General features: G+C 63.6%; 55 protein-coding genes and 2 pseudogenes. 29 read left to right on the top strand and 28 right to left on the bottom strand.

All coding sequences use genetic code 11. The features are described 5' to 3' along the window. Positions 1-41: 41 nt before the first annotated feature. On the top strand, positions 42-386 hold the full coding sequence (locus QU481_RS14340; RefSeq protein WP_289830714.1) for a GFA family protein: 345 nt from the start codon (positions 42-44) through the stop codon (positions 384-386). 102 nt (positions 387-488) lie between these two features. On the opposite strand, the gene QU481_RS14335 is transcribed toward QU481_RS14340, so the two are convergent. From QU481_RS14335 to QU481_RS14320, 4 genes are all read right to left on the bottom strand, one after another. After that, positions 489-1,346 (bottom strand): ABC transporter permease, encoded by an 858-nt coding sequence (locus tag QU481_RS14335; protein WP_289830713.1) that lies wholly within the window; start codon positions 1,344-1,346, stop codon positions 489-491. Beyond that, positions 1,343-2,233, bottom strand: a complete 891-nt coding sequence (locus QU481_RS14330; protein WP_289830712.1) for an ABC transporter permease — start codon at positions 2,231-2,233, stop codon at positions 1,343-1,345. The genes QU481_RS14335 and QU481_RS14330 overlap by 4 nt, the downstream gene beginning before the upstream one ends. Beyond that, positions 2,230-3,330: an ABC transporter ATP-binding protein gene (locus QU481_RS14325; protein ID WP_289830710.1), complete on the bottom strand. Its 1,101-nt coding sequence runs from the start codon at positions 3,328-3,330 to the stop codon at positions 2,230-2,232. The genes QU481_RS14330 and QU481_RS14325 overlap by 4 nt, the downstream gene beginning before the upstream one ends. Positions 3,331-3,591: 261 nt before the next feature. Further along, positions 3,592-4,656 (bottom strand): extracellular solute-binding protein, encoded by a 1,065-nt coding sequence (locus tag QU481_RS14320; RefSeq protein ID WP_289830709.1) that lies wholly within the window; start codon positions 4,654-4,656, stop codon positions 3,592-3,594. 227 nt (positions 4,657-4,883) lie between these two features. Here QU481_RS14320 and ugpQ point away from each other — a divergent pair, with 227 nt between their 5' ends. From ugpQ to greB, 13 genes and pseudogenes are all read left to right on the top strand, one after another. Beyond that, the gene (gene ugpQ, locus QU481_RS14315; RefSeq protein ID WP_289830707.1) at positions 4,884-5,624 is read left to right on the top strand and encodes a glycerophosphodiester phosphodiesterase; all 741 of its coding nucleotides are present in this window, start codon (positions 4,884-4,886) and stop codon (positions 5,622-5,624) included. Between the two features lie 691 nt (positions 5,625-6,315). Then, positions 6,316-7,314 (top strand): asparaginase, encoded by a 999-nt coding sequence (locus QU481_RS14310; RefSeq protein ID WP_289830706.1) that lies wholly within the window; start codon positions 6,316-6,318, stop codon positions 7,312-7,314. A 330-nt stretch (positions 7,315-7,644) separates the two neighbouring features. Then, positions 7,645-8,190, top strand: coding sequence for an AAA family ATPase (locus QU481_RS14305; RefSeq protein WP_289830705.1), 546 nt, complete (start codon positions 7,645-7,647; stop codon positions 8,188-8,190). Between the two features lie 224 nt (positions 8,191-8,414). After that, positions 8,415-8,630: an RNA-binding S4 domain-containing protein gene (locus QU481_RS14300; protein WP_289830704.1), complete on the top strand. Its 216-nt coding sequence runs from the start codon at positions 8,415-8,417 to the stop codon at positions 8,628-8,630. Beyond that, entirely contained in the window at positions 8,627-8,851 is a 225-nt protein-coding gene (locus QU481_RS14295) for an oxidoreductase-like domain-containing protein (protein ID WP_289830703.1), read from the top strand. The genes QU481_RS14300 and QU481_RS14295 overlap by 4 nt, the downstream gene beginning before the upstream one ends. Before the next feature lie 3 nt (positions 8,852-8,854). Beyond that, entirely contained in the window at positions 8,855-9,700 is an 846-nt protein-coding gene (locus QU481_RS14290) for a 3',5'-nucleoside bisphosphate phosphatase (RefSeq protein WP_289830702.1), read from the top strand. A 55-nt stretch (positions 9,701-9,755) separates the two neighbouring features. After that, the gene (locus tag QU481_RS14285) at positions 9,756-10,376 is read left to right on the top strand and encodes an L-threonylcarbamoyladenylate synthase (RefSeq protein WP_289830701.1); all 621 of its coding nucleotides are present in this window, start codon (positions 9,756-9,758) and stop codon (positions 10,374-10,376) included. 104 nt (positions 10,377-10,480) lie between these two features. Continuing rightward, complete coding sequence (locus QU481_RS14280; protein ID WP_435382738.1) at positions 10,481-11,155, top strand: site-2 protease family protein; 675 nt, start codon at positions 10,481-10,483, stop codon at positions 11,153-11,155. A 93-nt stretch (positions 11,156-11,248) separates the two neighbouring features. Beyond that, positions 11,249-12,442 (top strand): tryptophan--tRNA ligase, encoded by a 1,194-nt coding sequence (locus QU481_RS14275; protein WP_289830699.1) that lies wholly within the window; start codon positions 11,249-11,251, stop codon positions 12,440-12,442. 159 nt (positions 12,443-12,601) lie between these two features. Then, positions 12,602-13,429 carry a segregation and condensation protein A gene (locus tag QU481_RS14270; protein ID WP_435382737.1) on the top strand — a complete coding sequence of 276 codons (828 nt, stop codon included), beginning with the start codon at positions 12,602-12,604 and terminating at the stop codon, positions 13,427-13,429. A gap of 93 nt (positions 13,430-13,522) precedes the next feature. Beyond that, positions 13,523-14,158: an SMC-Scp complex subunit ScpB gene (gene scpB, locus QU481_RS14265; RefSeq protein WP_289830698.1), complete on the top strand. Its 636-nt coding sequence runs from the start codon at positions 13,523-13,525 to the stop codon at positions 14,156-14,158. Between the two features lie 775 nt (positions 14,159-14,933). Further along, positions 14,934-15,959, top strand: a pseudogene (locus QU481_RS14260) (pseudouridine synthase); the annotation flags it as partial. Positions 15,960-16,091: 132 nt separating this feature from the next. Next, complete coding sequence (gene greB / locus QU481_RS14255; protein WP_289830730.1) at positions 16,092-16,601, top strand: transcription elongation factor GreB; 510 nt, start codon at positions 16,092-16,094, stop codon at positions 16,599-16,601. Positions 16,602-16,838: 237 nt separating this feature from the next. Here the strand turns inward: greB and QU481_RS14250 are convergent, their stop codons facing one another. After that, on the bottom strand, positions 16,839-17,285 hold the full coding sequence (locus tag QU481_RS14250) for a MarR family winged helix-turn-helix transcriptional regulator (RefSeq protein ID WP_289830697.1): 447 nt from the start codon (positions 17,283-17,285) through the stop codon (positions 16,839-16,841). A 76-nt stretch (positions 17,286-17,361) separates the two neighbouring features. Between QU481_RS14250 and QU481_RS14245 the strand changes: the two genes are divergently transcribed. Then, positions 17,362-18,510: an aminotransferase-like domain-containing protein gene (locus tag QU481_RS14245; RefSeq protein ID WP_289830696.1), complete on the top strand. Its 1,149-nt coding sequence runs from the start codon at positions 17,362-17,364 to the stop codon at positions 18,508-18,510. Positions 18,511-18,539: 29 nt separating this feature from the next. Continuing rightward, positions 18,540-18,953 carry a GNAT family N-acetyltransferase gene (locus QU481_RS14240; RefSeq protein ID WP_289830695.1) on the top strand — a complete coding sequence of 138 codons (414 nt, stop codon included), beginning with the start codon at positions 18,540-18,542 and terminating at the stop codon, positions 18,951-18,953. Between the two features lie 73 nt (positions 18,954-19,026). Here the strand turns inward: QU481_RS14240 and QU481_RS14235 are convergent, their stop codons facing one another. The 4 genes from QU481_RS14235 to minC are packed head-to-tail and all read right to left on the bottom strand — an operon-like array spanning position 19,027 to position 21,823. Next, positions 19,027-19,962: a LysR substrate-binding domain-containing protein gene (locus tag QU481_RS14235; RefSeq protein ID WP_289830694.1), complete on the bottom strand. Its 936-nt coding sequence runs from the start codon at positions 19,960-19,962 to the stop codon at positions 19,027-19,029. Between the two features lie 4 nt (positions 19,963-19,966). Continuing rightward, complete coding sequence (minE, locus tag QU481_RS14230; RefSeq protein ID WP_289830693.1) at positions 19,967-20,227, bottom strand: cell division topological specificity factor MinE; 261 nt, start codon at positions 20,225-20,227, stop codon at positions 19,967-19,969. A 4-nt stretch (positions 20,228-20,231) separates the two neighbouring features. Then, complete coding sequence (gene minD, locus QU481_RS14225) at positions 20,232-21,044, bottom strand: septum site-determining protein MinD (RefSeq protein WP_289830692.1); 813 nt, start codon at positions 21,042-21,044, stop codon at positions 20,232-20,234. 32 nt (positions 21,045-21,076) lie between these two features. Beyond that, positions 21,077-21,823: a septum site-determining protein MinC gene (minC, locus tag QU481_RS14220; protein WP_289830690.1), complete on the bottom strand. Its 747-nt coding sequence runs from the start codon at positions 21,821-21,823 to the stop codon at positions 21,077-21,079. A gap of 335 nt (positions 21,824-22,158) precedes the next feature. Between minC and QU481_RS14215 the strand changes: the two genes are divergently transcribed. Further along, positions 22,159-22,719 carry a phasin family protein gene (locus QU481_RS14215; RefSeq protein ID WP_289830689.1) on the top strand — a complete coding sequence of 187 codons (561 nt, stop codon included), beginning with the start codon at positions 22,159-22,161 and terminating at the stop codon, positions 22,717-22,719. Between the two features lie 62 nt (positions 22,720-22,781). Here QU481_RS14215 and QU481_RS14210 read toward each other — a convergent pair whose 3' ends face one another. Then, the gene (locus QU481_RS14210) at positions 22,782-23,447 is read right to left on the bottom strand and encodes a hypothetical protein (RefSeq protein ID WP_289830688.1); all 666 of its coding nucleotides are present in this window, start codon (positions 23,445-23,447) and stop codon (positions 22,782-22,784) included. After that, positions 23,441-24,349 (bottom strand): LysR family transcriptional regulator, encoded by a 909-nt coding sequence (locus QU481_RS14205; RefSeq protein ID WP_289830687.1) that lies wholly within the window; start codon positions 24,347-24,349, stop codon positions 23,441-23,443. Before QU481_RS14205 ends, QU481_RS14210 begins: the two co-directional genes overlap by 7 nt. A gap of 252 nt (positions 24,350-24,601) precedes the next feature. Between QU481_RS14205 and QU481_RS14200 the strand changes: the two genes are divergently transcribed. Then, on the top strand, positions 24,602-24,862 hold the full coding sequence (locus QU481_RS14200; protein WP_289830686.1) for a hypothetical protein: 261 nt from the start codon (positions 24,602-24,604) through the stop codon (positions 24,860-24,862). 159 nt (positions 24,863-25,021) lie between these two features. On the opposite strand, the gene ppa is transcribed toward QU481_RS14200, so the two are convergent. Then, positions 25,022-25,555: an inorganic diphosphatase gene (gene ppa / locus QU481_RS14195; protein ID WP_289830685.1), complete on the bottom strand. Its 534-nt coding sequence runs from the start codon at positions 25,553-25,555 to the stop codon at positions 25,022-25,024. A 119-nt stretch (positions 25,556-25,674) separates the two neighbouring features. Here ppa and coq7 point away from each other — a divergent pair, with 119 nt between their 5' ends. Beyond that, the gene (gene coq7 / locus QU481_RS14190) at positions 25,675-26,295 is read left to right on the top strand and encodes a 2-polyprenyl-3-methyl-6-methoxy-1,4-benzoquinone monooxygenase (RefSeq protein WP_289830729.1); all 621 of its coding nucleotides are present in this window, start codon (positions 25,675-25,677) and stop codon (positions 26,293-26,295) included. 136 nt (positions 26,296-26,431) lie between these two features. On the opposite strand, the gene QU481_RS14185 is transcribed toward coq7, so the two are convergent. Next, complete coding sequence (locus QU481_RS14185) at positions 26,432-27,352, bottom strand: LysR family transcriptional regulator (protein ID WP_289830684.1); 921 nt, start codon at positions 27,350-27,352, stop codon at positions 26,432-26,434. Between the two features lie 113 nt (positions 27,353-27,465). On the opposite strand from QU481_RS14185, the gene QU481_RS14180 reads away from it, so the two are divergent. The 6 genes from QU481_RS14180 to bcaP all read left to right on the top strand — a co-directional run bounded on the left by QU481_RS14180 (position 27,466) and on the right by bcaP (position 35,852). Beyond that, entirely contained in the window at positions 27,466-27,954 is a 489-nt protein-coding gene (locus QU481_RS14180) for a YbaK/EbsC family protein (RefSeq protein ID WP_289830683.1), read from the top strand. After that, a complete protein-coding gene (locus QU481_RS14175) occupies positions 27,951-28,652 on the top strand; it encodes an HAD family hydrolase (RefSeq protein WP_289830682.1) in 702 nt (233 codons plus the stop codon). Before QU481_RS14180 ends, QU481_RS14175 begins: the two co-directional genes overlap by 4 nt. Positions 28,653-29,284: 632 nt before the next feature. Continuing rightward, positions 29,285-30,391, top strand: coding sequence for a complex I 51 kDa subunit family protein (locus QU481_RS14170; protein ID WP_289830681.1), 1,107 nt, complete (start codon positions 29,285-29,287; stop codon positions 30,389-30,391). Further along, the gene (gene fdhF / locus QU481_RS14165; protein ID WP_289830680.1) at positions 30,379-33,039 is read left to right on the top strand and encodes a formate dehydrogenase subunit alpha; all 2,661 of its coding nucleotides are present in this window, start codon (positions 30,379-30,381) and stop codon (positions 33,037-33,039) included. Before QU481_RS14170 ends, fdhF begins: the two co-directional genes overlap by 13 nt. Before the next feature lie 15 nt (positions 33,040-33,054). Continuing rightward, a complete protein-coding gene (locus tag QU481_RS14160) occupies positions 33,055-33,873 on the top strand; it encodes a formate/nitrite transporter family protein (RefSeq protein ID WP_289830678.1) in 819 nt (272 codons plus the stop codon). A 581-nt stretch (positions 33,874-34,454) separates the two neighbouring features. Next, positions 34,455-35,852 carry a branched-chain amino acid transporter BcaP gene (gene bcaP, locus QU481_RS14155; RefSeq protein ID WP_289830677.1) on the top strand — a complete coding sequence of 466 codons (1,398 nt, stop codon included), beginning with the start codon at positions 34,455-34,457 and terminating at the stop codon, positions 35,850-35,852. 580 nt (positions 35,853-36,432) lie between these two features. Here the strand turns inward: bcaP and QU481_RS14150 are convergent. Then, positions 36,433-37,452 carry an ATP-binding protein gene (locus QU481_RS14150; protein ID WP_289830676.1) on the bottom strand — a complete coding sequence of 340 codons (1,020 nt, stop codon included), beginning with the start codon at positions 37,450-37,452 and terminating at the stop codon, positions 36,433-36,435. A gap of 3 nt (positions 37,453-37,455) precedes the next feature. On the opposite strand from QU481_RS14150, the gene QU481_RS14145 reads away from it, so the two are divergent. Then, complete coding sequence (locus QU481_RS14145) at positions 37,456-38,232, top strand: GGDEF domain-containing protein (protein ID WP_289830675.1); 777 nt, start codon at positions 37,456-37,458, stop codon at positions 38,230-38,232. A gap of 47 nt (positions 38,233-38,279) precedes the next feature. Here the strand turns inward: QU481_RS14145 and QU481_RS14140 are convergent, their stop codons facing one another. Next, complete coding sequence (locus QU481_RS14140) at positions 38,280-39,602, bottom strand: ferredoxin reductase family protein (RefSeq protein WP_289830674.1); 1,323 nt, start codon at positions 39,600-39,602, stop codon at positions 38,280-38,282. A 205-nt stretch (positions 39,603-39,807) separates the two neighbouring features. Between QU481_RS14140 and QU481_RS14135 the strand changes: the two genes are divergently transcribed. Then, complete coding sequence (locus tag QU481_RS14135) at positions 39,808-40,629, top strand: ATP-binding cassette domain-containing protein (RefSeq protein WP_289830673.1); 822 nt, start codon at positions 39,808-39,810, stop codon at positions 40,627-40,629. Beyond that, on the top strand, positions 40,626-41,405 hold the full coding sequence (locus tag QU481_RS14130) for an ABC transporter permease (protein ID WP_289830672.1): 780 nt from the start codon (positions 40,626-40,628) through the stop codon (positions 41,403-41,405). The genes QU481_RS14135 and QU481_RS14130 overlap by 4 nt, the downstream gene beginning before the upstream one ends. Positions 41,406-41,438: 33 nt before the next feature. Here QU481_RS14130 and QU481_RS14125 read toward each other — a convergent pair whose 3' ends face one another. The 12 genes from QU481_RS14125 to QU481_RS14070 all read right to left on the bottom strand — a co-directional run bounded on the left by QU481_RS14125 (position 41,439) and on the right by QU481_RS14070 (position 54,143). Continuing rightward, positions 41,439-42,584, bottom strand: a complete 1,146-nt coding sequence (locus QU481_RS14125; protein WP_289830671.1) for an ABC transporter permease — start codon at positions 42,582-42,584, stop codon at positions 41,439-41,441. Further along, entirely contained in the window at positions 42,581-44,032 is a 1,452-nt protein-coding gene (locus QU481_RS14120) for an efflux transporter outer membrane subunit (protein WP_289830670.1), read from the bottom strand. Before QU481_RS14120 ends, QU481_RS14125 begins: the two co-directional genes overlap by 4 nt. 10 nt (positions 44,033-44,042) lie before the next feature. Beyond that, on the bottom strand, positions 44,043-45,128 hold the full coding sequence (locus QU481_RS14115) for an HlyD family secretion protein (RefSeq protein WP_289830669.1): 1,086 nt from the start codon (positions 45,126-45,128) through the stop codon (positions 44,043-44,045). Beyond that, positions 45,125-45,817, bottom strand: coding sequence for an ABC transporter ATP-binding protein (locus tag QU481_RS14110; protein WP_289830668.1), 693 nt, complete (start codon positions 45,815-45,817; stop codon positions 45,125-45,127). Before QU481_RS14110 ends, QU481_RS14115 begins: the two co-directional genes overlap by 4 nt. A 132-nt stretch (positions 45,818-45,949) precedes the next feature. Continuing rightward, entirely contained in the window at positions 45,950-46,678 is a 729-nt protein-coding gene (locus QU481_RS14105; protein ID WP_289830667.1) for a CBS domain-containing protein, read from the bottom strand. A 210-nt stretch (positions 46,679-46,888) separates the two neighbouring features. Then, positions 46,889-47,803, bottom strand: a complete 915-nt coding sequence (locus tag QU481_RS14100; RefSeq protein ID WP_289830666.1) for a 4-deoxy-4-formamido-L-arabinose-phosphoundecaprenol deformylase — start codon at positions 47,801-47,803, stop codon at positions 46,889-46,891. Positions 47,804-47,959: 156 nt separating this feature from the next. Continuing rightward, positions 47,960-49,003: a bifunctional UDP-4-keto-pentose/UDP-xylose synthase gene (locus tag QU481_RS14095; protein ID WP_289830665.1), complete on the bottom strand. Its 1,044-nt coding sequence runs from the start codon at positions 49,001-49,003 to the stop codon at positions 47,960-47,962. A gap of 61 nt (positions 49,004-49,064) precedes the next feature. Beyond that, positions 49,065-49,985: a formyltransferase gene (locus QU481_RS14090; RefSeq protein WP_289830664.1), complete on the bottom strand. Its 921-nt coding sequence runs from the start codon at positions 49,983-49,985 to the stop codon at positions 49,065-49,067. Beyond that, entirely contained in the window at positions 49,982-50,932 is a 951-nt protein-coding gene (locus tag QU481_RS14085) for a glycosyltransferase (protein WP_289830663.1), read from the bottom strand. Before QU481_RS14085 ends, QU481_RS14090 begins: the two co-directional genes overlap by 4 nt. Before the next feature lie 9 nt (positions 50,933-50,941). Further along, complete coding sequence (locus QU481_RS14080; protein WP_289830662.1) at positions 50,942-52,066, bottom strand: DegT/DnrJ/EryC1/StrS family aminotransferase; 1,125 nt, start codon at positions 52,064-52,066, stop codon at positions 50,942-50,944. 32 nt (positions 52,067-52,098) lie between these two features. Then, on the bottom strand, positions 52,099-52,473 hold the full coding sequence (locus QU481_RS14075; RefSeq protein ID WP_289830661.1) for a DMT family transporter: 375 nt from the start codon (positions 52,471-52,473) through the stop codon (positions 52,099-52,101). Continuing rightward, positions 52,470-54,143 carry an ArnT family glycosyltransferase gene (locus tag QU481_RS14070; protein ID WP_289830660.1) on the bottom strand — a complete coding sequence of 558 codons (1,674 nt, stop codon included), beginning with the start codon at positions 54,141-54,143 and terminating at the stop codon, positions 52,470-52,472. Before QU481_RS14070 ends, QU481_RS14075 begins: the two co-directional genes overlap by 4 nt. A 237-nt stretch (positions 54,144-54,380) precedes the next feature. On the opposite strand from QU481_RS14070, the gene QU481_RS14065 reads away from it, so the two are divergent. Further along, complete coding sequence (locus QU481_RS14065; protein ID WP_289830659.1) at positions 54,381-54,857, top strand: WbuC family cupin fold metalloprotein; 477 nt, start codon at positions 54,381-54,383, stop codon at positions 54,855-54,857. Positions 54,858-54,931: 74 nt separating this feature from the next. Here QU481_RS14065 and QU481_RS14060 read toward each other — a convergent pair. Then, positions 54,932-55,140, bottom strand: a pseudogene (locus QU481_RS14060) (IS4 family transposase); the annotation flags it as partial.

Below are 55,140 nucleotides of genomic sequence, written 5' to 3'. Positions count from 1 at the left end.
AGGACGGCGCGCCCAGTGCCGTTTCGGCACAGGAGGGAGACATGCATTATCACGGCAGCTGTCATTGCGGCCAGATCGCCTTCGATGTGGACGGGGAGATCGACTCCCTCCTCAAGTGCAATTGTTCGATCTGCAGCAAGAAGGGCTATCTGCACTGGTTCGTGCCGAAGAGCCGGCTCACCGCGCTTAAGGGCGAGGACACTGCCAGCGTCTACACCTTCCACACCGGCAAGATCCGTCACCTGTTCTGTCCGACCTGCGGCTGCGCGCCGCTGGGGCTGGGGGAGCACAACGGCGTGGCGATGGCGGCGATCAATGCGCGCTGTCTCGACGACGTGGACCTGTCCGCGATCCCGCGCGGGCCGTTCGACGGGCGCAGTCGCTGAGCGCTTGATCCGCTGCATTGCCGCCAATGAAAAAGCTTGGCCGAACGCTGTTCGGCCAAGCTTTTTTTGTTGCCACCGTCGGGTAGGCGGCGGCACGAGGGCCTAGTGGTGTTCCCGCTTGCGCCGCATCATCGCCAGCGCCAGCAGCGCCGACGTCAGCATCAGCACCAGGCTGATCGCGTTGAGCACCGGGGTCGCGCCGTTGCGCATCCGCCCGTACATCAGGATGGTCAAGGGCGGCTCGGAGCCGGCCAGCATCAGCGTGGTGTTGAAGTTCTCGAACGATAAGAGGAAGGCCATCGCGAACGAGCCGAACAGCACCGGGCGCAGATAGGGCAGGGTGATAGTACAGAACGTCGCCGCCCGGCTCGCGCCGAGGTTGAACGCCGCCTCTTCCAGGCTGCGGTCGAAGCGCTTGAGCCGCGCTGCGATGGTCAGCGTGGCGATGGTGACGATGTAGGAGAACTGGCCGAACACCACCAGCGGCAGGCCCGGGCGCAGGAAGTCGAGCTCCCAGCCCCACAGGTCTTCGGCCAAGAGTGCGATCTTGCTGGCGAAGGCCAGGATCGAAATCCCCAGGATCACCCCCGGAATCACCAAGGGCAGCAGGATAGCGAGCGAGAACACTCGCTTGCCGCGAAACTGCGTGCGCTCCAGCAGGAAGGCGTTGCAGGTGCCGACGACCACCGACAGCACCGCCACCCAGCATGCCACCAGCAGGCTGTTGCCGATGCTGGCGAGCAGCTCGTCGTCGTGGAACAGACCGGTGCGGCCGCCGGCGCCGTTGGCGAAGAACCAGTCGAGCGTGGCGCCATGCCACGGCGGGGCCGGGTAGTCGGCATTGTTGAAGGCGAACAGCAGCACCACCGCCAGCGGCAGGAACAGGAATAGGTAGAACGCCGCGGCGTAGCCGTGCTGCATGAGCTTGGCCAGCGGGTGTTGGGGCAGGGACGGGATCATGATTTGCGCATCGCCTCGCCGAAGGATTGACCGGTCAGCTTCAGCCCCGCCCACACGAGCAGGGTGGACAGGATCAGCAGCAGGAAGCCGAAGGCGGCGCCCTGCTGCCAGTTGAAGCGGGTGATGAACTGGTTGTAGATCTGCTCGGTGAACCACAGCGAGTTCTTGCCGCCCAAGAGCACCGGGCTCAGGTAGTTGCCCAGCGTCAGCATGAACACCACGATGGTGCCGGCGGCGATGCCCGGCGCCGCGTGCGGCAGCACGATGTCGCGCAGGATAGACACGCCGTTGCCACCCAGGTTGTAGGCGGCCTCGACCAGCGAGTCGTCCAGCGTGTCGAGCGTGTTGGCGAGCGGGATCACCATAAACAGCAGTGACGAGTACACCAGGCCGAGCAGGATGGTGGCGTCGTGGTAGAGCAGCTCGACCGGCTGGTCGGTGAAGCCGAAGCGCTGCAGCAGGTGCGGGATCACCCCATTGCTCTGCAACAGCAGGATCCAGCCGAAGGTGCGCACCATCTCGCTGACCCAGAACGGCAAGAGGCACAGCACGAACAAGAGCTGGCGCAGTCGGCCCTGGGCGATCTTGGCCAGGTACCAGGCGATCGGGAAGGCGGTCACCAACGTCAGGGCGGTGGCGATCAGCGACATCACCGCGGTGCGGGCGAAGGTGCGCCAGTAGAGCGGCTCGTCGAAGAAGGTCAGGTAATTGCCGGCGCCGAAGGTGTAGTCGCCGCCACCGTCGCCGCGGGTTTGTAGCGACAGCCACAACAGGTCCAGGTGCGGCAGCAGGATCAGGCCGACCAGCCAGATCAGGGCCGGCGCCAACAGCAGCCACAGGGGCAGCAGGCGGCCGAGCCGGGTAGGGGTGAGTAGCAGGCGGATCATCGGGCCGGGTACCCCCAGACCTGGTTCACCTGCAGGCCGAGCCGCACCGATTCACCCGGACACAGGTGGGCGAAGCGGCCGTTTTGCGGCAGCGCGGCGCGCAGCGGGGTGCGGCTCGCCTTGTCGACCAACAGCACCGAGGAGTTGGCGCCGTCGAACAGCAGGCTGTCGACCTCGGCCTCGATGGTGAGGTCGCAGTGCGCCAGGTCGGCCGGCTCGTGCGCCAGGCTGATCGCCTCGGGGCGCACGAACAGCTCCACCGCATCGCCCGGGCGCGGCGGGGTGCCGACGATGCGGCCGATCAACGGCAGGCCGCCGTCGGTGACGCATTCGGCGGCATCGCCGCGCAGCGCGTTGACTCGCGCCGTGTAGCGGTTGTTGGCGCCGACGAAGCCGGCGACGAAGGCGCTGGCCGGCTGGTAGTACAGCGATTGCGGCGTGCCGAATTGCTCGAAGCGGCCCTGGTTCATCACCGCCACCGTGTCGGACAGCACCAGCGCCTCGGACTGGTCGTGGGTGATGTAGATGAAGGTGGTGCCGATGGCGTGCTGCAGCTGCTTGAGCTCGATCTTCATGTGCTCGCGCAGCTTCAGATCCAGCGCACCGAGCGGCTCGTCGAGCAAGAGCAGCGTCGGCTCCAGCACCAGGCTGCGCGCGATCGCGACGCGCTGCTTCTGGCCGCCGGACAGGGCGCTGACCGGCTTGTACTCGGCACCGGGCAGGCCGACCTGCTCCAGCATCGCGCTGACCTTGCGGCGGATCTCGGCGGCGGGCTCGCCGCGGCGTTTCAGGCCGTAGGCGATGTTCTCGCCCACGCTCATCATCGGAAACAGCGCCAGATGCTGGAACACCATGGTGGCGGGGCGACGGTTGGGCGCGACGCCCTGCATCGCCTGGCCGCGAATACGGATATCGCCCTGGTCGGGCTCGATGAAGCCGGCGATCATCCGAAGCAGCGTGGTCTTGCCGCAGCCGGACGGGCCGAGAATGGAGAAGAAGGAACCGGGGGCGATGGAGAACGACAGGTCGTTCACCGCGCTGAAGGCGTCGTAGTGCTTGCTGACGCCGGCAAGTTCGAGGTCGGGGATGGCGGACATGATGGGTCTAGGGGCTGAGTCGCGTGCGAAGCCGTTGGCCTTGTTGGCGCTGGGCGCCGGCTTTCTGCAACGGGAAAGCAAAACCGGCCGCCCTGAGAGCCTGTTCACAATCTCGCGAACGAAGGGTCAGCCAAGGCGAAATGACGCGAAAAAGCGGAATGGGCATGGAGTCCATGAGCATTTTTGAGTGTCATTTCAACGCTGGATCACCCGAGTGCAGCAAATCGTGAACAGGTTCTGCGGCGTCCGGCACGGACTGGCTTAGCTCGCGGCCTTGACGCGGTCGAGCACGCGGCCCTCGATCTCCTCGAGGCCGGCCGGCACCGCCGGGTACCAGTTGATCTTCTGCATCACCGCCGGCGGGAAGCTGGCGGCGAACTGCGCCTTCAGCTTCGGATCGGCCAGCTTGTCGGCGCCTTGCGAAGCGGAGAAGTTGCCCACCGACTTGGCGATCTTGGCGGCGATCTCCGGGCGCATGGTGAAGTTGATCCACTTGTAAGCGGCGGTGTCGTTCTTGCCGCGCGCCGGCAGCGCATAGGTGTCCACCCAGCCCATCGCGCCCGACTTCGGCGCGACGAATTTCAGCGTCGGGTTCTCGCTGTTGAGCTTCCAGCCGCCAGAGTCCCACATCATCGCGCCGACCAGTGCGCCGTTGCGCAGGTCGCCGAGCATCTGCTCCTTGTTCTCGAAGAAGTACTTCACGTTCTTTTTGCAGGCGATCAGCTTGTCGCCGACCTTGTTCATCAGCGAGCCGTACTGCTGCGGGTTGCTGTAGAGCTTGAACGGGTTCTCGCCCAGCGCGAACGCGAAGGCCATCAGCGTCGGGCGCTTCAGGCGCATGCTGACCTTGCCGGCGTAGGCCGGGTTGCACAGGTCGGTGTAGTCGGCGATCTGCGCGGCCTTGGTGTTGACCACCAGGCCGTCGGTACCCCACACGTACGGCAGGCCGTACACCTTGCCATCGAAGGTGGTGATCTTCTCGGTGGCGGAGAGCATCGACGGGATGAACAGCTTGCGGTCGACCTTGGAGAGGTCGAGCGGCTTGTAGATGCGGAATTCCTTCTGCGCGCTGACGATGCGGTCCTGGCTCGGCTGTACCAGGTCGTAGCCCGAGCCGCCGGTGGCGCGCAGCTTGGAGATCATTTCTTCGTTGTTCGACAGCGTGACTTCGACGGTGATGCCGGTTTCCTTCTTGAACTGTTCGATCACGTCCTTCGGTGCGTAATCGGCCCAGGTCAACAGGCGCAGGGTGTTGTCGGCGGCCAGCGTGTGGCCGGCGGCGAAGGCTAACATCAGGGGGATACAGCGAAGTCCGGTGCGCTTCACGTTGAGCTCTCCTAGTGTGGGGGACGATCACAGAAACGGGATGAGACTAGGTTTGATTTATTTCAAATGCATGATGTAACAAAATTTTCATTAATAATGGATAGCGTAGACAATCTTCGATTTATTGCAGGAAAGTTTGCGAATTTCCCGTTGAACGTTGATCGAAACGATTGATGAATTCGGCATCGGGAAAGCGCCATCGATCCTGGGTCTAACTGGAGTTGGTGATGAGCTCGTCCTGGTCCTTTCCGCGCCTGATCGCGCACCGCGGCGGCGGCCGGCTCGCCCCGGAGAACACCCTGGCCGGCATGCGTTGCGCGGTCGAGCACGGCTATCGCGCGGTCGAGTTCGACGTGAAGCTGTCGGCCGACGACCACCCTTATCTGTTGCACGACGATGACCTCGATCGCACCACCGACGGCCACGGCCCGGCGCGGCCCAAGACCTGGGCGGAACTGGCACGGCTCGACGCCGGCAGCTGGCTGTCGGCGCGCTTTGCCGGCGAGTTGCTGCCGGATCTTGCGACCATCGCCGCGTACTGCCGCGAGCAGGGGCTGTGGGCGAACGTCGAGATCAAGCCCTGCCCAGGGCGAGAGGAGGAGACCGGCGCGCTGGTGAGCGCGGCGGTGGCGACGTTGTGGGCCGGCGGCGAGGAGAAGGTGCTGTTGTCGTCATTTTCGGAGACGGCGCTGGCCGCCGCGCAGCAGGCGGCACCGCAGCTGGCGCGTGGCATGCTGTTCGAGGTGTTGCCTCCGGATTGGGCGGCGATCGCTGCGCGGCTCGGTTGCGCGTCGGTGCACGTGGACGGCGAGCGGCTTAATGCGGAGCAGGCGACGGCGATCCGAAGTAGCGGTTATCGCTTGCTGGTGTACACGGTGAATAACACGACGGCGGCGGAGCGCCTGTTCGAATGGGGAGTGGACGGGGTGTTTACCGACGCCTTGCCGGAGCTGGCGGCACTCGGCTGAGAACGGCACTCAACGCTATGACGCGGACGATATATCGGGCTGGGGGGCATTCGAATCTACTGCTGGGCGTGTCTGTGGATACACACGCAGCGATTCGCCCGGCGGTCGGGGATTGTCATGTATCCATGTGCCTTCCAGTGTCTGCATGCGGTCCCCTTGCGCCCACTCGCTATGCTTTGAGAGGGGAGCAGGTCTCGAACTGGGAGAATTCATTTGCAGGTTGGCCGCGGCACAACCAGTTGCCGTGTGGCAGGTGTCTCGGTTCGATCATCGTCGATGAATTTTCATCTGTCATCACCGGGCAGCGGGAGCTGCCGCCAGCAGTGGCGCTTTCCTGCTCGCCTGCCTTTTGGAGGAGGAAGCCGAGTCTTGGCCACTGTATCTGTCATGCGGGCTGGCGTTGTTGATTCGGCTGACTGACTCGGCCGGCAATCACGATGAGCCCTCATGCGACGGCGTTGTCCGGCGGACTCGGCGCGGCGAATGGCTTCGACACTGCTGCCGGTCGTGGCATTTCTGGCGCCCAAGGGCCGACTGGACACCACCGAGACCTCTACGGTGCGGCGATGCCTTGCCGTTTTTGCGTTATGCTCGCGCCCATTCCCGCGAATCCAGCGTCGCGGTCCCTGATGTGCAGCGCCCCCATCCGCGCGCCGAGGGCGCTGCGACGCTCCTATTTGGAGAACACTGCATGGCCAGACGCCTGCTCGTCCTTTACACCGGCGGCACCATCGGCATGGACCATACCCCGGCCGGCCTCGCCCCAGTGCCGGGCCTGCTGCCCAAGCTGCTCGATCGTTTCCGCCGCGACGATCTTACGATCGACGTGGTCGAATACCCGGAGCTGATCGACTCGTCGGCGATCACCGTCGCCCACTGGAACCGGCTGATCGACGATATTGCGGCCAATTACGCGGCGTATGACGGCTTCGTGGTGATCCATGGCACCGATACGATGGCCTACACCGCCAGCGTACTGGCGTTCGCCTTGCACGGTCTGAACAAGCCGGTGGTATTGACCGGCTCGCAACTGCCGCTGGTGCATCCGCGCTCGGACGGCTGGAGCAACTTGGCTGACGCGCTCGAGGCGGCGGCACAGCCGAATCTCTGCGAAGTGGTGCTGGCGTTCAACCGGCAACTGCTGCGCGGTGTGACCGCCCGCAAGCTTGATGCGGCGAGCTTCGCCGGCTTCGAAAGCCCGAATGCCGAGCCGCTCGCCGAGTTCGGCATCGACGTTGCCTGGTATCGCGACCGTTGGCGCCAACCGCGCGGCGAGTTCGCGCCGGTGCGGCTCGACGAGTCGGCCGAGGTGCTGCTGTTCATGCTGGCGCCGGGCGCCACCGCCGCGCAGATCGGCCGAACCCTGGCCGAGCGTAAGCCGGCCGGTGCGGTGCTGCTCAGCTACGGCAATGGCAATGCGCCGGCCGATCCGGCATTGCTCGACGGCGTGCGCGTAGCGAGCGCCGCCGGCAGCCTGATCCTGAACCTGACCCAGGTGGTGCACGGTCGCGTTGCCGTCGGCGCGTACGCGGCCAGCCAGCCGCTCGCGCAGGCGGGTGCCTTGCCCGGTGCCGACATGACGCCGGAAGCCGCTATCGCCAAGCTGACCGTGCTGGCATCGCAGCGACTGGAGTCGGCGCTGGCGCGCGCGCTGCTTGAGAAGAGCCTGGTCGGGGAGTTCAACGACTAGCTGCCTGGGGCTGGGCGTTTTGCCGACTGCCTTGCCTAAAAAATGCGCAGTCAGTGAAAAACCCTGCCACGGCAAGCACTTGGATCGCTTGTCCACAGTCGCTCCACACCGCTCTCCACCCCGGCTGGGGGCAACTTCGTCGCACTGCACAAAAAATGGGCGGCGTTCGGAAAGCCAAGCTGTATCAGTGTGTTAGATGGCTTTTCCACAGCCGATCAACACCGCTGTCCCCGCGCCATGTGCAAAACTGCGGCGGTGCAACCCCACCCTTTTGGGGACGGGCCATGGCACGCCGTATAATGGACGGTTTTCTATTGGGGTGGAGTCGTCGTGGCGAAGCATTCTGCGACGCAGCGGGTCGCGATCGTCGGGCCGGAGTCGAGCGGAAAGAGCACCCTGGCCGCGGCTCTGCAACTGGCGCTGGCCGACCGAGGCGTGGCGGTGGCGCGGGTCGACGAGTACGCGCGCGAGTATTACGCGAGCCGCCCGTATCGGCCGACGATGGCCGACATTGAGGCGATCGCGCAGGAACAGCGGCGCCGCGAGGATGCGATGGCGGCCTCGTGCGAGCTGTTGTTGTGCGACAGCACCGCGCTGACCAACCGCATCTGGGCCGAGGTGGCGTTCGGTACGGCCAGTGCCGTGCTGCTCGCGTTGAGTCGGCCACGCGACTACGCGCTGACGTTGCTGGCGAAGCCGGACATTGCCTGGCAGCCCGATCCGTTGCGCAGCCATCCGGCTCAGCGCGATTGGCTGTTCGATCTCTATAAGGCGGCGCTGGAACGCGACGGCGTGGCGCCGCTGATTGTTGCCGGTGATCGGCCGGTGCGTTTGACGAGCGCGCTGGCTGCAATCGAAGCATTGCTTAAAAAATGAGCGTGTATAACAAAGCGGCGGTAGATCAAGCATTTGCCGAGTTTGTCCACAGTCCGCTCACAGCACTGTCCCGTACGGGTGGGGATAGTTGGCCAAATACGGGAAAACTCGTATCAGCCGAACTGGTCAAAAAATAGGCAGGCAAAAAAACTGCTTAACGAATAAGGGCTTGGCAACGTTGTCCACAGCGCACCCACAACGCTGTCCAGCCGGAGTGTGAAGAAATGAACGAAACGTTTGAATTGAACGGTGAATACATCGCGCTGTGCGACCTGTTGAAAATCTGTGCGGTCGCCGACAGCGGCGGCGCGGCCAAGCACTTCATCGCCGAGGGCAATGTCCAGGTCGACGGCCAAGTGGAGCTGCGCAAGACCTGCAAGATCCGCGCCGGCCAGACCGTCAGCGGCGACGGCTTTACCATCCGCGTGGTGGCGGCATGAGCGACGCACCGCTGCCGGGCGACGTCGACCTGGTCGAGCCGAGCAAGCCGGTCGATGACGATCCGTTCGATCCGGAACCGGAAGCCCCCGAGCCGCCGGCTGACGGCGCCTGCTGCGATTCGGGCTGCGATCCGTGCGTGTGGGACATCTACCGCGAACAGATGGACGAGTACCGTGCCAAGCTTGCCGCCTGGAAGGCGCGTAACGGGATACAGGGTTAGACCATGGCCAGCATCGACCTGCATTTTCATTCGACCGCTTCGGACGGCGCCTTGGCGCCGGCCGAGGTGATCGCGCGCGCCGCCGGGCGTGGCGCGACGCTGGTGGCGCTGACTGACCACGACTGCACCGCCGGCATCGCCGAGGCGCGCGCCGCCGCGGCCGAGCACGGTGTGGGCTTCGTCGCCGGCGTCGAGGTGTCGGTGACTTGGTCGGCCAAGCACACCATCCACATCGTCGGCCTCGGCATCGACCCGGACAATGCAATATTGGCCGAAGGGCTCAGCGGCATCCGCCAGGGGCGACTCGCCCGGCTGGCCGAGATGGCAGAGCAGCTGAAGCTCAAGGCCGACATCGACGGGGTCTACGACGGTGCGCTGGCGCTGGCGGAGAACCCCGAGATGGTCGGCCGCACCCATGTGGCGCGCTACTTGGTCGGCCGAGGGCTGGTGAAGGACACCAAGGCGGTGTTCCGCAAGTTTCTCACCCCCGGCAAGCCCGGCTACGTGCCGCACCAGTGGGCGAGCCTGGCCGACGCGGTGGGCTGGATCCGTTCCGCCGGCGGCGTGGCGGTGATCGCGCACCCGGGGCGCTACGACTTCGGCCGCACCCTGACCGAGCGGCTGATCCTCGATTTCAAGGACGCCGGTGGCGAGGCGATCGAGGTCGCCAGCGGTAGCCACAGCCTCGACGATATGCACAAGTATGCGCTGTACGCCCAGCGCTTCGACTTGCTCGCCAGCGCCGGCAGCGATTTTCACGCGCCGGGCGAGGGGGGGCGCGATGTTGGCCTGACGCAGGACCTGCCGCCGATCTGCAAGCCGGTATGGGCCCGCTGGGTGAATGCCTAAGGATGTCTTTACCCGAGTAGCACTGGCGAGTCGCCACGACAATAAGGAGAAAGCGATGTCGCAGTTTTTCCAGATCCACCCGGACAACCCGCAGGCGCGACTGATCCGCGAGGCGGTGAAGATCCTGCGGTCGGGCGGGGTGATCGTCTATCCGACCGATTCCTGTTACGCGCTCGGTTGCGCGCTGGGCGACAAGCAGGCGATGGAGCGGCTGTTGGCGATCCGCGAGATCGACCTCAAGCACCACCTGACGCTGGTCTGCCACGACCTGTCGGCACTGGCCCACTACGCCAAGGTCGACAACGGCCAGTTCCGCATGCTGAAGGCCGCCACGCCGGGCAGCTACACCTTCATCCTGCAGGCCACCAAAGAGGTGCCGCGCCGCACGCTGCACCCGAAGCGCTCGACCATCGGCCTGCGCGTGCCTGATCACCCGACCACGCAGGCGCTGTTGGCCGAACTGGGTGAACCGATCCTGTCGTCGACGCTGCTGTTGCCGGGCGAGGACGAGCCAATGACCGATCCGTACGAGATCCGCGACCGGCTGGAGCACAGTGTCGATCTGGTGATCGACGGCGGCTGGTGCGGCACCGAGCCCACCACGGTGATCGACATGACCGACGGCGTGGAGCTGTTGCGTGCCGGCAAGGGCGATCCGGCGATCTTTGGCCTATGAGTGTCGAAGAACCCCAGCCCCGCCTGCCTTTGACGCGGCCAAGCCATTGAGGGTAGGGGGCTCTGCCACCATCTTAAGAACAATAATGCTGAATCGTCGGTCGAATGCGGCCGGGCTTTCCGTTACAGATAAAGGGATGTTTTGTAGTGGACGATCTGATCCAGAAAATCACCATCTATGCCTTGCCGGTGCTGTTCGCCATCACCGTGCACGAGGCGGCGCACGCCTATGCGGCCAAGCGCTTCGGCGACGCCACCGCCTACATGATGGGGCGGATGACCTTGAACCCCCTGAAGCACATCGACCCGATCGGCACGGTGCTGCTGCCCATCCTGTGCCTGGTGACCGGTGGCTTCCTGTTCGGCTGGGCCAAGCCGGTGCCGGTGAATTTCAGCGGGCTGCGCAATCCGAAACGCGATATGCGTTGGGTGGCGGCGGCCGGTCCGGCCGCCAACTTCGTGATGGCGGTGATCTGGGTGCTGCTGTTGAAACTGTCGATGGTGATCGACAATGACTACTCGGTGCCGCTGCGGTTGATGAGCCAGGCCGGTGTCGGCATCAACGTCACCCTGATGGTGCTGAACCTGATTCCGATCCCGCCGCTGGACGGTGGACGCATCGTCGAGAGTCTGCTGCCGCCGGGCACCGCCTACCGCTATTCGCGCATCGAGCCTTACGGGGTGTGGATCCTGATGGGCCTGCTGTTGACCGGCCTGCTGTCACCGATCATGAGACCGTTCATGAACCTCGTGTATTATCTGCTCAGTCAACTCCTGTAAACGACGCGGTCTCAATACTGGCCGGGCAAGTGTGTCGCCACCTTGCCCGGCTTGTCTTGCCGGCCGCCGCCACTCAACGAAAACCGCATTCATATGGCTGATCGCATTCTTTCGGGCATGCGCCCGACCGGCAAGCTGCACCTCGGGCACTATCATGGCGTGATCAAGAACTGGGTCGAGATGCAGCATGCGCACGACTGTCTGTTTATGGTCGCCGACTGGCACGCGCTGACCACCGCCTACGACGACGTGTCGGTGATCGAGGCCAGCATCTGGGACATGGTGATCGACTGGCTCGCCGCTGGCGTTGACCCGGACAAGGCCACCGTGTTCATCCAGAGCCGCGTGCCCGAGCATGCCGAGCTGCACCTGGCGCTGTCGATGATCACCCCGCTGTCCTGGCTGGAACGGGTGCCGACCTATAAGGACCAGATCGAGAAGCTCAGCACCAAGGACCTGGGCACCTACGGCTTCCTCGGCTACCCGCTGCTGCAGGCGGCCGACATCCTGGTCTACCGCGCAAGCCAGGTGCCGGTGGGCGAGGACCAGGTGCCGCACATCGAGCTGACCCGTGAGGTGGCGCGCCGTTTCAACCACCTGTATGGGCGCGAACCGAACTTCGAAGAGCTGGCCAAGGCGGCAATCAAGAAGATGGGCAAGAGCGGCAAAGAGCTGGAAAAGCTGCGCACCCGCTACCTGCAGGACGGCGACGCCGAGGCGCTGCTGGCGGCGCGCGAGGTGCTGATCGGCAGCCAGAACATCGGTGCGGCCGACCGCGAGCGCCTGCTCGGCTATCTGGAGAACAAGGGCAAGATCATCCTGCCGGAGCCGGAAGCCAAGCTGACCGAGGCGTCGAAGATGCCGGGCCTCGACGGCCAGAAGATGTCCAAGTCCTACGGCAACACCATCACGTTGCGTGAGGCGCCGGAATCGGTGACCAAGAAGGTGCGCGCGATGCCGACCGACCCGGCCCGGGTGCGTCGCACCGACGCCGGCGATCCGGCCAAGTGCCCGGTGTGGCAGCTGCACCAGGTGTACACCGACGAGACTACCCGCGAGTGGGTGCAGGCGGGCTGTAAGAGCGCCAGCATCGGCTGCCTGGAGTGCAAGCAGCCGGTGATCGATGGCGTGCTGCGCGAGCAGCAGCCGATGTTCGAGCGCGCCCAGCAGTACCTGGACAACCCGAACCTGGTGCGCGAGATCGTCGCCGACGGCTGTAGCCGCGCCCGCGCCCACGCCAGCGAGACGATGCGCGAGGTGCGCGACGCGATGGGCCTGGGCTACTGAGCGCGTAACCTGCCTTGCTCTACACACGGGGCCGTCGGCCCCGTTTTGATCTGGAACGCATGATGATACGACACGGCCGATTCGGCTTGATCGCGACCGCCCGCCTCTCGGGCGGGGCCGTGCCGTGCGCGTTCGGCTTGCCGAATCGGGGAGGGCGCCGTGGCTGATGACGTGCAGGACGACTTCGCCCTCACCGCGCCCGAGCTGCCGGCTAATACCCCGGTCGCGCATGTGTTCGGCCAGCCGGTACTGGACGTGCCGCAGGACCTGTTCATCCCTCCCGACGCGCTGCAGGTGATTCTGGAGAGCTTCGAAGGGCCGCTCGATCTGCTGCTCTACCTGATCCGCAAGCAGAACCTCAACGTGCTCGACATCCCGATGGCCGAGATCACCACTCAGTACATGGGCTACATCGACAGCATGCGCGCCGAGCGGCTGGAGCTGGCGGCTGAGTACCTGCTGATGGCGGCGCTGCTGATCGAGATCAAGTCGCGGCTGCTGCTGCCGCGCCCGCCTTCCGATGCCGAGGACGAGCCGGACGACCCGCGTGCCGAGCTGGTGCGCCGTCTGCTCGAATACGAGCAGATGAAGCTCGCCGCGCTGGAGCTCGACAAGATGCCGCAGGCCGACCGCGACTTCGCCTGGCTGGCGGTGCTGCTCGAGCAGGTGGCCGAGGAGCGCCTGCCCGACGTCGCGGCCATCGACCTGCGCCAAGCCTGGCTCGCCATCCTGTCACGCGCCAAGCACAAGCGCAGCCACCAGGTGGAGAAGGACGAGCTGTCGGTGCGCGAGCAGATGAGCTGGATCCTGCGCTATCTGGGCGGCCGTGATTACGTCGCCTTCGAGGAGTTGTTCGACCTCGACAAGGGCGTGGCGCATCTGGTGGTCAACTTCATCGCGGTGCTGGAGCTGGTGAAGGAAGGGCTGATCAAGGTCAGCCAGGAAGCGGCCTACCAGCCTATCTATGTGCGGCTGGCGATCGTCTGAGCCGCTGGCTACGGCGAAACCCCAGCGTTACCGCAAAAAACCGTGTAAAATCCGCGCCTTCGCGCGAAAGTCTCTATTAGACTACACTGCTCTATGTCCACCATTACCGATCTCAAGTACCTCAAGACCGTGCTCGAGACGGCGCTGTTGACCGCCTCCGAGCCGCTGACGGTGTCGATGCTGAAGAAGCTCTTCACCGAAGACATCAAGGCGGCGCTGATCAACGATATTTTGGACGACATCCAGGGCGACTGGCGTGGCCGGGGCATTGAGCTGGTCAAGCTCGCCTCCGGTTGGCGCTTTCGCGCGCGGGCGGAATTTACGCCCTATCTTGCGCGGCTGAACCCGGAAAAACCGCCCCGCTATTCGCGGGCGGTGATGGAAACCTTGGCGATCATCGCCTACCGGCAGCCGGTCACCCGCGGCGACATCGAGTCGATCCGCGGCGTGTCGGTATCCACCAGCGTGATGCAGACGCTGTTGGAGAGGGGCTGGATCGAAGTGATCGGCCACAAGGACGTGCCGGGGCGACCCGGCTTGTACGCAACCACCCGCAAGTTTCTCGATGATCTGGGGCTGAACTCCCTGAAGGACCTGCCCCCGTTGGCCGAACTGGGCACCCTGGTGATCCCCGAGGCCAACGAGGCGACTGCCGATGAAGGCGACGCGGATGACGCGTCGGCCGAGGTAGGCGCCGACCCCGACACAGAACAGGAAAGTTATGTCTAAAGGACAACGCAACCACGCCCGCCAGCCGGTGTCGCGTGACACCCGCAGCCAGCCGAGCGCCCCGCGCAAGCCGGGCGGCTTCATCAAGTCGGTCAGCAGCAATGCGCCGCAGGGGCAGGGCAAGGGGCACGAGCGCCGCGCGCCGAAGTCGTTCGGCAACGAGCCGCGCCCGTTCAGCAACGCGCCGCAGGGCCAGGACCGTCGTTCCAAGCCGTTCGGCCAGCGCGACGACAACCGCCGCTTCGGCAACGACGAGCGCCGCGAAGGTGGCAAGCCGTTCGGCCAACGCGACGACAACCGCCGCTTCGGCAACGACGAGCGCCGTGAAGGCGGCAAGCCGTTTGGCCAACGCGACGACAACCGCCGTTTCGGCAACGACGAGCGCCGCGAAGGTGGCAAGCCGTTCGGCCAACGCGACGACAACCGCCGTTTCGGCAATGACGAGCGCCGCGAAGGCGGCAAGCCGTTCGGCCAGCGCGACGACAATCGCCGTTTCGGTAACGACGAGCGCCGTGAAGGCGGCAAGCCGTTCGGTCAGCGCGACGACAACCGCCGCTTCGGCAACGACGAGCGCCGCGAAGGTGGCAAGCCGTTCGGCCAGCGCGACGACAACCGTCGCTTCGGCAATGACCAGCGTCGCGAAGGCGGCAAGCCGTTCGGCCAGCGCGACGACAACCGCCGTTTCGGCAATGACGAGCGCCGCGAAGGCGGCAAGCCGTTCGGCCAACGCGACGACAACCGTCGCTTCGGCAACGACGAGCGCAAGCCGTTCCAGCGCGACGACCGTGCCCCGGCCGGCAAGGGCCAGTCGCGTCGTACCCCGGAGCAGGAACACGCCGACCGCGTGCGCTACGACGAATCGCTGCCGACCGGTCGCAAGCCGGGTACCGGCGTGCGCAGCCGCTTTGGCAACGAACGTCGCAGCGTAGGTTCGCCGACCACCACCAAGGCCAAGAAGCTGGTGGTGCGCAACCCGAACCAGGAAACCCAGGCACGCGCCAACCGCCTGCGCGAAACCCGCGTGAAGTCCGAAGACATTGAGCCTGTGCGCCTGCAGAAGGCACTGGCCGCGTCCGGCGTCGGTTCGCGTCGTGAGATGGAAGAGTGGATCGAGCAGGGCTTGGTGCTGGTCAACGGCAAGAAGGCCTCGCTGGGCGACCATGTCGGTCCGCAGGACCGCGTCACCGTCAAGGGCGACAACATCAAGCTGAAGTGGCCGGACCGCCTGCCGCGCATCATCATCTACCACAAGCAGGAAGGCGAGATCGTCAGCCGTGACGATCCGGGCGGCCGCGTCAGCATCTTCGACCGCCTGCCGCAGGCCAAGAGCAGCCGCTGGGTCAGTATCGGCCGTCTCGACGTCAACACCTCGGGCCTGCTGATCATCACCACCAGCGGCGAGCTGGTGAACCGCTTCGCCCACCCGAGCTTCGAGGTGGAGCGCGAATACGCGGTCCGCGTGCTGGGCGAAGTGAACGACGACCAGAAGAAGTGGCTGACTACCGAAGTGCTGCTCGACGACGGCCCGGCCAAGCTTGATCGCTTCATCGACCAGGGCGGCGAAGGCGCCAACCACTGGTACAACGTGGTGATCCGCGAAGGCCGCAACCGCGAAGTGCGCCGCATCTTCGAGAGCGTCGGGCTGACCGTTAGTCGCCTGATGCGCGTGCGTTTCGGCCCGATCGGCCTGCCGGCACGCCTGAAGCGCGGTCAGTTCTACGAACTGAACGAGATCGAAGTGGCCAACATTATGAAGTGGGCCAAGCTGACCATTACCGGTCAGTCCAAAGATCGCCGCTAAGGTGTAGACTTAAATGGCCTCCGGTAAATGCCGGGGGCCATTTTCATTTCGGATGGCGCAACGATGAGCAAAGCCTTTACCCGCGAATCGGACGACGACGACCTCGACGACGATCTGCCCGTCGAGCTGCAATTGCCGCGTTCGACCAAAAATTACATCACTCCGCAGGGCTGGCAGTGCCTGAAGGACGAACTGTATCACTTGGTCAATCGTGAGCGGCCCGAGGTGGTCAACATCGTCAACTGGGCGGCCAGCAACGGCGACCGTTCCGAGAACGGCGACTACCTGTACGGCAAGCGCCGACTGCGCGAGATCGACCGGCGCATCCGCTTCTTGACCAAGCGGCTGGAAGCGGCCGAGGTGGTCGACCCGGAAACCCGCGAGGCGACCGACCAGATCTTCTTCGGTGCCACCGTGACCATGCTGCGCGGCAACGGTCATGAGCAGACGGTTAGCATCGTCGGCGTCGACGAGCTCGATCTGGCACGTGGCCACATCAGCTGGATCTCGCCGATTGCACGTGCGCTGATCAAGGCGCGTGAGGGCGATCTGGTGGTGTTCAACGGCCCGGACGGCCGCGAGGAGATCGAAGTGCTGGAGGTATGCTACCGGCGCATCGAAGCCCCGCCGTCGGGCAACTGACGCGCACTTCAAAACTTTCGGCCAACCTTAAGGTTGGCCGAATCGTTTCTGGGGGAAACCGGTCCGCCGACCCAGCGGTACGGTCGAAGTTCGGGTAGCCATCCCACAGCAAGCCCAGGCGTTCACCCCTCTGCAGGGTTTAGTCTGGATTGGCATAATTATTCTATTGGCATTTGCTGGCGGCGGGGTTAGGCTGTTGTCTATGCCGACAGGAGAAGCCCTGTCGTCGTGACGATGTCAGGTGCCGCGCTGTTCGGCATCGGCAAGGCGGCGGTTGCCGTCCAGCCAACCGTCGCGGGTACTCGCAGGCCCGTCGGCAAAGGCATCGCGTAGCAAGCGTGCCTGCTCGCGGTGCAGCGCCAGTTCCAGCTCGGCCCCGGCGTCAGTCAGCCACAGCTCGCGCACCCGCTTGTCGTGGCTGGCGATCCGGGTTTCGACCAGCTGTAGTTCCACTAGCTGGCGCAATGGTGCATGAATCGCTTGCTTGCTCACCCCTAGCGCTGCCAGCAGCGACTTGACGCTCAGCCCCGGGTACAGCGCGACGAAGAACAGGATGCGATGATGGACCCGTGCCAGGCCACGTTCGGCCAACATCTGGTCCGGCTTGGCGGTAAAGGCACGATAGGCCTGGAAGAACGCCTCCATCGCGTTGCGCAGGTCGGCGTCGGATTTTAAGTCAACCATATTGACGTACTAACTCTTGTGGCCTCATATTTAGGTCAGTGTTATTGCCATAAAACCCACCCGCCTGGAGCTTAGCATGTTTTCAGAACGCATCGAACGCCTCACCGGCTCGCTGATCCGCGAGATTCTCGCCGCCGCCCAGCGACCCGAAGTGATCTCCTTCGCTGGCGGCCTGCCGGCGCCGTCCTGTCTGCCCATGCTCGACTTCAGCGGCATCCCGCAAGGCCTGGCGCAATATGGCACCAGCGAAGGTGAACCGGCGCTGCGCGAGGCCATCGCCGCCGAGGCCAACAAGATGGGTATCGTCTGCGAACCCCACCAGGTGCTGGTGCTGACCGGCTCGCAGCAGGCGATGGACCTGGCCGCCAAGCTGTTCATCGACCCGGGCACGCCGGTGCTCACCGAGGGGCCGACCTTCCTCGCCGCGCTGCAGTGTTTCAACCTGTTCGGTGCCCGCATCAGCGCGGTGGCACAGCAGAGTGGCCGGCTGCCTGCCGAGGCGGTGCAGGCGACGATCGCGACCGACAAGCCGCGCCTCGCCTACCTGATCCCGAGCTTCCAGAACCCATCCGGCGCCTGCTACGACGCAGATAACCGCCGCGAGTTGGCCGAAGTGTTTGATGCGGCCAACGTGCCGGTGTTCGAGGATGACCCATACCGCGCGCTGGCCTACGACGGCGCGGCGCCGGCACCGCTGGTGTCGCACCTGAAGAACGCGCCGTGGATCTACGCCGGCTCCTTCTCCAAGACGCTGGCGCCGGGCCTGCGCCTCGGCTACCTGATTGCCTCGCCGACGCTGCTGCCGCATCTTGTCAAACTGAAGCAGGCCGCCGACCTGCATGCCAACCGGCCGGCACAGTGGTTCGTCACCCGCTGGCTGACGAGCCCGGACTATCCTGCCCATCTCGCCAAGCTTGCCGCCACCTACCGTGTCGGTCGCGATGCGATGCAAGCGGCACTGGAACGTCATTTCGCCGACCTCGCCACCTGGCAGATCCCGCAGGGCGGCCTGTTCTTCTGGCTGAAGCTAAACCGGACTATCGATACCCGGGAACTCTTGAAGGTAGCATTGGAGCAGCACAACGTCGCGTTCATGCCGGGCGAGCCGTTCTATCCAAATCCGGAGGATGGGCTCGGCCATCTGCGCCTCAACTTCAGTCATGCCAGTGCCGAGCGGATCGAAGAGGGTATCGCCCGCCTGGCGGCGTTGGTGCGCGAAGCCTGAGCGGCCAGGACTGTCGAGAAAGGCTCGGTATGCAACTGGATGTCATCGATCAGCCGGCCGACGAGTTGGGCGAGTTCTTCAAGCGCAAGATCGTCGAGTTCAACCAGCAGCATTGGGAAGTGAAGGAAAGGTTGCCGTTGGCGGTGACGGTGCGCAACGAGGCCGGCGAGATCGTCGCCGGCGCGTCGGCTCGCACCTTTGGTAACTGGCTGCTGCTCGACTACCTGTGGGTGTCGCCGACACTACGCGGCCAGGACTGGGGCAGCCGGGTGCTGCAAGCGCTCGAGGGGCGCGCCTGCGAGCGCGGGTGTCGCTTCGTGCTGCTCGACACGCTCGGCTTCCAGGCCCGACCTTTCTACGAAAGGCACGGCTACCGGGTCGAGTGGGAGCAACCGGCGTATCCGCGCGATGGCTGCAAGTACTTCATGAGCAAGACGCTGTAGGGCCGCCGTCAAGAACGAAAAAGCTTGGCCGAATCCGCGATGGATTCGGCCAAGCGCTGTCTACACCGAGGGCTCAGGCCAACGCCGTCTCGTCTTCCAGCATCGTGACGCCGGGGAGTCCGGAGCGGAACACCGCCTGCTGCAGCGTGGTGATCGCCGATTTGCGGAAGAACTGCTTGCGCGTCACCAATAGCACGCGGCGCTGCGGCGCAGGGGCGGCGAACGGCACAGTCGAGAACAGCACGTCGTCGGCCGGGCCTACCGATGTGTTCGGCAGCACCGTCACGCCCATGCCGCTCGCCACCATATGGCGGATGGTGTTGAGCGAACTGCCCTGCAACATGCCGGCGAGGCCAGCATGGTTCTGCCGGCTGGCCAGTTCGCTGCACGAGGCCAGCACCTGATCGCGGAAACAGTTGCCCTGGGTGAGCAGCAGTACGCTCTCGTCTGCCAGCTCACAGGTGCGGATCGCCTTGCGCTTCTCGAACGGGTGTCCCTTCGGCGTGGCGACCACGAACGGCTCATCGTAGAGGGGATAGGCCACCGTGCCCGGTTCGTCGAACGGATCGGCGACGATGATCGCATCGACCTCACCGCGCTTGAGCATCTCGGCCAGGCGCGCAGTGTAGTTCTCTTCCAGGATCAGCGGCATGTTCGGCGCCAGGATGCGCAGTGCCGGGATCAGCCGCGGCAAGAGGTAGGGGCCGATGGTGAAGATCACGCCCAGCTTCAGCGGGCCGACCAGCTCGTTCTGCTGCTCGCCGGCCAGCTGTTTGATGGTGTCGGCCTCTTCGAGCACGCGCTGGGCCTGCTCGACGATGCGCTCGCCGATCTCGGTGACCGCCACTTCGGTGCCGCCGCGCTCGAACAGCGTCACACCCAGCTCATCCTCGAGCTTCTTGATCGCGATCGACAGCGTAGGCTGGCTGACGAAGCAGCTTTGAGCGGCGCGGCCGAAGTGCCGCTCGCGCGACACTGCCACGATATATCTCAGTTCGGTCAGCGTCATACCGTTAGCGTTGGTTTTCCGGCAGAACGATATTGACTTCAAGCACGTCCATGTCGTCCTGGCGTTCCAGCTGTACCTTGATGTCGTCCTGGTTGACCCGGACGTATTTCGAGATCACGTCCATCAGCTCGCGCTGCAGCGCCGGCAGGTAGTCCGGCGTGCCGGTGCGGCCGTTGCGCTCGTGCGCGAGAATGATCTGCAGGCGTTCGCGAGCAATCTCTGCGCTTTTCTGGCGTTTGCCGAAAATCAGTTCCATCAGCGACATGGGATCAGCCTCCGAACAGACGTTTCAGCAAGCCCACCTTGGGCGCATCGAGGAAGCGCATCGGCTTGTCATCGCCGACAAAGCGCGACACCACATCCTTGTACGCCTCGGACACATCGGTGCCGTTGAGGTGAATCGCCGGCGAGCCGGCGTTGGATGCCTGCAGCACCGCCTGCGATTCCGGAATCACGCCGATCAGCGGCACGCGCAGGATTTCCTTCACATCGTCGACCGACAGCATCTCGCCCTTGTCGACGCGGGCCGGGGCGTAGCGGGTGATCAGCAGGTGTTCCTTGACCGGCTTGTCGCCATTTTCGGCACGGCGCGACTTGGACGAGAGAATGCCGAGGATGCGGTCCGAGTCCCGCACCGACGACACTTCCGGGTTGGTCACGATGATCGCCTCGTCAGCGAAGTAGAGCGCCAACAACGCGCCCTTCTCGATGCCGGCCGGCGAGTCGCAAACGATGTAGTCGAAGCCCATCTCATCGAGCTCGTCCAAGACCTTTTCGATCCCTTCCTTCGACAACGCATCCTTATCGCGGGTCTGCGAGGCCGGCAGCACGAACAGATTGTCGCAATGCTTGTCCTTGATCAGCGCCTGATTGAGGGTGGCCTCGCCGTTGACCACATTGATCAGGTCGTAGACCACGCGGCGCTCGCAGCCCATGATCAGGTCGAGATTGCGCAGGCCGACGTCGAAGTCGATCACCGCGGTCTTGTGGCCCTTCAGGGCAAGGCCAGATGCGAAGCTGGCGCTGGTGGTGGTCTTGCCCACGCCGCCCTTGCCGGACGTTACAACGATGATTTTTGCCACGAATTGGATTCCTTACAGTGAAGTCCGTTGAATCATTCACCCAGCGCCGTCATCACAAGGCGTTCGCTGTCGAGATAGATCTGAGTGGGTTTCCCTAGGATGCTCTCTGGCAGCCTTTGCTCGATAGTGCGGTAGACGCCGGCGATCGACACCAGTTCAGCTTCCATCGACTGGGTAAAGATGCGCGCGGCCAGATTGCCGCGGGCTCCGGCCAGCGCACGTCCGCGCAGCGGGGCGTAGATATGGATGTTGCCGTCGGCGATGACCTCGGCACCGGCGCTGATCATCGCCAGCACCACCAGGTCGCCACCGCGGGCGTAAATCTGCTGACCGGCTCGCACCGGCCGGTCTATGATCAGTGTCTGTGCCGGAACGGACACCGGGGCTTGGGCCGGCGCTGCAGCCACCGGTGCAGCCACAACCGGCGCTTCCGGTGCTGCCGTCTCGGCCAGCGTACCGCGCGGTGGCGTGCTGGCCTGGCTGAAGGCAAGGCCGTGCTGGCTGGCAAGCGCCGCCAGTGAACGGCTGCTGTGGCGCAAGCCCACAACACGAATACCGTAGCGCGAAAACAACGGCAGCAGTTCGGCGAGGGGCAGTTCCATCGCATTCGGCAAGCCGTCGAGGTCGAGCAGGAAGGCTTCGCTGGCCGTTTCGGTGGTGTTGCCAAAGCGTGCGTCGAGTGCCGTCTGCAGCTCGGCCGGGTCGGCGGTCTTGAGTAACAGCGCCAGCAAATCGAGGCTGGCGGACTTGATGTCGAAGGCGTGGGCCGTCTGGCTCATGATGTTCCGGATAAATAGATTTCTTCTATGGCGGGAGTGTATCGGCTTGGTCAGTCGGTTTCAATGCGAGCCGGTAGGCGGTCACGGTGTAGCGCGAGTGTTACAACACCGCTCAGCTCCCCCCTTGTAATGACGCCGAAACAGAGGTGGGCTCTAATTGCAAAAAATGGAAGAGATATTAAAGGCTTATTTTTGTTGTGCGACGCACAATAAAAGGCTTGACGCCGTAAGTTTCGTTGTCTAGCATGTTGATTGTTGCAATGCAGCAAATTGCCGCAGGCTAACGATGGTGAACTGTCGTGGCTTGGCTACCTACCTCATATTAAGGAGTTGTCATGTCTACTCAAACTCAGGATTTCGTCGCCTTGGGCCAGGCGCAGTTCGATAAAGCCGTCCGCCTGTCGTCTTTGTTCATCTCCAGCGCCGAGCGCGTTGCCAACCTGCAGCTCGAGCTGTCCCGCAAGGTGCTGGCCGACAACGCCCAGACCCTGAAAGCACTGACCGAAGTGAAAGATGCCAAGGCGCTGAGCGACCTGCAGGCCAGCAAGATGCAGCCGGCCATCGACCAAGCCTTCTCCACCGCTCGTCAGGTTTACGACGTGGCTGTCGCGACCCAGAATGAAATCACTGCCCTGTTCGAAGAACAGATCGCCGATCTGAACAAGTCGGTGCTGACCACCCTCGACCAGCTGGCGAAGAATGCACCGGCCGGCTCTGACGTTGCCGTGAATGCGCTGAAAAACTTCGTTACGACCACCAACGCGGCATTCGAGAGCGTGACCGAAACCGCCCGCAAGGTGGGCAGTGAATTGGCCGAAGCCAGCGTCGAAGCGGCTTCCAACTCGGTGAAGGCAGCTGGCGCCGCCGCTGCTCGCGCGAAAAAGACTGCCGCTTAATCGGTACAACGCATCGCACATGCAAAACCCGCCTTGATGGCGGGTTTTTTCATTTTATGTCATTACGGTGCATCGCCGGCGGTATCGAGTGGCGTGGCCAGCACCAGCAAGAGCTGGGCAAGCAGTGCGGCGTAGTGTGGAGACGGCTCGGATAGTGACGGCGGCGCTTCGCGCAAGCCTTGGCTTTGCAAGTAATCGCGAGCCAGGATGCCGAGCTGACGCACGGTTTCCAGCTGATGGCTTAGTATCGCCTGCCAGTCGGTGATATCGCGCGGGGAGAGTTCCGGCGACAGGGTAGGGAGTGCGGCCAGAGGAAGGCTCAACGCGGCAAGCACACAAGCGGTGAAACTGGCAGCACCGGCCGGGCCGCAGTGCATCCAGGCTCCGGGTAGCGGCGCCAAGGCATCGAGCAGCGGCCTGGCCCGTTGCAGTGCCGCCTCATCGCCTCCGACGAACAGAATGAAACCCCATTGGGTTCCCTGTTCCTGCCAGGGGCCGGCCAGTTCAACATAATCGAGACCGAGAGCGTGGCACTGCGCAGCGCGTTCTTGGCGGGCCCAATGCAGACCATCGGCGCTGTCGATGCACAAGGAGCCGAGGCACAGCCCGGTCCATTCCGGCAGGCCGGCCGGAGGCGGACCAGGGGCGGCGGTGTTACCTTGTCCGGCCAGTCGCTGGCTGAACCAGGCAAGGTGGGGGGCGCTTCCGATCGCTGTGACGGTCAGCAAGGAGGCTCCATCGCGAAGATCGGCTGCTTCAGTTCGCTGAGCCGTTCGATCCACCAACTGAGTGCTTTGCCCGGATTCGGGTCTTTCCAGGCGTAATAGAGCCGCACCGGCTCGCGTACCAGTTCGGTCTGTTTGACCACCAGCTGGCCCTCGGCCTGCAACGGTTTGACCACCGGCAGCGGCAGAAAGCCGGTGGCAAGACCGCTGCTTTGCAGCAGCACTTTTTCCTGCATCGATGCGACGGTCAGCACATCCTGGCCATCGAGCACTGCGGAGGTGCGCGGTGCGAGGCGACGTGACGTGTCGCCGACCACGGCGGCGCGGTGCTTGCGGATGATGTGTTCGGGCAGCGGCTCGGGCTGAGTGGCGAGCGGGTGCTGTGGAGAAACCGCGAATACGTAGGGGATGCGTCCCAGTTCGCGTTTCATCAGGCTGGCCGGTGGCGAGTCATCTGGGGCGCCGAGCACCAGATCGGCACGATTGTCGACCAGCGCATCCCAAGTGCCACCGAACACCTCGGTGGAAAAGCGTAGACGGGTCGCGCACTGCAGCTCGTCGAATGCTTTGATCAGCGGCAATAGGGCACTAAAATCAATTAGGTCACTCAAAGCAATGCGCAGTTCGCTCTCCCAACCTGTAGCGTGTTTGCGCAGGCGCTGCTCCAGCATGATCGCAGCGTCGATCAAATGGCGCCCTTCCTTCAGCAAAAGCTCGCCCGCATCGGTGAGGCGAGCGCGGTGACCGCTACGGTCAAAGAGGGCGACGTTCAGGTCTTGCTCGAGCTTCTGCATGGAGTAGGTGATCGCGGACGGAACGCGGTGCAGTTCATTGGCCGCAGCAGCAAAGCTACCTTTGCGGTCGATCGCATCCAGTACCAGCAGGGCATCGAGGGACAGCTTCATCGTTCGGACTTCCTGGGCGAGTTGAGCAAATGGTTCCGATCCAATAACACTGTAAATTATCCAACTTGTGACTATGTAGCACGACTTTCGTTGTGCGGCTAACCGGCACAGTGGCCTTCAGGCTGCCAAGGCTGGCGAGTCTATTTTCAGCGTTGCTGACAAGGCCGGTCCATTGGGTCGACGGTGATACGGGGGGAAGCCAATCTAGCAACAGGACAGTATTGATATTTGTCTTCGTAAGGAGACCTGATCATGAGAAAGTCTCTTCTCGCGATGATTCTTGTCGCGGCTTCAGGTGCGGCCCTGGCTCAAAGCGGCGGCGGCGGCTATTGGGAACATAACCGCGTAGGCGGCATGCCTATGGGATCTGACTCGGTAACGGCAGTGACCGGCTCCAGCAGCGAAACACTGGCACCAGAAAAGCCAGCGCTGACCGACGAACAACGCAGGGCTGCCGATCAAAAGGCCGGTGAAGCGATCAAAGCCAACCCGGACAACTACCTCCAACACTGATCAATTAGCATAGGCATGACCAGCGGGCTATCTAAATATGGTAGCCCGCTTTGTATCTAGGCGAAACGATTTTTGCGCTGCACCATGCAGGCATGGGCTAGTATGGTGCCACGCCAACAACAACGCCGGCGCGAGGCCGGCGTTGTCGGGGGAGGCCGATTAGGCCTGTTTGTTGAAGTTCTTCACGCCTTCAACCAGCTCGTGGGTTGCTTCTTCCAGCGACCCCCAGCCCTGGATCTTCACCCACTTGCCTTTTTCCAGATCTTTGTAGTGCTCGAAGAAGTGCACAATCTGGTCGCGCAGCAGCTGCGGCAGGTCTTCCAGTTTCTGGATGTCCTTGTACATCGGGCACAGTTTTTCGACCGGCACGGCCACCAGCTTGGCGTCGACGCCGCCGTCGTCCTCCATCTTCAGGAGGCCCAGGGCGCGACAGCGCACGACCACGCCCGGCGGCAGGCCGAACGGAGTCACTACCAGCACGTCGACCGGGTCGCCATCGCCGGACAGAGTGTTCGGTACGAAGCCGTAGTTGGCCGGGTACATCATCGACGTGCCCATGAAGCGGTCCACGAAGATCGCGCCGGAGTCCTTGTCGAACTCATACTTGATCGGTGCGCTGTTCGCGGTGATTTCGATCACGACGTTGAAGTCATTCGGCATGTCCTTGCCCGGGGCGATGCGTTCGAGATTCATCTGGGATGTCCTCTGCTCAAATTAGTTGTCTGAAAAACCGTCCGATTATATCAGCAGGCAGCGGCCCAAGGCGTGGGCGGGTATAATCGCCGGGAAAAATTGCTGATGGGTGGTCCATGTTGCTCGATTCCCTGATTACCGAATTCGACCGCGGCCTGCGTACGCTGTTCGCGCCGGCTGTCAGTAGCCGTGCACATCCGGACGAGATGTTGCCGGAGGCGGAGCTATCCGATGCCGAGAAGCAGCACGCGCTCGGACTGATGCGCGTTAACCACTGTGGCGAGGTATGCGCTCAGGCCCTTTACCAGGGACAGGCGCTGACCGCGCGCGATCCAGCGGCTCGCGAGGCGCTGAAACAGGCCGCGTTCGAGGAGGTCGAGCATTTGGCCTGGACCGAACAGCGCATCCGCGAGCTGGGCGGCCGAACCAGTCTCTTGAACCCCCTGTGGTACACCGGCTCGCTGGCGATAGGGGTGGCAGCGGGCCTGCTAGGAGACCGGTGGAATCTGGGTTTCCTTGAGGAGACCGAGCATCAGGTGGCGGCTCATCTGGACAGCCATCTTGAGGAGCTGCCCGAGCAGGATGCCAAGAGCCGTGCGATTGTCGAGCAGATGCGCGAAGACGAGGTGAAGCATGCTGAAATGGCGCACGAGCAGGGCGCGGCCAAGCTGCCATTGCCAGTGCGTAGCCTGATGACGCTGACGGCGAAGCTGATGACCGGTGCGAGCTACCGGATCTGAAACAAGCCCTCGTTCCTAAAATAAAGACAATGGCCCGACCGAGCACTACTGCGCGGTCGGGCCATTGTCTTTGGACGAAGCCTAGAGGAGAGCGGCTCCGGATGATGCGCCAACATAAGATCAAGGCTCTGCGAGCCTACAGGGTCGAGGTGTTAATCGTCTGTCCTGCCGCTCGTAGGGCCGTCAGGAAGGCTCGCACTCGTCCGGGCTGACGTCCGGAGGCATACACGGCATGCATCTGTGGATCTTGCCCAGTGCTGGACGTTAGCCGATATGCCGGACAAAGCCGCACCAAGGCCCCTTCCCGCACGGCCGGCTCGCCAAGCCAGTCTCCCAGCCGTGCGATGCCGACCCCTTGCCGCACTGCTTGATAGACCGCTACCCCGGAACTGAAGCGGTAGCGTGGCTCGACCTTCAAGCGCGTCTGCGTCTCGCCGCTGGCAAAGTGCCAGTCTTTCAAAATGCGTGGCGAGGTATGGATGATCAGGTCGTGGCCGACCAGTTCCTCCGGTTGCTGCGGAATGCCACGTCGCTGCAGATACTCGGGACTGGCATACAGATGACGGCGGTAATTCCAGAGTGGTAAGCCGATCAGTTCGCTTGATTGCGGAAAAGCACCTCGTATCACGAAGTCAAGTTTCTCCTGGATCGGGTCTAGGGTCTCGTCGGTAAAGTGTACGTCAATGCGCAGATCCGGATAGGCCTGGCCGAAGTCGTTCAGCAACGCCGGCAGTACACCAAGCGCCATGCTTTCCGGTGCGGCAAAGCGAATCCAGCCCTGCGACGCACTGCCGAGACCGGCCAGCTCTTCTTCCGCTTCCTCCTGCAGCGCCAGCAGTTGCTTGGCGTAGCCGTAATAGCTTTCGCCTGCTGCGGTCAAGCTCACCACCTTGTGCGAACGATGCAGCAGCTCGCTGCCGATCACTGCTTCGAGCGCCTGGATTGCCCGCGAAATGGTGCTGGGCGAACGGCCGAGCATACGCGCGGCAGCGACGAAGCTGTGTTTGTCCACCACCGCGCAGAACACGCGGATTTCCCACATCAGCGACTGCTGCATAGTGTTCTCCCCTATTGCAGTTTCCACAACATGGTATTGCAACACGCCAGAACACCCAAGACATACACTGCGGACATCTGTTTTCCCCCTTCAACATGTGACGGAATTCCGCTATGCAAACCGTATTCAAATCGCTGATGCTGCTGCTCGAACAAGCCAATGCTCGCTTCCGCGTGGTTACCCATGCGCTGGCCGGTAAGTCGGAAGACGTGGCGCTGGCTCGTGGCACCGAAGTTGGTCAGGGTGCCAAGGCACTGGTGTGCGAAATCCATGGCGAAGGGGCTCAAGCGCGCTGGGTACTGGCGGTCTTGCCCGCCGATCGCAAGCTTGACCGTCAACGCTTGGCGCAGGCGCTCGGCGGCCATAAGGCCAAGCTGGTCGATGCGGCGGTGGCGACCGAGCTGACCGGCTGCGAAATCGGCGCCATCCCGCCGTTCTCGTTCCAATCGGCATTGCAACTGGTGTTGGACCCGGAACTCGTCGAGCGCTATGACACGATTGCCTTCAATGCCGGTCGGCTCGACGCCTCCATCCTGCTCGACTCGCAGGACTTCCTTGCCATCGCCAAGCCACAACTGGTCCGCATGAGTTGCCCGGCATGAGCGGCATCACTCATTTGCTGTTCGACTGTGACGGCACTCTGGTCGACAGCGAACGGATAGTGATGGCTGCGATGCAGTTGGCGGGGGGGCGGCTGGGCCTGGAGCTGACGCGTGAAGACTGCCACCGGTTGTTTCTCGGCCATACTCGCCGCCACTGCCTGCGAGTGTTCGAGCAGCACTATGGAGCGCCACTTCCTGAGAGTTTTGCGATCGACCTGGCCGCAGCGATCCGGCATCGGCTGGAAACCGAGTTGCAGCCGGTGCCCGGCGTGGCGGCTGCGCTGGAGCAGCTGCCGCAGATCAAATGTCTTGTGTCCAACGGCAGCCCGGAACATGTGTCTTTCGTATTGGAAAAGACGGGTCTTGTTACGCCATTTGTTGGCCGTTGCTACAGTGCCATCCCGCCGTGTGAGCCCAAGCCGTCGCCGATGCTGTACCGGAAAACCATGGAACGACTAGGGATCGAGCCGCAGCAATGCATCGCGATCGAGGACTCGGCGGCCGGGGTCACGGCGGCTGTGGCAGCGGGTATCCGCACGCTGGGGTTTGCCATGCTGGCCGGCCGAGAGCAGTTGCTGCGCGTTGGCGCCTTGGCCGCTTTCAGCGACATGGCTGCATTGCCTGGCTTGATAGCGACGATCGAAGCGAGTGCAACCGGTGCAGGTGCTCACACAGCCGCCACGATTGTCAACGCATGACGTCAGCGCCTGTCGGTTCGATAGAGCGCACGGGCGGACTGTGTGATGGATGGCCTGCCACGCTTGGCAAGGGTACCAAGCATCACTCACCCAACGTTGGACAGGGAATCACGAGGTGTTGCTCTTCTTCGATTCGATCCGAGAAAAAGCGGGGGCGCCTTCCTGATGCCCATGGCGAGGTTTCCGGCAGAGCCTTGATGTAACGTCAATTCTTACCGGGCAGCTTGTCTATAGTGGGGCAGATATTGCCCGGATTGCGGGGGCTGCCCCGTCATCTCCTTCCTAAGGGAGGCGCCTCGGTGAAGTCGATACAGCTTCATGCTGCTGCACACACCTTCTATCACCTTGAACACTCACGGCTAACCCATTGCGCGTGCAGCGGTCTGGCCTGTTTTGCCGCACGGGCAGATGACCCAGCACGTTGGCAGGGCGCGCAGCAGCAGGTACCGACAGTCTATTGTCTTGGCAAGTGCTATGCCGGCCCCAGTGACTCCGACCACGACGCCAGACCCCGGGCGGTGGTCAATAGCCGCCAAGCAGTCCTTCTGGACAACATACTGGCTGGAGGGGTACGGGATCTTGCAACTTACCGCAAGCGTGGAGGGGGACGAGCGTTGGCCAAGGCACAGGCCATGGCGCCGGATGAACTTGTGCGCCTGGTCCTGGCTTCCAAGCTGCGCGGCCGCGGGGGGGCTGGGTTTCCGGCCGGGCGAAAGTGGCAAGCCGTAGCGGATCAACTCGTGCCTATCAAATACCTGGTTGTGAACGCGGACGAGGGAGACCCCGGTGCATTTTCCGACCGGTTCTTGCTTGAGGACGATCCGTTTCGCTTGCTGGAAGCCGCCGTCATCGCCGCGAGGGCAGTTGGTGCCGTCAAAGGGTTTATCTATCTGCGCAAGGAATATCCTGTTGCGGCTCGTGTGATTTCGGCCGCACTGGATCAGGCGCGGTCTGCCGGCTGGCTGGGTGCGTCATTCGATCTGGAGCTGGTCGTCGGCGAAGGGAGTTATCTGTGTGGAGAGGAAACGGCATTGCTCAATGCTCTGGAGGGCCGTCGGCCTCAGGTGCGCTTGCGCCCGCCGCAGATTACCGAACAAGGGTTGTTCGGTCAGCCGACGTTGGTTCAGAACGTGGAGACCCTTTGTGCCATTCCGTGGATCGTGCTGCATGGTGCCGCGGCTTATGCCGCGCTTGGTTTTTCGAGCAGTCGCGGTACCAAGCTGTTGTCGCTCAATTCCTTGTTTCGGCAGCCTGGACTATACGAGGTGGAGTTTGGCATACCGCTGTCAGAGGTCGTGGAGCAATTGGGTGGCGGCCTTCGACGCGGCTCGCTCAAGGGAGTAATGGTGGGGGGGCCGCTGGCCGGGATCGTGCCGCCCGAGCTGTTGTCCACCCGGCTCGGTTACGAGGAAATGCAGGCCATAGGCTGTGCGGTCGGCCACGGTGGGGTGATCGCCTTTGCAGACGACACGTCGATTCTCCAGATCGCTGCCGAGGTGTTCCGTTTCGGGGCGCGCGAGTCTTGCGGTGAATGTACGCCATGCCGACTTGGTACGCCAAGGTTGGCCGAACAGTTACAGGCTGCGTCAACCGGCGTGCCAATCGACCGTGACGGCTACGAAAGGCTGGTCGAAGCCCTTGCCGCGACCAGCCTTTGCGGCCATGGGCGCGGCCTGGCCGAATTTGCCCGAGCCATCCAGCGCCACTACCAGAAGGAGCTGCAGGCATGGTTCAGCTGACCATCAACGGCGTGCCACACCGCTTTCCGGCAGGCACGAGGCTGCTGGATGCGCTGCAGGCGGCTGGAACCGATGTGCCGCATCTTTGCCACGATGAACGACTCAAGCCCTCCGGTGCTTGCCGGATGTGTGTGGTGGAGGTGGATGGTGAGCCCCGCCCCGTTGCCAGTTGCACTGTCCAGATTCAGGACGGAATGACGGTGTTCACCCACACCCCTGCGCTTGAAGCATTGCGACGCACCAATCTGCAGCTGATTGCCCAGCACTACCCACTCCAGGCGGTATGGGCCGAACCGAAGCGGCCTTTCCATCAGCTGTTGGCCAAGTACGGTGTGAGCCCAGGGGGAGAGCTCTACAGCGACGTGTTCCGAGACGACTCTCATCCCTACATCGGCGTCGCAATGGATCGTTGCATTCAGTGCTACCGCTGCGTTCGCATCTGTGAGGAGGTGCAAGGCCAGTTCGTCTGGGAGGCGTTGGGGAGGTCGGAAAACACCCGGGTCGCACCGGGCAAGGGTGACACTCTGCTGTCGGGAGGCTGTGTCAGCTGCGGGGCCTGCGTCGATACCTGTCCGACTGGTGCCCTGTTCGATAAACGCGTGCTCGCCGCACCGACGAGCTGGACCCGTACTACCTGCGTGTATTGCGGCGTTGGCTGCCAGATGGAGGTGGGCTGCGTGGACCGTCGGCTCATGGCGGTCAGGCCAGTGGACAGCCCTGTCAATCGCGGCCACCTGTGTGTGAAGGGGCGCTATGCATTCGATTTCAACCATGCGCCAGACCGCATCACCACCCCGATGATCCGCCGGGATGGCCAGTGGCAAGAAGTCACTTGGGACGAGGCGCTCTGTTTCACCGCCACGCGGCTACAAGCGATTATCGACCGGTACGGTCCGGATGCCATCGGCGTACTTGGCTCGGCGCGCGCCACTAACGAAGAGAATTATCTGGCCCAGAAGTTGGCTAGGATGGTCATCGGCACCAACAACGTGGATTGCTGTGCTCGAGTCTGCCACACTCCCAGCGCCAAAGCGCTGAAGACCATGCTCGGCACCGGGGCTGCGACCAACTCGTTCGACGACATCGAGGTGGCAAAGGCCTTCTTGTTGTGTGGAGTAAACCCGACCGAGAACCACCCGATCGTCGGCGCCCGCATCAAGCAACGGGTGTTGCAAGGCGCAAAGCTCGTGGTGGTCGATCCGCGTCGGACCGAATTGGCGGCGCTGGCCGATGTGCATTTGGCCGTTCGGCCCGGCTTCAACATTCCGCTATTCAACGCGATGGCCGCCACCCTGATCGAGGAAGACTTGGTCGACCGGTCCTTCCTTGCCGAGCGTGTGACGGAGTTTGACGACTTCGCTGTCTTCGTCGCCGACTACGCACCGGAACGGGTAGCCGACTCTTGCGGCGTGGCCGCGGAGGCCATTCGCGCAGCGGCACGCCTCTATGCGGCAGGCCAGCCATCAATGTGCTTTCATGGCCTGGGCGTGACCGAGCATATGCAAGGCACCGAAGGGGTGATGGCGCTGATCAACCTGGCGCTGTTGACCGGGAATCTGGGTAAAGCCGGCGCTGGCATCAACCCGCTGCGTGGCCAGAACAATGTGCAGGGGGCGGCCCAAATGGGCTGCGACCCGGTGTCGCTGACAGGGGCTCAGTCGATCAAAGAGGCAGGTCCGCATTTCGAAGCGGTTTGGGGCGCGCGCTTGCCGGTGAACCGCGGTCTCGACTTGCTGGAAATGATGGATGCGGCGAAGGCCGGGCAGCTCAAGGCGATATGGGCATTCGGCTACGACGTCTATCTGTCCCTGGCGCACGCGGCCGATACCGCGGCGGCCTTGTCCCCACTTGATTTGGTGATCGTGCAGGACTTGTTTCTGAACCAGACGGCAGCGGCCTTTGGCACGGTATTCCTGCCCGCCGCCTCCTTTTTCGAGAAGGATGGCACTTTCATGAACTCCGATCGCCGGGTGCAGCGGATTCGGACCGTGCTTCCGTTGCCCGGCGAGGCACGGCCGGACTGGTGGATCATCCAGGCGGTGGCCGGTTACCTCGGCAAGCCGCAAGGTTTTTCCTTCGGCGAGCCCGAGGCCATTTGGGACGAGATACGCCAGCTCTGGCCTGCCGGTGCGGGCTTGTCATACGCCCGCCTGGAAGGGGAAAGCCTCAACTGGCCGTGCCCCGACGAAAGTCATCCCGGCACGCCGATCCTGCACCGAGACCGTTTTGCCGTTGGCAAGACGGCGGCCCTGGCGCGCATCGCCTTCATCCCAACGCCGGAGCAGGTGAATGACGATTATCCGCTGCTGCTGACAACTGGCCGGACTCTGCCACATTTTAACGCGGGCACCATGAGCTACCGCACACCAAACGCCGAGTTGCGACCGACTGACACGCTAGACATGGCCCCGTCCGATGCCGCCGCTTACGGGCTCGCAGATGGGGATACCGTGCGGGTGCGTAGCCGTTATGGCGAGGCGCTGTTGCCGGTGCGCGTTACCGAAGCGATGCAGGCTGGCCAACTCTTTACCAGCTTCCACCGGCCGGATCTGTTCGTGAATCGGCTGACCTCGTCGGTGCGCGATCGTATGGTGCATGCGCCGGAGTTCAAGGTGACGGCGGTGCGGCTGGAAAAAACCGGCGGTTAAAGCGAGGGGCGGACCATGGAACTCTACGGTTTCGACGCCTTTTCGCCTGCCGAAATCGCCGAGAAAGTGGAAAAGATCGGGGTTGCCAAGGCCAGGTTGCCATTCCTGCAGATGGCCATGCTGGGGGTGCTGGCGGGGGCCTTCATCGGCCTTGGGGCACTTTATTTCGTACTGGTCACCAGCGATCCCGATCTTGGTTTCGCGACCTCTCGTGTACTGGGGGGCTTGGTGTTCTCCCTGGGACTCTTGCTGGTGGTCGTCGCCGGTGCCGAATTGTTCACCGGCAACAACCTGCTGGCGATGGCGTGGGCCGCCGGCCAGATCACCACCCGTGAGTTGCTGCGCAACTGGGCCATCGTGTGCATCGCCAATTTTGTCGGCGCGGCCGGACTCGCGGTACTGGTCTGGCTGTCGGGCCATCCGGCGATGAACCATGGGCTGGTGGCCGAGCAGGTGATACGGTTGGCTGCGGCCAAGTGCACGGCACCGCTGGGCACGCTGTTCTGGAAGGGGGTGCTGTGCAACAGCCTCGTGTGTATCGCGGTATGGATGGCGATGGCAGGCCGCAGCGTGACCGACAAGATGGTGGCGATCGTGTTTCCCATCTCGGCATTCGTCGCTGCGGGCTTTGAGCACAGCATTGCCAATATGTATCTGATCCCTCTGGCGATGTTGTTGAAAGACGGGGGCCTTCCTGGTGTTCCAATGGCTGAAGCGATCGGATGGGGAGGGATGCTGCGAAACCTGGGGGTGGTCATCGCCGGCAACCTCGTCGGTGGCAGCGTGCTGGTGGCGCTGATCTACCATCTGATCTATCGCCGCCAGGCAGGGTAAATCCTTTCTTAAGACCCGTCGCGGCAGGAGTGTTGACGGGTTGGAGCTGCACTGGTGTTGTGGCAGCTTGGTTATCAGACAAAGCCACATGCCAAATAACAATCATTACCAAACTGCAAGATGGGGACAAACCGCATAGTCAGCGCCGGGAATGTCTGAACGGGCTGGAGTGCTGGGCCACGCCACTTGAGGGACTCCACAGCCTTTAGCTGACAGTCCATCGTCTTCGGGATAGAGCATCTTTGCAAAAAGATGCGAAGTTCCAGTAGATCGATGAATTGTGGTGCTACATTTTTGATTCATGACAATATGCACAATTTTGCATATTTATATATACAAAAAATGATATTGAATAAGCATTAAGCGTTGTGTTTGCCTGATTGTCATGTCTTGGGTCGTCTTGCTTGCCAGCACCGGAGGAGTAACATCGCGCCATTTCGTTCCCATGATGGCCCTTGGCCTCATCGGGCGACGAGCTTTTGTCGAAATGCCGTGTGCCTTCCCCATGCAATGCGCCCGCCAGATTGCGGGCGCATTGCATTTGGCGCACATAAAAGAATCACTCAGGGACTGTTTGAATCATGAGCTTGATGCGCAAGAAGAGTGTGAAGGGCATGCTGTCTGCTGCCCAGACCTCGCAAGGGCTCCGTAAGGAGCTGTCCGCCTTTGACCTGACCATGCTGGGCATTGGCGCCATCATCGGCACAGGCATCTTCGTGCTGACCGGCACCGGCGCTACCGTGGCTGGCCCCGGCCTGGTGCTGTCGTTCCTCATCGGTGCGATGGCCTGTGGTTTTGCCGCGCTGTGCTACGCCGAATTCGCCGCCTTGCTGCCGATTTCCGGTTCGACCTATACCTATGCGTACGCGACGCTGGGCGAGCTGATCGCCTGGATCATCGGCTGGGACCTGATGCTGGAGTACGCGCTCGCCTCGTCTGCGGTGTCGGTGGGCTGGTCCGGTTACTTCCAGAGCCTGCTGGCCGGTTTCGGCATCCACTTGCCCGATGCGCTGACTGCCGCCGCCGGAGCCCGCCCCGGCGTGACCACGGTCTTCAACCTGCCGGCCTTCTGCATCGCGATGATCATCAGCGCCCTGCTGGCCTTCGGCATCAAGGAGTCGAAGAAGGTCAACAACGTGGTCGTGGTGATCAAGGTGGCGGTGGTGCTGGTGTTCATCGCCATCGGTATCTGGCATGTCAAGCCGGCCAACTGGGAGCCCGCGTTGCCGTTCGGCATGAGCGGGGTGTTCCATGGCGCCGCCATCGTATTCTTCAGCTTCTTGGGGTTCGATGCGGTGACTTGCGCTGCCGAGGAGGTGAAGAACCCGGAGCGGGACATTCCGAAAGGGGTGATCTGGTCGCTGGCGGTGTGCTCGCTGCTGTACGTGATCGTCTCGGCCATCATGACCGGCATCGTGCCTTATATGCACTTCGCCGGCGTCGACCACCCGATTTCGCTGGCGCTGAAGTTCGCCAAGCTTGACTGGTTCGCCGGTTTCGTTGACCTGGGCGCCATCCTCGGCATGATCACCGTGATCCTGGTGATGACCTACGGCCAGACCCGTATCCTGTTCGCGATGTCGCGTGACGGCCTGCTGCCCAAGGTGTTCTCCGAAGTGCATCCGAAATACGGCACGCCGTACAAGGCGACCTGGCTGATCGGCATCATCATCGCGCTGATCGCCGGTTTCGTGCCGCTCAATACGCTGGCCGAACTGACCAATATCGGCACGTTGGCGGCGTTCTCGCTGATCGCGGCCGGTGTGATTATTCTGCGTCGGAAGGAGCCGAACCTGCCACGCAAGTTCCACTGCCCGGGCGTGCCGTACATTCCGGCGCTGGCCATTGTGTTCTGCGTGTTCCTGATGACCCAGCTCGCGGCACTGACCTGGCTGTGTTTCGTGGTCTGGCTGGTGTTGGGCTTGCTGGTGTACTTCGGCTACTCACGTCGCCGATCCTTGCTGCACGTGTCGGCCTAAGCTGACGAACTGATTACTGCATCCTCTATGGGCCGGCTTTAGCCGGCCTTTTTGCTGATGGATGAGCGCTGGGTTCATCGGTATCTCGTTGGGTAGCGCCGCTTTTCCCGCTGCAACCTGATCGCCATCAGGCGATGAGCATTTTCCAATGGTCCTGAACCCTGCCGCTTTCCAACAGGGTTACTTGAGGGGGCATTATCATTGCCAGGGCGCCTTGCGCCATGAGGTAGTGTCCTGTCCATTGCTGTAGAGCCATCCAACAAGACCCTTCCGGCGATGTTATACGGCTTTGCCATCCTACTTGTACTGTCTGGGGCCGCGCGTCTAGCCAAGGCTGCGTTGCTGAGGTTTGTTGGCGGCTCTCAATGTCGTTTTGGAGGAATGCCTGTCCCTCAGGCAAAGAGGACAAGAGGTCGAGTGCACAAGGTGCTCACATTGCCGGTGCTGCTCAGGGAGCCCTCACAGGGGGCGGGCTACAGTCTGCCCCGTGATTGGCTAGAGCAAGACCGCCCGTTGCCCCAGGACAAAACATGGCAGTCGACCAGACACGTATCCTCTGAGCATTAGCGCTGGATTTCTCCTACACGGGGGCTGCCATGTCGACGTTGGAACAGTGTTCGAGCGTATCGATGTCCAGTTCCATCGCGGCACGTGCCACCTGTCGTGCAAAGTCGGCATGCACCGGACTGTCTTGTTCCAGCTGCTGCGCCCAAGTCTCGATATCGCTGATCCTTCCTGTGAGCACGAGTTCGCGCAAAGTAGCGAGATGATCGGTGCCTGGCCTAAGTGGCGCTGGCTTTGGTGCGCTCAGCAGGGCATCAATCGTGGTGAGCAACTGGTCGGGGTCGGCCGGTTTGAGCAGTTCTGCATCGAAGCACAATAGGTCAGGGTAGGCCTTCGGCCTCTGGGGCGGCTCGGCCGAATAGAGCAATACCGGTAGCGGTGCTGGCATTTCGCGGATCGCGAATAACAGCCCCCAGCCGTCTCGATTTGGCATGCGCTGGTCGGATACCACGACATCGACCGTGTGCCGGTCGAGCAGCCACAGCGCCTTGTCGCCGTCAGCGGCCTCGAGCACGTTATGGCCGGCACTGCGCAGCCAATCCACGGTCAGAGCAAGGCTCTCGGGCACATCGTCGGCGACCAGCACGGTATGGTTCCGTTGCACCATGAGCAACGGACTACTGCTCGGTTCTGCTGCGGCGAGCAGCGCGGCCTCGTCCCGAACTTCGACATTCAGCGTGAAAGCGAAGCAGCTGCCCTCGCCGAGCTGGCTCGTCACCGTCAGCTCTCCACCCAGCTTGTGCACCAAGGAACGGGCAATGACCAGCCCGAGGCCCGTGCCTTCATATTCGCTGGCGTTGTCGCCACGCTCGAAGGGCTGAAACAGTCGCGATAGCGTGCCTGGGGACATACCGATCCCCGTATCGTGAATTTCGAAGCGGAGCGTCACGCTATGTGGGGCGCCGCCGCCATCGCAGCGCCGGATTGCGAGCCGGATCGTGCCATCGAGGGTGAATTTGGCTGCGTTCGAGATTAGGTTGGACAGAATCTGGCGCAGTCGTTTGAAATCGGTCAGATGTGCGAGTCGGACAGCCACGGCATGCTGCAGATGCCGCCGCGTTTCCTGCTGCCCGGGGAAGATCGCGCGCTCAGCGGGCAAGAGCTGCTGGCAATGTCGGCCGCCGAGCCACACTGGCAGGGCGAGTTGCGGATAATGCGCCACAGCCTCACCCCGCTGCCGGTGCTCGTGTCGGTGACGCGACTGGCCGACGGGGAGGCCCGCTCGGTATGGGTGCTCACCGATATCAGCCGCATCAAGGAGGCCGAACGCAAGTTGCGTACGTTGGCGTTTTTCGATGGGCTCACCGGCCTGGCAAACCGTACCCTGTTTGGCGATCAGTTGCGCTGGAAACTGCAGGAGGCATCGGCGAATGGCCAACAGCTGGCGATCGCCTTTCTCGATCTGGATGGTTTCAAACAGGTCAACGATTTGTTGGGGCACGAGGAAGGCGACCAAGTGCTGTGCGAAGTGGCGCTGCAGTTGCAAGCGGCCTGTCGCCCGGGTGATCTGGTAGCACGTTGGGGTGGGGACGAGTTTGCTGTGCTGATGCCCAATAGTGCCGGCACTCCGGTGCCTTACTCGCAGTTGGAGCGGCTGCAAAGGGCTGTGCAGATCAGTCGCGAGGCCGAAGGGCAGCTGTTGTGGGTCACCGCCAGTGTCGGCGTGGCCTTGTATCCGTCAGCCGCCAGCAGCTCGGAACAACTGATGCAGCGTGCCGATCAGGCGATGTATAGAGCCAAGGCACAGGGGGAGCGGCGCCTGTGGCTGCACGACGCGCAGGGGCTGCGCCCGCTGAGCAAGCCTCCCGTATTGTAGGGGGCTTTGAAACAACCATGGCGGGGAAGGGTTCCCCGCCATGGCGTTCAGCGCATTGCAAAGGCTTCCTGGTGAAACTGCACCGGCGGCAGACCGAGGTTGGCCAGCGACTGGCGGACATGACTGGCCAGTCCCTGAGGCCCGCAGCACCAGACCTCCGGCCCCTTGCCGTCGGCGGCCTTGAAGTTGCCGAGCGTCGCCACATCCAGCGGTCCGGCTTCGGCACTGGCATGGATGACCAGCCGGATCGAGGGCAGCGGTGCGCACAGTGCCCGGAGCCGGTCGGCAAACACCGCATCGCGTCGGTTGCGTACGCAGTAGCACAATGTGACCTCCGGCACCGGCTGCCTGGCCTGCTGCAGCGCCTCGAGCCAGGCCAGGAAGGGGGTCACCCCTACGCCGCCGGCGATCCACAGCTGTGGGCGGCTGGCATCGATGCGGCCGTTCACGAAGCGGCCGTAGGGGCCTTCCACCTCAATGCGCTGCCCGACCTGCAACTGCGTGCCGAGCTGGCGGGTGTAGTCGCCCAGCGCCTTGATCTGGAAGGTGAGCAGGCCATCGCCGCGGTCGGCCGACGCCAGCGTGAATGGATGGGCGCCTTCACGTCGGTCGACCGTGAAGAAAGCGAACTGTCCGGAACGGTGGCCGCGCCAGCTCGGCACCGACAGCTGCACCTCGAGAATGTCCCCGTTACGTACCACCCGACTCACCTTGCCGGTAAAACGGCGCGAATAGCCGATGCGTCCGCTGAGCGATACCAGGGCCCCCCAACTGCCGATCAGCGCGGCGAGGCCGAGCAGCAGGCCGGCCGGCTGTAGCCAGTAGGCGGCCGGGGCCAGTGCCACGGCGTGCACCACGGCAATCAGGTAAATCACCGGCATGGCGCGGTGCAGCTGGCGCCACAGGTGGTAGGGCACCAGTTTGCGTAGCAGTGTGAGCGCCAGCACCACGATCAGTGCCCAGGCGGCCCATTCGCCCATGCTCTTGACCGGCAGGGTATGGGCCAGCGTCTGGAAGCTGCCCGGTGCCAGCACCCAGTTATGGTCGCGTACCGGTGCGCCGAACAGCGAGCGCATCAGGCCGCTGGACAGCTTCAAGCCCCAGTGCAGCAGCGCCAGCACGACGGCGGTGTAGCTGCCGTAGCGGTGCAGTTGGTACAGGCGGTCGAGACCATCGGCGGGGCGCTCCAGCCAGGTCGGCCGGGTCGCCAGCAGCATCGACAGCGACATCAGCAGGAAGGAGGCATAGCCGGTGAACAGCATCAGCGCATTGCGCACGCTCCAGGCCGAGGCGGTCGGATCGACCCCGATCAGGGTGAGACTCCATACCACGGCCAACCCCGCCAGCAGCCCGACAAGCAATTTCTTCATGTGAATCCCTTATTGAATCGGTGGCGTTTCCGGTTTGAATGGGGGAATGGTCCCGCAGGCGGCTTAAGCCGTCCTTAACCGGAGCGGGCGCTCACGGTACAGGGTGCGCATCTAGTACGGCCAGACGACAGCTGGACACCTATTTTCAAAGCACGGACATCGTTCGGCCAAACGGCGCAGTCGCGCTGGGACACAGGGAGGCGCGATGCAGCAAGCGACGAAACCGGGCGGACACGCTATCGAGACGACCGGGCTGACCCGGCGTTTCGGCACGTTGACCGCAGTCGATCACATTGATCTGACCGTGGAGTACGGCGGCATCTTCGGCCTGCTCGGCCCGAACGGCGCGGGAAAAAGCACGTTGATCAAGATGCTGACGACCTTGCTCAAGCCCAGCGAGGGCACGGCAAGGGTGGCTGGTTTCGACATCGTCGCGGCACCGGCCGAAGTGCGCCGACGTATCGGTTATGTGCCGCAGCTGCTGTCGGCCGACGGTGCGTTGAGCGGCATCGAGAACCTAACGCTATCGGCGCGGCTGTATGGCCTGTCCGGTGCGGCGCTGAAGCCGCGCATCGACGAGGCGCTGCGCTACATGGGGCTGGCCGATGCGGCAGAGCAACTGGTGAAGCGCTATTCGGGCGGGATGATCCGCCGGCTGGAATTGGCACAGGCAATGCTGCATCGGCCGGCCATACTGTTCCTCGACGAGCCGACCATCGGTCTCGATCCAGTCGCCTGCCTGAGCGTGTGGGATCGGCTACGCGCGCTCAATCGCGAACACGGCATGACCATCCTGATGACCTCCCACTTCATGGACGAGGTCGATGAACTGTGCGATGTGGTGGCGATCCTGCATCAAGGACGTATGGCTGCCTGTGGTAGCCCGGCACAGCTGAAGGCGGTAGTCGGTGAAGCGGCCAGCATGACTGATGTATTCACCCATTTCAGCGGTGGCCGTCTCGATGAGGACGAGGGAGGCTTCCGCGACATCCGGCGTACCCGGATAACGGCGAAGCGACTGGGATGAGCGTGCCCGGCGAATTCGTCGCCAAGAGCCTGGCGATTGCGCAGATGGAGCTGAAGAAGCTGTTCCGCGATCCGACCGAATTGTTCTCGCGCGCAGTGCAGCCGGTGTTGTGGCTGGCGGTGTTCGGCCAAGTGTTCAGTCGAGTGCGCGGCATCCCGATCGGGTCGGTCGGCTACCTGGCGTTCATGACTCCAGGCATTCTGGCGCAGAGCGTGCTGTTTGCGGCGATCTTCTATGGGATCGCGGTGATCTGGGAGCGCGACCTGGGGGTGATCCACAAGCTGCTGGTCAGTCCCTGTCCACGCAGCGCACTGGTGTTCGGCAAGGCAGTCTCCGCCGGGGTGCGTGGCCTGGTGCAGGCAGCGATCATCTACCTGCTGGCGCTGGTCATGCATATCCCGCTCCGTACCGATCCGCTGGCGGTGCTCGGCGTGCTTAGTGCGGTAGTGCTCGGCTCGGCGTTGTTCGCGACCTTTTCGCTGATCATCGCCTGCATCGTCAAGACGCGCGAACGCTTCATGGGCATCGGTCAGGTACTCACCATGCCGCTGTTTTTCGCGAGCAATGCCATCTACCCGTTGGCGTTGATGCCGCCGTGGCTACGGGTGGTGGCCGGGTTCAATCCGCTTACCTATCTGGTTGATGCGTTGCGCGCGCTGATGATCGCCGGGGCGCCGGCCAGCCACAGCCTGGTTGCGAACTTTCTGGTGCTGACGGTGGTGTTTGTACTGTTCGTGATTGTGGCTGCTCGGCTCTATCCGACCCTGGTCGAATAGGGCGAGGTTGGCTGAAACTGGGTGTCGGTTGGCTCAGCCTCGGAATATCTCGAACGGATCGATGCGCAGCACCCGCCGCACGCCTGCATAGCTGGAGATGGCCGCGATCAGTAACACCATCGCGAAAGCCAGCAGCAGGTTGCCGACGGTGACGATGGCGGCGTAGTCGGGGATGCGCAAGCGCACCAGCGCGATGACGGCCGAGCACAGGCCGACGCCCAGGCCGTAGCCGGTCAACGCGGTAAAGCCTGCCTGGAACAGGATCATCAGCACCAGCTCTTCGTTCTTGGCGCCAATCGCCTTGAGCGCGCCGAACTTGTCGAGGTTTTCCAGGATGAAGGTGTAGAAGGTCTGTCCGGAGATCGACAGGCCGACGATGAAGCTGAACACCGTCATCAGCAGAATGTTGGTGCCCACCCCTGTCTGGTATTTGTAGAAATCGGCGATGCGCTGGTTGAACTCGGTTTCGGTCAGAGCCAGGTAGCCGAGCCGAGCGACGTCGTGCTTGATCGTTGCGACGTCCATGTTGCGCTTGGGCTCGACCAGGATGTAGGTGGTGGTGAATCGGCTGTTGGGCAGGTACTGCGTGGCGCGGCTGTAGGTCGTGTAGAGCGTCGGCACGCCGAACAGACCGTTAGAGGCGACTTTGGCGATGCCGGTGACGATGGCGCGGTGGTCGTTGATCTGGAACTCGGTGCCGATCCGCGGGCTGCGCAGCTTGGCGTATTCGGCGTCCTTGACCACGATGAAGCCGTTTTCGGCGAACACGTCCTCGATGCGACCGGCTTCCAGCTGAGGACGGCCGAACAGGCTGGTGTCGTCCAGTCCGAGGACGGTCACCGGCTGGTAGCTGCCATCGGCCAGCTTCACCAGCCCACCGCCGGAGTACAGTGGCACCGCATAGCGCACGCCGGGCATGCTGCGCACCGCGTCGAGCAGGTAGTCCGGCATCGGGATGGAGTTGGCCACCGTGTTGACGGAAGGATCCATCACCCACACGCTGGCGCCGATGTTGGTGACGGTGGCCGAAGAGCGGTCCAGTATGCCGGCGAACATCGAGGTCATCTGCACGATCAGGAACACCGCGAAGGTGATGCCGATCAACAGCGCCGAGAACTTGCCGCGGTCGTTGATCAGCAGCTTGTAGGCGATGCGCAGGATGCCGCGGTATTTTTTCACGGTGCTCCCTCCCGGGCCGCGCTCCAGCCGCCCCCCAGCGCGACGTAGAGCGCGACGGCGTCCTGCAGCTGTTGCGCCTGAGCGTCGATCGCGGCGATGCGGGCATTATCGCGCTGCACTTCGCTGCCGAGATAGTCGACCTCGGCGGTCACTCCGCTGGCACGCGTCGCCTGCAGCAAGGACACGGCGCGCTCGTTGACCTGCAGCGCGTCGAGGCGGGCCGTGGCAGCCGTTGTGTCATGCTGGATGCTGCTCAGCACGTCGGCGACCTGGCTAAATGCCGTCGCCACGGTCTGCCGATAGTTGGCGCGCGCGGCGTCCAGCGCCGCCCGGGCGCTGTCTCGATGGGCGATATCGGCACCACCTGAAAACAGTGGCAGGTTGAGATCAGGTCCCACGCTCCAATCGCGGTTGTGGCCGGAGATCAATCCGCTTGCATGGTTGCTGGTCCAGCCGCCGCTGGCGCTGAGGCTGATGCTCGGAAACAGGTTGGCGGTCGCCACGCCGAGGTTGGCGCTAGCCGCATGCCATTGGGCCTCGGCGGCGAGGATGTCCGGGCGTTGTCGCACCAGCGAGGAGGGGAGCGTCAATGGCAGGGGGGAAGGCAGACGCCAGTCGGCCCAGTCCGGTAGGGTGGCACTCCACTGTGAGGGGGCCTGACCGGCCAATGCCGCCAGCAGATGGCGGCTGGCGGCGGCTCTGACCTCGAGCGACGGCAGGCTGGCTTCGGTCGCATCGAGCTGGCTGCGTTGCGCCAGCGCGGCACTGGCAGGCAGCACCCCGGCGTCGACTTGAGCTTCGATCAGCGCTAGCTGGCGGCGCTGGGCGTCGATGATATGTCGGGTCGCGGCGATCTGCTCGGTGTAGGCGGCGTAGGCGATGGCCGCATTGATGGCGTTGCCCGCCAGCGCGAGCCGGGCGGCGTCGAGTCGGTAGCGGGCCAGGTCGACGTTGGCCGACAGCGCTTCGACCGCCCGGCGGTTGCCGCCGAACAGGTCCAGACTGTAGGCGAGGGTGGCACCCAGCGTGTACAGGTTGAAAACCGGGCTCGCGCCAGACAGCCCCAGCCTGGCCGGGGAGAGCCGTTCGCGCTGGGCAGAATAGCCGAGCGTAACGCTGGGGTAGAACACCCCGGCCCCGGCTCGCCGTTCGGCCTCGCTCTGCCGCAGGGTAGCCTCGGCGGCTTCGACATTCGGGCTGGCTGACAGCACCGTGGCGACGAGCCTATCCAGCGCCGGCGATTGGAAATGCGTCCACCAGTCCTGTTTCAGCCGTTCGGCCTGGCTGAGCTGGGTTGGGATGGGGGCACTGTCATAACGCTCGAGCGCCGGCGGGGCCGGTCGGACGAAGTCGGGGCCGACGGCGCAACCGCAGCAGAGCCACAGGCAGGCGGCCAGCACGCCGATGAGCCGGGTATGTCGGACGAGGGTGGGCTTGGCAGGGGACATGATCATGTCCTCATTTCTGGCCTACATAGACGTCCACCAGTTGCCCAGGATAGAGCCGGGTGCCGGCCGGCGGCGTGAAGCGAAACAGCACCGGCAACACGCGTAGGTCAACCCGTTCCTGGCGCTGGTTGGAGAGCTCGATCTTGGGCGAGACATAGGGCTGTACCCGTACGAATTGCAGCGGCACATGTACTTCGGTGCCGCGGATGGTCATCTGCGCCACGATGTGATTGGGGGCGGGCAGCCGGTGAATCAGGATCTCGTCGATATAACAGCGCACCGCCAGCGTCGGCTGCCCGGTGCTCATCACGACTGCCGGGGTTTGGCTCTGCGTATAGCTGTCGTAGGTGCCTTGTGTGCTGACTAGGCCGCCGAGCGCGGCGTTGATCGACATTACCGTGCCGTCGGCCGGAGCGCGCAGGGTGTACTTGCCGAGCAGGGTCTGACTGGCCTGGGCGGCTTGGCGCAGCGCGGTAAGCTGGGCTTGTTGCACGCGGATGTCGTAGGACCAGGCGCCGGCGCGGGTCAGCTCCAGCTGGCGCTGGGCGACCGCTTCGGCGGCGGCGGCGACCTTCAGCGCGTTCGCTGCGTTGTCGAGGGTGTCGCGACTGACTGATTGTGGGTTGATCGCCACCGCGCGCAGCAGTTTGTCGTACTGGTCCTTGGCGGTCTTGCGTGCAGCCTGGGCCTGGGTGAGTTGGGCCGCATTCACGGCGAGGGTTTCGGGGCGCGGCTGAGCCTTCAGTTCGGCCAAGGTGGCGGCGGCCGCCTCTGCCTGTGCCAGTTGCTGGGCGGTGGTGGCACGCTGCACGCTGTCATCAAGTGCCAGCAGCGCATCGCCCTTTTTCACAGGCTGACCTTCATGTACCAGTATCTGGGCGACCGTGCCGGTTACCTCTGGATAGAGGTTGATGTTGCTGCCGGTGCGCTGGTCGCTCTCGATGATGCCGTTGGCGTAGATGCCGTGGGTGTAGGGATTGTTGGCCGGCTGGAAGACTGGTGGCAGCGCGTGCTGATGGCGGGCGGCATACCAGGCCGAGACGCCGGCGCCAAGCACGCCGACGGCCGAGGCGATGAAAAGCCACTTGTTGTTCATGGTGCGCCTTTCTCGAAGCCCACGATGCGGCCGTCCTCCATGTGCATGATCCGGTCGGCGCAGTCGAAGATGCGCGCGTCGTGGGTGACGATCAGGATGGTACGACGTTCGTTGAGCACCTGTTCGCGCACGAAGGTGACGATACGCTTGCCAGTGTCGCCGTCGAGCGAGGCGGTCGGTTCGTCCAGCACCAGAATGTCCGGTTGGCTGACGATGGCGCGGGCGATGGCGACGCGCTGCTGCTCGCCGCCAGACAGCTTTACCGGTGGCAGTTCGGCGCGGTTGCGGAGTCCGACCACTTCCAGATAGCGGTGTGCCTCGGCGATTGCCCGCTCCCAGTCCCAGCGCTTGAGCAGTAGTGGAATGGCGACGTTCTCGGCGGTGGTCAGCCGGGGGAACAGGTGGTAGTCCTGGAAGACGAAGCCGATGTTGTTGAGGCGAAACTCGGCCAGCGCGTTGCTGTCGAGTGCCCACAGGTCGGTATCGTCGATCAGCACCCGGCCTTGATCGGGACGCAGGATGCCCGAGATGATGCTCAGTAGCGTGGTTTTGCCGCTGCCCGAGGGGCCGACGATGTACAGCATTTCACCCAGCCGCGCCTCGAAGCTGACGTCCTTCACCGCCACGGTGCGCGCTTCGCCTTCGCCGAACCACTTGGTGAGCTCTCGCGCCGCAATCGCTGTCGCCATCTGCACCCCCCGTGCCGCCGGACGGCCCGAGGCCGCTCCGGTCTAGGTTATCCCTTGTGTAGAGGCCCGACTGGGGCCGGTAGCGAAATCACGCTGCCATGGTCGCGGCCAGGGCATGGTGCACATGGGAGATCAGGGCGCCGGAGGCTTGATATCGTCGTCCGGCATGTCAGCCACGATACCGCTGAATGGGTCGGCCCATAGCAGGTAGTCGCGGATCTGCCTGACGCCGCGGATGTTCTCGGCAGCCACGCGCAGTGCCGTGCGCTGGCGTTCATCGGTGATGGTGCCGTGCAGTTCGACGATACCGTCCGTCACGCGCAGGTCGAGCATGGCACGCGGTGCCCAGTCGGTGCGGGCCAGTTCGGCCTGCAGCTGTTGGAGGATTTCTGCGTCGCTGACGGCGACGGAGTTGGCCGAAGCCGACGCGATCAGCGACTGCAGCAGGTTGGCGCGGCTGATGATGCCGACCAGCCGGCCGTCTTCCAGCACCGGCAGGCGCTTGAACTTGCGCTTCTCCATCAGTTCCACCACCTCGGTCAGCGGGGTGGAAGGCGTCACCGAGACCACGCCTTTGCTCATCACCTGTTCAACCTTGCGGCTATGGAATTGCACGTACTCGGCGGCGAGCTTGCCGGGGCCGAGCAGGAATTCCAGCCAATGCGGGTGCTGCCGCTCGGTGCCGGTCTCCCCGCGGCGTAGCAGGTCATGTTCGGTCAGCATGCCGATCAGCGCGCCGTTCTCGTCTACGACCGGCAGGCCGCTGATGTGGTGCTCCAGCATCAGCCGGGCGGCGGTTTCGACGCTGCTGTCGGTGCGGACGATTAGCACCTGGCGGGTCATGATGTCTGCGGCATTCATCGTGCGCTCCTGAAACAAGGGGTGAATGCCGTCAGTATAGAAAGCGGGTTGCCGCGGTCGCTTGCGTTGGATCAACCGCGGCTCGCGGCGTTCGGTGCAAACGGCCGGCGCTTGTGGTCGGTCGTCTTGTGGCCAGTCTTGTGGCCACAAAAATAAAAACCGGAAGGCATCGCTAGATGGCTTCCGGTCAAGGGACGGCGGGAACAACGGTTAAGCGCTGATCGTCGCGCCTTGCAGTGCCAGCGTGCCGCTGCGGCCGGGAATCTCGCCCATCAGCACGCGGCAGCGCGGCAGCGTGGCCGGATCGAGCGCGGCAAATTGCTCGGCGGTGGAGACGAGCTTGTAGCCCTGTGCCTTCCAGCCGGCCAGCAGACGGTCAAAGGTGGCGAGCAGTTTCATGCCCTCCAGCTCGGCATGCAGGGTATAGACATGGCCATGCTCGCTGGGCGCGGCGGTGAGTGCCAGAAGATGCTCGTGCACATTGTCGGCGGTCAAGCCGTCGAGGCCGATCAGTTCGTCGAGCGTGGGCAGCGTGCTCGGCAGCTGCGGCACACCGAGATCGTGGCCCTGCGCGTCGACCGGCTGGAACGGGCAGTCGCCACGGCCGTCCGAGGCGTAGTCGAGTCCGAATTCCTTTTGCAGCGCATAGGCCGCTTCGTTCATCTGCCAGCCGGCCGCGCCGTGGGTGCGCGGCGGGGTACCGAAGACCTCGGTGAAGCGCTTCACTGCCTTCTGCATCTCGGCGCGGGTCCAGGCGGCGTCCTTGCCGGCGACGTAGTCCTGCCACTTGATGTGGTCCCAGCAATGGATGCCGACCTCAAAGCCGTCGTCGCGAACCTGGCGCAGCAGCGCTGCCTCACGCCGGCCGATATCCGGGCCAGGCAGCAGGGTGCCGTACAGCAGGGTGCGGATGCCGTAGTGCTCGACCACCGAGGTGCGCGATACCTTGGACAGGAAGCCGGGACGGAATACCCGCTTGATCGCGCGGCCGGTGTGGTCAGGGCCGAGGCTGAACAGAAAGGTGGCGCCGGCCTGGTGGCGCTTGAGAATCTCGACCAGCTGCGGCACGCCCTCGCGGGTGCCGCGCCAGGTGTCGACGTCGATCTTGAGCGCGAGTGTTTTCATGGGTGGCAGCTTGAGAAGGTAAAGAGGGGAAAGATGGTGTGCCGCGGCGTCACACGGAAAAGCACGGCAGGTGGCCCCCGCCGTGGCTTTGCGTGTGGGGCCGTGGCGGCCCCTCGGGGCGGTGGCAGGCCGGGTGGCCCGCCGCCGTGCCGGGACTTACTGCGACAGGTCGCGCGACGCTACCACTTGATCGCGGTAGTAGTCATAGATGCCCTTCAGTGCGTCGGCCATCTTCACGGTCGGCGCCCAGTCCAGGTCGGCCTTGGTGTTGTCGATCTTCGGCACGCGGTTCTGCACGTCCTGGTAGCCCTTGCCGTAGTAAGCGCCCGAGGTGGTTTCCTCGACCTTCACCTTGTCGGCGTTGAGTTGGTATTCCGGGTAGACACGCGCCAGGTCCAGCATCATCTGCGCCAGGTCGCGGATCGAGTAGTTGTTGCTCGGGTTGCCGATGTTGTAGATCTGGCCGGACGCCTTGCCGTCCTTGTTCTCGATGATCTTCATCAGCGCTGCGATGCCGTCGTCCACGTAGGTGAACGCGCGCTTCTGGTGGCCGCCGTCGACCAGCTTGATGGTCTCACCGCGCACGATGTGGCCCAGGAACTGGGTGATCACGCGGCTGGAGCCTTCCTTCGGGGTGTTGATGTTATCGAGGCCGCCGCCGATCCAGTTGAACGGGCGGAACAGCGTGTAGTTGAGGCCCTGCTCCATGCCGTAGGCGTGGATGACACGGTCCATCAGCTGCTTGGAGCAGGAGTAGATCCAGCGCGGCTTGTTGATCGGGCCGCAGATCAGTTCGGAGTTCTCCGGGTCGAATTCTTCGTCGTGGCACATGCCGTACACCTCGGAGGTGGACGGGAACACCAGGTGCTTCTTGTACTGCACGCACTGGCGCACGATCGGCAGGTTGGCTTCGAAGTCCAGTTCGAACACGCGCAGCGGGTTGTTCACGTAGGTGGACGGGGTGGCGATGGCGACCAGCGGCAGCACCACGTCGCACTTCTTCACGTGGTATTCGATCCATTCCTTGTTGATGGTGATGTCACCCTCGAAGAAATGGAAGCGCGGGTGGTCCATCCACTCGGCCACGCGGTCGGCATGCATGTCCATGCCGTAGATTTCCCAGTCGGTGTTTTCGATGATGCTGCGGGTCAGGTGGTGGCCGATGAAGCCGTTCACGCCGAGGATCAGGACTTTTTTCATTGTGCGGGTTTCCTCTGCCGTCGCAGCTGGCGACGGAGGTTGAGCTAGTTAAACGTCAATTCTAGAGAGCAATCGGGTCGTTGCCAAAGCGGGCGCGGAACGCCGCCGCGTCGAGCGGGGCGCCGTCGAGCGTCGCATCGAGCACGCGCAGCCGGCCACCGTCGGCGCAGGCGAGGTACAGCGCATCACTGTCGGCGTAGAGTTCGGTGCCGGCTACGGTTCGGCCAGTGTCGCCGGCGCGCAGCGTACGCCAGATCACTACGCGCCCGGCGTCGATGTCGCTGAACGCGCCTGGGTAGGGGTGGGTGACCGCGCGCACGAAGTCGTGCAGCTGTTTGGCGCCGATGCCGGCGGCGATGCGGCCGTCTTCGGCCTTGCGGCCGCCGAAGTAGCCGCCCTGGCTCAGGTCCTGGACGGTGAACTGGGCCGTTCCATCGAGCAGGCCCGGCAGGCAGCGCCACAGCACCAGTTCGGCGGCGACGGTGACCTTGTCGAACACCTCCTGCGCGGTATCGTTCGGCAGGATGGGCACGGCGAACTGGTCGACGATGGCACCGTTGTCGGGCTTCTCGTTCATCACGTGCAAGGTGGCGCCGGTCTCGGTCTCGCCGTGGATCACCGCCCAGTTGGTCGGCACCCGGCCGCGGTACTTCGGTAGCAGCGAGCCGTGCATATTGAACGAGCCACGCGGGGCGACCTTCAGCAGCGGCGCCTTCAGCATGTGGCGGTAGTAGAACGAGAACAGGAAGTCAGGCTTCGCCGCCTCGACCGCCGCCAGCACCTCGGCGGTGTTCGGGTCGTCGGGGGTGATCACCGGGATGCCGTGGCTTTCTGCGAGCTTCTGCACGCTGCCGAACCAGATGGTCTCGTTCGGATTGTCGCGGTGGGTGACGACCAACGCGACCTCGACGCCACGGCCGAGCAGCGCCGACAGACAGCGCACGCCGACGTTGTGATAGGCGAAGACGACGACACGGGTCATGGCTGCTGCTCCTTCTGTTCCAGCACGGCAGCGACCACGTAGCGTGGCCGCTGGCGCACTTCCTGGTAGATGCGGCCGATGTACTCGCCCAATAGGCCGATGCCGAACAGCGCGATGCCGATCAAGAGGAAGGCGATCGCGAACAGGGTGAACAGTCCGCCTTCCTCGGGGCCGAGGATGAGTCTGCGGGCACCCAGATAGACGACGAGGAAGCCCGACAGCACCGAGATGATGATGCCGACGAAGGAGAACATCTGTAGCGGCACCAGCGAGAAACCGGTCATCAGGTCGAAGTTGAGCCGGATCAGGCTGTAGATCGAGTACTTCGACTCGCCGGCGAAACGTTCCTCGTGGCCGACCACGACCTCAGTGGGGTTCTGCGAGAACTGGTAGGCCAGTGCCGGGATGAAGGTATGCATCTCGTTGCACTGGTTGATCGTGTCGATGATGCGGCGGCTGTACGCGCGCATCATGCAGCCCTGGTCGGTCATCTTGATGTGGGTGATACGCTCGCGCAGCCGGTTCATCGCGCGGCTGGCGACGTGGCGCCACCAGGAGTCGTTGCGCTGGCGGCGGATCGAGCCGACATAATCGTGGCCCTTGTCCATTTCGGCCAACAGCACGGTGATGTCTTCCGGCGGGTTCTGCAGGTCGGCATCCAGCGTGACGATGCGTTCGCCGCGGCTGTGCTCGAAGCCGGCCAGGATGGCGCGGTGCTGACCGAAGTTGCCGTTGAACAGCACCACGCGGGTGACATCCGGGCGCTTGTGGTACTGGTCGGCCAGCATGCGCGGCGAGGCGTCGCGGCTGCCGTCGTTGACGAACACGATTTCGTAGCGAATGCCGAGCGCGTCGAGCGACGGGTAGAGGCGGTCGAACAGCGCCTGCAGGCCATCCTCTTCGTTGTAAACCGGGATGACGACGGAAAGATCGATTGGGGTGGTCATGAGGGTCCGTTATTTCAATGCGGGGCGCAGCACGCGGCTGACCGCCTGGCAGACGCGCTGCACATCGGCGTCCTGCATCGCCGGGAACAGCGGCAGGGTGACGGTGCGGCGGCCGATGTCCTCGGCGTGCGGGAAATCGCCTTCCTTGAAGCCCATGGCGCGGAACAGCGTGAACAGGTGCATGGCCGGGTAGTGCACGCCGACGCCGATGCCATCGGCCTTCATCGCGTCGATGAACTCGGCGCGCGAGAGGGTCATGTTCGCGAGCGGCAACAGCGGCTGGAACATGTGCCAGTTGCTCTGCTCGAAGTCGGCCTGCGGCAGCTCGCAGCCGAGGCTCGCGTCGAAGTGCTCGAAGTAGAGGCGGGCCAGTTCGCGGCGGCGGACGTTGAAACCATCGAGCTTCTTCAATTGGCCCAGACCGATCGCCGCGGCGATGTCGGTCATGTTGGCCTTGCCTCCGAGCACGTCGACGTCCATCGTGCCGTCGGCGAAGCGGGTGACACCTTGCAGGCGCAGCTTCTCGAACAGGCGCGCCTCGTCGTCGTTGTTCAGCACCAGGCAGCCGCCTTCGCCGCTGGTCATGTTCTTGTTGGCGTGGAAGCTGAACGACACCAGGTCGCCGAAGCTGCCGATGGCGCGGCCGTTCCAGTTGGCGCCCATCGACTGCGCAGCGTCCTCGATCACGCGCAGGCTGTGGCGGCCGGCGATGTCATAGAGACGGTCGCGGTCAACAGGTAGGCCGGCGAGGTCCACCGGGATGATCGCGCGGGTCTTCGGCGTGATCGCCGCCTCGACCTTGTCGAGGTCGATGTTGCGGGTGACCGGGTCGGCGTCGACGAACACAGGGGTGGCGCCGACGGTGAGGATCACATTGGCGGTGGCGACCCAGCTGAGCGGGCAGGTGATCACTTCGTCGCCCGGCTGCACGCCGGCGATATGCAGCGCCATCTCCAGCGCGGCGGTGGCCGAGGTCACCACCCGCACCGGGCGGCCGCCGACATAAGCGGACAGCGCGGCTTCCAGCTCGCGCGATTTCGGGCCGGTGGTGATCCAACCGGAACGCAGTACCTCGCCGACGGCGGCAATGGTGTCCTCGTCGATGCTGGGACGGGTAAACGGCAGGAAATCCATGAGCGTTTTTTATCCTAAATGGTCCGAAAGACTCAGCTACTGCGGGCGACCAGGATCACCCCGATGATGATCACGGCGATGCCGGCCAGACGCTGGGCCGTGACCGCTTCTCCGAACAGCCACCAGGCGAGGCCGGCGTTGACCACGTAGCCGATCGACAGCATCGGGTAGGCGATGCTGACCTCGACGCGCGACAGCGCCATGATCCACACCACCACGCTGATCACGTAGCAGGACAGGCCGCCGATGATCGGCAGGTTGGTCGCCAACGACCAGCCGATCGGCACGATATTGGCGGCGGAAAAATCGAAGTGGCCGATCTGGCGCACCCCAGCCTTCAGGAATAGCTGGGCGGCGGCATTGAGCAGCACGCCCAGCAGAATCAATCCGAATTCAATCAGTTTCATGGTTTGACCACGACCACCCGACGCGCATCCTGGTAGACAAGCTGCATCGGCAGGCCCTGTTGTTGCAATTCCTTGTAAGTGTTCGACGACATCATCGCCGCCGCGTGCGGGATGGCGCGCCAGCGTGCAGTGAACTGCTCGACCTTCGGCATCCAGCGCTGCGGTTCCTGGCCCTGGCCGTAGGAAAACTCGTCAGTGTACGCGACCAGCGTCACGTTGCGGCGGAGATAATACGGGAACGACTGCTCATAATAACCCACCGAGAAGATCTGGCTGTCCGGTTTCAGGTATGGAGTGAGCTTGGCGACCACCGCCTTACTGCTCTTGAGCTGGCCGTAGCTGTCGTGGCCGAGCGAGGCGGTGGTAACCGCCGCTAGGCTGCCGGCGGCGATCAGCGCCACTGCGGCAAGCTTGCGGCCACGGCCGAGCAGGCGCCAGGCGGCAAGCGCCGGCACGAGGAACAGCAAGGCGGCGAGCGCGATCGCGTGAGCGAACGGCGTCAGCACTTCTATCGGCGAATCGGGGGACGCGAAGCGGCCGACAAACGGCACGGCGGCGAGCAGGATCAGCCAGAACGCCATCGGCAGCAGCAGGTGGCGCTTCAGCCGCTCCGCATTGACCTCGACGAAGTACCGTGCCATCAGCAGCGCCAGTGCCGGGAACATCGGCAGGATGTACGACGGCAGCTTCGACTTGGAGATGCTGAAGAACACGAACACGAAGATCGACCAGATCAGCAAGAGGCGCAGCGGCTGGAAGGTCAGGCGCGGCTCGCGGCGCAGACCGACGTTGCACAGCGCCGGCAGCAAGGTAGTCCACGGCAGCAGGCCGACGATCAGGATGGGCACGAAGTAGTAGAACGCACCGGTGCGCTTGGCCTCGTCGGTGAGGAAGCGCTGGAAGTGCTCGCGGATGAAGAAGAAATCGAAGAAGCCCGGGTTCTTCAGCGACACCGCCACGAACCATGGCGCGGCAAGCGCGAAGAAGATGATCAGGCCCGACAGCCAGTGCATGCGGCGCCAGAACGCCCACTGCCAGGTAGTCAGGCTGTAGAGCACCAGCGTCGCCCCGGGGATCACTAGGCCGACCAGACCCTTGGACAGTGTCGCGCCGGCCATCGCCGCCCAGGTCAGCCACATGGCATTGCGACGCTCGGCATCGCTTGCCTCGTCGCGCTGGGCCACCAGGAAGCCGCACAGCGCCACGGTCAGGAAGAGGGTCAGCCCCATGTCCAGCGTCAGGAAGTGGCTGTTACCGATGATCCAAGTGGTGCCGGCTGCGGCCAGCGCGGCAAACAGGCCGGCCTGCCCCCCCCACAGCCGGCGGCCGGTGACGGCTACCGCGATGACGGTGAGAAAACCGGTGAGCCCCGGCCAGAAGCGCGCGGCGAATTCGTTGATGCCGAACACGGCGAAGCTTGCCGCGCCCATCCAATACTGCAGGATTGGCTTCTCGAAGTAGAGGAAACCGTTCAGGTGCGGCGTTAGCCAGTCGCTCCTCTGCAACATCTCCAGCGAGATCGAGGCGTAGCGGCCTTCGTCCGGGTGAATCAGCGCGCGATAGCCGAGCGAGCCGAACCAGACGGCGGCGAGCGCCAGCCAGCCCAGCCACACCCAGGGGCGGCGCGGGCATTCGTTAGGAGAAGCAGCGGGGCGGTGAGGTTCGTTCATCAGAAATGAGGGGTTTGAGGACGAAAGGGTTCAGAGACTAAGCGGTGAAGCTTAGGCCAAGCTTACGCGGGCGGCATCGCCGGGCGCGGGGCATCATCGCACAGCCGCTGCCGGTGCAACATCCCCGTCGTGTCGCTATTTTGTTACCTGGCGGGGCGCAGTGCGGGGCAGTCGTGCTAAGCTCGGCGGCCGCGATTATACCAGCAAGCGCTTTGCGCACCTGTTTTAGGAGTTTTTATGCTGACGCTCACCCATACCGACCTCGACACGCTGAGCGCCACGGCCGCCGCCGCTCCGCGCCTGCGCGCCAATCGCAATTTCCATCCCGAGCTGTCGGCCCCGGTGCAGCGGCTGGCGATCGCGATGGAGCCGGACACCTATGTGCGTCCGCACCGCCACAGTCACAGCTGGGAGTTGCTGACCGTGCTGAAGGGCTCGTTCGAAGTGATCATCTTCGACGAGGCCGGTGTGGTGAGCGAGCGCATCCTGCTCGGCAAAGAGGTGCGCGTGCTGGAGATGCCGGCCAACACCTGGCACTCGGTGCAGTCCTGTGAGCCGGGCAGCGTAGTGTTCGAGGTAAAGCAGGGGCCGTACGCGCCGTTGACCGAGGTGGATCTGGCCGCCTGGTCACCCGCCGAGGGCGACGCCAAGGTGTCTGAGCTGATGGCGTTCATGCGCGTTGCAAAGGTCGGCGAGCGCTACGCACAGGCCTGATCGAGAGATCGACCGTTCGGCCAATGCTGGCCGAATTCGGAAACCAAAACCGGCCCCCATGGGGGTAATGCCGTTCACTTAGCGGATCGAACCTGTTTGATTGGGTAACGGGACGGCAGCTTTTTCACCACGCGGGGGCATTCACGCCCCCGCCGTTGTTTCGGTAGCAGCAACTCCCCGAGGCGTTCCCGCAGACGCAGCAAGCGCGCCGGCAAGGTGCCGGGGCTGCTGATCGCCAGCCAGCTCCACTCATAGCGCAAATAATGCAGCGCTGTCGTAAAGC

Origin of the sequence: Crenobacter oryzisoli (genome assembly GCF_030385785.1) — a bacterium.
Classification (GTDB): Bacteria; Pseudomonadota; Gammaproteobacteria; order Burkholderiales; family Chromobacteriaceae; genus Crenobacter_A; species Crenobacter_A oryzisoli.
The sequence above is the reverse complement of the archived record's forward strand: the minus strand, read 5'-3'. Positions and strand labels throughout refer to the sequence as shown.

What these genes read in the sequence shown, in the direction of transcription:
- QU481_RS14285 (WP_289830701.1), top strand. Translation starts at nt 9,756, where the DNA reads ATGTCGCAGTTTTTCCAGATCCACCCGGACAACCCGCAGGCGCGACTG.
- bcaP (WP_289830677.1), top strand. Translation starts at nt 34,455, where the DNA reads ATGAGCTTGATGCGCAAGAAGAGTGTGAAGGGCATGCTGTCTGCTGCC.
- QU481_RS14075 (WP_289830661.1), bottom strand. Translation starts at nt 52,473, where the DNA reads ATGAAACTGATTGAATTCGGATTGATTCTGCTGGGCGTGCTGCTCAAT.
- QU481_RS14180 (WP_289830683.1), top strand. Translation starts at nt 27,466, where the DNA reads ATGCAAACCGTATTCAAATCGCTGATGCTGCTGCTCGAACAAGCCAAT.
- QU481_RS14240 (WP_289830695.1), top strand. Translation starts at nt 18,540, where the DNA reads ATGCAACTGGATGTCATCGATCAGCCGGCCGACGAGTTGGGCGAGTTC.
- minE (WP_289830693.1), bottom strand. Translation starts at nt 20,227, where the DNA reads ATGTCGCTGATGGAACTGATTTTCGGCAAACGCCAGAAAAGCGCAGAG.
- QU481_RS14335 (WP_289830713.1), bottom strand. Translation starts at nt 1,346, where the DNA reads ATGATCCCGTCCCTGCCCCAACACCCGCTGGCCAAGCTCATGCAGCAC.
- QU481_RS14205 (WP_289830687.1), bottom strand. Translation starts at nt 24,349, where the DNA reads ATGAAGCTGTCCCTCGATGCCCTGCTGGTACTGGATGCGATCGACCGC.
- QU481_RS14310 (WP_289830706.1), top strand. Translation starts at nt 6,316, where the DNA reads ATGGCCAGACGCCTGCTCGTCCTTTACACCGGCGGCACCATCGGCATG.
- QU481_RS14070 (WP_289830660.1), bottom strand. Translation starts at nt 54,143, where the DNA reads ATGAACGAACCTCACCGCCCCGCTGCTTCTCCTAACGAATGCCCGCGC.
- QU481_RS14145 (WP_289830675.1), top strand. Translation starts at nt 37,456, where the DNA reads ATGCTGCAGATGCCGCCGCGTTTCCTGCTGCCCGGGGAAGATCGCGCG.
- ugpQ (WP_289830707.1), top strand. Translation starts at nt 4,884, where the DNA reads ATGAGCTCGTCCTGGTCCTTTCCGCGCCTGATCGCGCACCGCGGCGGC.
- QU481_RS14245 (WP_289830696.1), top strand. Translation starts at nt 17,362, where the DNA reads ATGTTTTCAGAACGCATCGAACGCCTCACCGGCTCGCTGATCCGCGAG.
- QU481_RS14290 (WP_289830702.1), top strand. Translation starts at nt 8,855, where the DNA reads ATGGCCAGCATCGACCTGCATTTTCATTCGACCGCTTCGGACGGCGCC.
- QU481_RS14090 (WP_289830664.1), bottom strand. Translation starts at nt 49,985, where the DNA reads ATGACCCGTGTCGTCGTCTTCGCCTATCACAACGTCGGCGTGCGCTGT.
- QU481_RS14300 (WP_289830704.1), top strand. Translation starts at nt 8,415, where the DNA reads ATGAACGAAACGTTTGAATTGAACGGTGAATACATCGCGCTGTGCGAC.
- QU481_RS14175 (WP_289830682.1), top strand. Translation starts at nt 27,951, where the DNA reads ATGAGCGGCATCACTCATTTGCTGTTCGACTGTGACGGCACTCTGGTC.
- QU481_RS14115 (WP_289830669.1), bottom strand. Translation starts at nt 45,128, where the DNA reads ATGAACAACAAGTGGCTTTTCATCGCCTCGGCCGTCGGCGTGCTTGGC.
- QU481_RS14325 (WP_289830710.1), bottom strand. Translation starts at nt 3,330, where the DNA reads ATGTCCGCCATCCCCGACCTCGAACTTGCCGGCGTCAGCAAGCACTAC.
- minC (WP_289830690.1), bottom strand. Translation starts at nt 21,823, where the DNA reads ATGAGCCAGACGGCCCACGCCTTCGACATCAAGTCCGCCAGCCTCGAT.
- ppa (WP_289830685.1), bottom strand. Translation starts at nt 25,555, where the DNA reads ATGAATCTCGAACGCATCGCCCCGGGCAAGGACATGCCGAATGACTTC.
- QU481_RS14280 (WP_435382738.1), top strand. Translation starts at nt 10,481, where the DNA reads ATGCGGCCGGGCTTTCCGTTACAGATAAAGGGATGTTTTGTAGTGGAC.
- QU481_RS14140 (WP_289830674.1), bottom strand. Translation starts at nt 39,602, where the DNA reads ATGAAGAAATTGCTTGTCGGGCTGCTGGCGGGGTTGGCCGTGGTATGG.
- QU481_RS14095 (WP_289830665.1), bottom strand. Translation starts at nt 49,003, where the DNA reads ATGAAAAAAGTCCTGATCCTCGGCGTGAACGGCTTCATCGGCCACCAC.
- QU481_RS14340 (WP_289830714.1), top strand. Translation starts at nt 42, where the DNA reads ATGCATTATCACGGCAGCTGTCATTGCGGCCAGATCGCCTTCGATGTG.
- fdhF (WP_289830680.1), top strand. Translation starts at nt 30,379, where the DNA reads ATGGTTCAGCTGACCATCAACGGCGTGCCACACCGCTTTCCGGCAGGC.
- QU481_RS14105 (WP_289830667.1), bottom strand. Translation starts at nt 46,678, where the DNA reads ATGAATGCCGCAGACATCATGACCCGCCAGGTGCTAATCGTCCGCACC.
- QU481_RS14120 (WP_289830670.1), bottom strand. Translation starts at nt 44,032, where the DNA reads ATGTCCCCTGCCAAGCCCACCCTCGTCCGACATACCCGGCTCATCGGC.
- QU481_RS14100 (WP_289830666.1), bottom strand. Translation starts at nt 47,803, where the DNA reads ATGAAAACACTCGCGCTCAAGATCGACGTCGACACCTGGCGCGGCACC.
- scpB (WP_289830698.1), top strand. Translation starts at nt 13,523, where the DNA reads ATGTCCACCATTACCGATCTCAAGTACCTCAAGACCGTGCTCGAGACG.
- QU481_RS14330 (WP_289830712.1), bottom strand. Translation starts at nt 2,233, where the DNA reads ATGATCCGCCTGCTACTCACCCCTACCCGGCTCGGCCGCCTGCTGCCC.
- QU481_RS14295 (WP_289830703.1), top strand. Translation starts at nt 8,627, where the DNA reads ATGAGCGACGCACCGCTGCCGGGCGACGTCGACCTGGTCGAGCCGAGC.
- QU481_RS14110 (WP_289830668.1), bottom strand. Translation starts at nt 45,817, where the DNA reads ATGGCGACAGCGATTGCGGCGCGAGAGCTCACCAAGTGGTTCGGCGAA.
- QU481_RS14160 (WP_289830678.1), top strand. Translation starts at nt 33,055, where the DNA reads ATGGAACTCTACGGTTTCGACGCCTTTTCGCCTGCCGAAATCGCCGAG.
- QU481_RS14135 (WP_289830673.1), top strand. Translation starts at nt 39,808, where the DNA reads ATGCAGCAAGCGACGAAACCGGGCGGACACGCTATCGAGACGACCGGG.
- QU481_RS14085 (WP_289830663.1), bottom strand. Translation starts at nt 50,932, where the DNA reads ATGACCACCCCAATCGATCTTTCCGTCGTCATCCCGGTTTACAACGAA.
- QU481_RS14130 (WP_289830672.1), top strand. Translation starts at nt 40,626, where the DNA reads ATGAGCGTGCCCGGCGAATTCGTCGCCAAGAGCCTGGCGATTGCGCAG.
- QU481_RS14215 (WP_289830689.1), top strand. Translation starts at nt 22,159, where the DNA reads ATGTCTACTCAAACTCAGGATTTCGTCGCCTTGGGCCAGGCGCAGTTC.
- QU481_RS14185 (WP_289830684.1), bottom strand. Translation starts at nt 27,352, where the DNA reads ATGCAGCAGTCGCTGATGTGGGAAATCCGCGTGTTCTGCGCGGTGGTG.
- QU481_RS14170 (WP_289830681.1), top strand. Translation starts at nt 29,285, where the DNA reads ATGGCGCCGGATGAACTTGTGCGCCTGGTCCTGGCTTCCAAGCTGCGC.
- QU481_RS14250 (WP_289830697.1), bottom strand. Translation starts at nt 17,285, where the DNA reads ATGGTTGACTTAAAATCCGACGCCGACCTGCGCAACGCGATGGAGGCG.
- QU481_RS14275 (WP_289830699.1), top strand. Translation starts at nt 11,249, where the DNA reads ATGGCTGATCGCATTCTTTCGGGCATGCGCCCGACCGGCAAGCTGCAC.
- QU481_RS14200 (WP_289830686.1), top strand. Translation starts at nt 24,602, where the DNA reads ATGAGAAAGTCTCTTCTCGCGATGATTCTTGTCGCGGCTTCAGGTGCG.
- QU481_RS14065 (WP_289830659.1), top strand. Translation starts at nt 54,381, where the DNA reads ATGCTGACGCTCACCCATACCGACCTCGACACGCTGAGCGCCACGGCC.
- QU481_RS14080 (WP_289830662.1), bottom strand. Translation starts at nt 52,066, where the DNA reads ATGGATTTCCTGCCGTTTACCCGTCCCAGCATCGACGAGGACACCATT.
- QU481_RS14235 (WP_289830694.1), bottom strand. Translation starts at nt 19,962, where the DNA reads ATGACGCTGACCGAACTGAGATATATCGTGGCAGTGTCGCGCGAGCGG.